The 54,723-nt window shown below is 62.5% G+C and carries 55 protein-coding genes and 1 other RNA gene (1 of these 56 only partly in view); 26 read left to right on the top strand and 30 right to left on the bottom strand.

Going from position 1 to position 54,723, the window contains the following annotated elements; genetic code table 11:
- The 5 genes from mobB to AC3WOS_RS04140 all read left to right on the top strand — a co-directional run.
- Window positions 1–103: the end of a molybdopterin-guanine dinucleotide biosynthesis protein B gene (gene mobB / locus AC3WOS_RS04160; protein WP_492714580.1), read on the top strand. Its footprint begins 428 nt before the window's first position; only the last 103 of its 531 coding nucleotides appear in the window; its start codon lies beyond the left edge, outside the window; it ends in the stop codon at window positions 101–103.
- A 74-nt stretch (window positions 104–177) separates the two neighbouring features.
- Window positions 178–378, top strand: coding sequence for a YjfB family protein (locus AC3WOS_RS04155; RefSeq protein ID WP_492714579.1), 201 nt, complete (start codon window positions 178–180; stop codon window positions 376–378).
- Window positions 379–731: 353 nt separating this feature from the next.
- Window positions 732–998 (top strand): BufA1 family periplasmic bufferin-type metallophore, encoded by a 267-nt coding sequence (locus tag AC3WOS_RS04150; RefSeq protein WP_492714578.1) that lies wholly within the window; start codon window positions 732–734, stop codon window positions 996–998.
- Window positions 999–1,025: 27 nt separating this feature from the next.
- Window positions 1,026–2,795: an MNIO family bufferin maturase gene (gene bufB, locus AC3WOS_RS04145; protein WP_492714577.1), complete on the top strand. Its 1,770-nt coding sequence runs from the start codon at window positions 1,026–1,028 to the stop codon at window positions 2,793–2,795.
- A gap of 102 nt (window positions 2,796–2,897) precedes the next feature.
- On the top strand, window positions 2,898–3,371 hold the full coding sequence (locus tag AC3WOS_RS04140; protein ID WP_492714576.1) for a DoxX family protein: 474 nt from the start codon (window positions 2,898–2,900) through the stop codon (window positions 3,369–3,371).
- Window positions 3,372–3,489: 118 nt separating this feature from the next.
- Here AC3WOS_RS04140 and AC3WOS_RS04135 read toward each other — a convergent pair whose 3' ends face one another.
- A complete protein-coding gene (locus tag AC3WOS_RS04135; RefSeq protein WP_492714575.1) occupies window positions 3,490–3,780 on the bottom strand; it encodes a hypothetical protein in 291 nt (96 codons plus the stop codon).
- Between the two features lie 157 nt (window positions 3,781–3,937).
- Window positions 3,938–4,156: an RNA-binding S4 domain-containing protein gene (locus AC3WOS_RS04130; protein WP_492714574.1), complete on the bottom strand. Its 219-nt coding sequence runs from the start codon at window positions 4,154–4,156 to the stop codon at window positions 3,938–3,940.
- A gap of 178 nt (window positions 4,157–4,334) precedes the next feature.
- On the opposite strand from AC3WOS_RS04130, the gene AC3WOS_RS04125 reads away from it, so the two are divergent.
- Window positions 4,335–5,465: a hypothetical protein gene (locus AC3WOS_RS04125; protein ID WP_492714573.1), complete on the top strand. Its 1,131-nt coding sequence runs from the start codon at window positions 4,335–4,337 to the stop codon at window positions 5,463–5,465.
- Between the two features lie 49 nt (window positions 5,466–5,514).
- Here the strand turns inward: AC3WOS_RS04125 and fumC are convergent, their stop codons facing one another.
- On the bottom strand, window positions 5,515–6,912 hold the full coding sequence (gene fumC, locus AC3WOS_RS04120; protein ID WP_492714572.1) for a class II fumarate hydratase: 1,398 nt from the start codon (window positions 6,910–6,912) through the stop codon (window positions 5,515–5,517).
- A gap of 149 nt (window positions 6,913–7,061) precedes the next feature.
- Here fumC and AC3WOS_RS04115 point away from each other — a divergent pair, with 149 nt between their 5' ends.
- Entirely contained in the window at window positions 7,062–8,240 is a 1,179-nt protein-coding gene (locus AC3WOS_RS04115) for a type IV pilus assembly protein FimV (protein ID WP_492714571.1), read from the top strand.
- Between the two features lie 441 nt (window positions 8,241–8,681).
- Here the strand turns inward: AC3WOS_RS04115 and AC3WOS_RS04110 are convergent, their stop codons facing one another.
- Together AC3WOS_RS04110 and AC3WOS_RS04105 are read right to left on the bottom strand one after the other, a co-directional pair.
- Entirely contained in the window at window positions 8,682–8,966 is a 285-nt protein-coding gene (locus AC3WOS_RS04110; protein ID WP_492714570.1) for a flagellar protein FliT, read from the bottom strand.
- 192 nt (window positions 8,967–9,158) lie between these two features.
- The gene (locus tag AC3WOS_RS04105) at window positions 9,159–9,986 is read right to left on the bottom strand and encodes an HDOD domain-containing protein (protein ID WP_492714569.1); all 828 of its coding nucleotides are present in this window, start codon (window positions 9,984–9,986) and stop codon (window positions 9,159–9,161) included.
- A gap of 322 nt (window positions 9,987–10,308) precedes the next feature.
- Between AC3WOS_RS04105 and AC3WOS_RS04100 the strand changes: the two genes are divergently transcribed.
- From AC3WOS_RS04100 to AC3WOS_RS04090, 3 genes are all read left to right on the top strand, one after another.
- Window positions 10,309–12,387, top strand: a complete 2,079-nt coding sequence (locus AC3WOS_RS04100; RefSeq protein ID WP_492714568.1) for a M13 family metallopeptidase — start codon at window positions 10,309–10,311, stop codon at window positions 12,385–12,387.
- An 81-nt stretch (window positions 12,388–12,468) separates the two neighbouring features.
- The gene (locus AC3WOS_RS04095; protein WP_492714567.1) at window positions 12,469–13,110 is read left to right on the top strand and encodes a class I SAM-dependent methyltransferase; all 642 of its coding nucleotides are present in this window, start codon (window positions 12,469–12,471) and stop codon (window positions 13,108–13,110) included.
- 118 nt (window positions 13,111–13,228) lie between these two features.
- A complete protein-coding gene (locus AC3WOS_RS04090) occupies window positions 13,229–13,426 on the top strand; it encodes a CsbD family protein (RefSeq protein ID WP_492714566.1) in 198 nt (65 codons plus the stop codon).
- A 73-nt stretch (window positions 13,427–13,499) separates the two neighbouring features.
- Here the strand turns inward: AC3WOS_RS04090 and AC3WOS_RS04085 are convergent, their stop codons facing one another.
- Window positions 13,500–13,994: an Hcp family type VI secretion system effector gene (locus tag AC3WOS_RS04085; RefSeq protein WP_492714565.1), complete on the bottom strand. Its 495-nt coding sequence runs from the start codon at window positions 13,992–13,994 to the stop codon at window positions 13,500–13,502.
- A gap of 183 nt (window positions 13,995–14,177) precedes the next feature.
- Window positions 14,178–16,388: a S9 family peptidase gene (locus tag AC3WOS_RS04080; protein WP_492714564.1), complete on the bottom strand. Its 2,211-nt coding sequence runs from the start codon at window positions 16,386–16,388 to the stop codon at window positions 14,178–14,180.
- A 150-nt stretch (window positions 16,389–16,538) separates the two neighbouring features.
- Here AC3WOS_RS04080 and AC3WOS_RS04075 point away from each other — a divergent pair, with 150 nt between their 5' ends.
- Window positions 16,539–16,925 (top strand): nuclear transport factor 2 family protein, encoded by a 387-nt coding sequence (locus AC3WOS_RS04075; protein WP_492714563.1) that lies wholly within the window; start codon window positions 16,539–16,541, stop codon window positions 16,923–16,925.
- A gap of 65 nt (window positions 16,926–16,990) precedes the next feature.
- Here the strand turns inward: AC3WOS_RS04075 and AC3WOS_RS04070 are convergent, their stop codons facing one another.
- Window positions 16,991–18,415: an MATE family efflux transporter gene (locus AC3WOS_RS04070; protein WP_492714562.1), complete on the bottom strand. Its 1,425-nt coding sequence runs from the start codon at window positions 18,413–18,415 to the stop codon at window positions 16,991–16,993.
- A 167-nt stretch (window positions 18,416–18,582) separates the two neighbouring features.
- Between AC3WOS_RS04070 and AC3WOS_RS04065 the strand changes: the two genes are divergently transcribed.
- Both AC3WOS_RS04065 and AC3WOS_RS04060 read left to right on the top strand, forming a co-directional pair.
- The gene (locus tag AC3WOS_RS04065; RefSeq protein WP_492714561.1) at window positions 18,583–19,515 is read left to right on the top strand and encodes a DnaJ C-terminal domain-containing protein; all 933 of its coding nucleotides are present in this window, start codon (window positions 18,583–18,585) and stop codon (window positions 19,513–19,515) included.
- A gap of 3 nt (window positions 19,516–19,518) precedes the next feature.
- Window positions 19,519–19,830, top strand: coding sequence for a chaperone modulator CbpM (locus tag AC3WOS_RS04060; RefSeq protein ID WP_492714560.1), 312 nt, complete (start codon window positions 19,519–19,521; stop codon window positions 19,828–19,830).
- A 114-nt stretch (window positions 19,831–19,944) separates the two neighbouring features.
- On the opposite strand, the gene AC3WOS_RS04055 is transcribed toward AC3WOS_RS04060, so the two are convergent.
- From AC3WOS_RS04055 to AC3WOS_RS04035, 5 genes are all read right to left on the bottom strand, one after another.
- Window positions 19,945–20,892, bottom strand: a complete 948-nt coding sequence (locus AC3WOS_RS04055; protein WP_492714559.1) for a LysR family transcriptional regulator — start codon at window positions 20,890–20,892, stop codon at window positions 19,945–19,947.
- Window positions 20,893–21,084: 192 nt separating this feature from the next.
- Window positions 21,085–21,906 carry an isocitrate lyase/PEP mutase family protein gene (locus AC3WOS_RS04050; protein WP_492714558.1) on the bottom strand — a complete coding sequence of 274 codons (822 nt, stop codon included), beginning with the start codon at window positions 21,904–21,906 and terminating at the stop codon, window positions 21,085–21,087.
- Window positions 21,907–21,987: 81 nt separating this feature from the next.
- Complete coding sequence (locus AC3WOS_RS04045; RefSeq protein WP_492714557.1) at window positions 21,988–22,728, bottom strand: alpha/beta fold hydrolase; 741 nt, start codon at window positions 22,726–22,728, stop codon at window positions 21,988–21,990.
- Between the two features lie 138 nt (window positions 22,729–22,866).
- Window positions 22,867–23,520: a 2-hydroxychromene-2-carboxylate isomerase gene (locus tag AC3WOS_RS04040; RefSeq protein ID WP_492714556.1), complete on the bottom strand. Its 654-nt coding sequence runs from the start codon at window positions 23,518–23,520 to the stop codon at window positions 22,867–22,869.
- Window positions 23,517–24,377: a CmcJ/NvfI family oxidoreductase gene (locus AC3WOS_RS04035; protein ID WP_492714554.1), complete on the bottom strand. Its 861-nt coding sequence runs from the start codon at window positions 24,375–24,377 to the stop codon at window positions 23,517–23,519. Before AC3WOS_RS04035 ends, AC3WOS_RS04040 begins: the two co-directional genes overlap by 4 nt.
- Window positions 24,378–24,523: 146 nt before the next feature.
- Here AC3WOS_RS04035 and AC3WOS_RS04030 point away from each other — a divergent pair, with 146 nt between their 5' ends.
- From AC3WOS_RS04030 to pncB, 3 genes are all read left to right on the top strand, one after another.
- Entirely contained in the window at window positions 24,524–25,429 is a 906-nt protein-coding gene (locus AC3WOS_RS04030; RefSeq protein ID WP_492714553.1) for a LysR substrate-binding domain-containing protein, read from the top strand.
- Between the two features lie 61 nt (window positions 25,430–25,490).
- The gene (locus tag AC3WOS_RS04025; protein WP_492714551.1) at window positions 25,491–26,360 is read left to right on the top strand and encodes a cysteine hydrolase family protein; all 870 of its coding nucleotides are present in this window, start codon (window positions 25,491–25,493) and stop codon (window positions 26,358–26,360) included.
- Between the two features lie 46 nt (window positions 26,361–26,406).
- Window positions 26,407–27,597, top strand: coding sequence for a nicotinate phosphoribosyltransferase (pncB, locus tag AC3WOS_RS04020; protein ID WP_492714550.1), 1,191 nt, complete (start codon window positions 26,407–26,409; stop codon window positions 27,595–27,597).
- Between the two features lie 6 nt (window positions 27,598–27,603).
- Here the strand turns inward: pncB and AC3WOS_RS04015 are convergent, their stop codons facing one another.
- On the bottom strand, window positions 27,604–27,909 hold the full coding sequence (locus tag AC3WOS_RS04015) for an antibiotic biosynthesis monooxygenase family protein (protein WP_492714549.1): 306 nt from the start codon (window positions 27,907–27,909) through the stop codon (window positions 27,604–27,606).
- Between the two features lie 120 nt (window positions 27,910–28,029).
- Here AC3WOS_RS04015 and AC3WOS_RS04010 point away from each other — a divergent pair, with 120 nt between their 5' ends.
- On the top strand, window positions 28,030–28,896 hold the full coding sequence (locus AC3WOS_RS04010; protein WP_492714548.1) for an SDR family oxidoreductase: 867 nt from the start codon (window positions 28,030–28,032) through the stop codon (window positions 28,894–28,896).
- A 1-nt stretch (window position 28,897) separates the two neighbouring features.
- Here the strand turns inward: AC3WOS_RS04010 and AC3WOS_RS04005 are convergent, their stop codons facing one another.
- Both AC3WOS_RS04005 and AC3WOS_RS04000 read right to left on the bottom strand, forming a co-directional pair.
- The gene (locus AC3WOS_RS04005; RefSeq protein WP_492714750.1) at window positions 28,898–29,536 is read right to left on the bottom strand and encodes a TetR/AcrR family transcriptional regulator; all 639 of its coding nucleotides are present in this window, start codon (window positions 29,534–29,536) and stop codon (window positions 28,898–28,900) included.
- 176 nt (window positions 29,537–29,712) lie between these two features.
- A complete protein-coding gene (locus AC3WOS_RS04000) occupies window positions 29,713–30,327 on the bottom strand; it encodes a PEP-CTERM sorting domain-containing protein (protein WP_492714547.1) in 615 nt (204 codons plus the stop codon).
- A gap of 902 nt (window positions 30,328–31,229) precedes the next feature.
- Between AC3WOS_RS04000 and AC3WOS_RS03995 the strand changes: the two genes are divergently transcribed.
- The 3 genes from AC3WOS_RS03995 to AC3WOS_RS03985 all read left to right on the top strand — a co-directional run bounded on the left by AC3WOS_RS03995 (window position 31,230) and on the right by AC3WOS_RS03985 (window position 33,764).
- Window positions 31,230–31,625 (top strand): nuclear transport factor 2 family protein, encoded by a 396-nt coding sequence (locus tag AC3WOS_RS03995; protein ID WP_492714546.1) that lies wholly within the window; start codon window positions 31,230–31,232, stop codon window positions 31,623–31,625.
- A 147-nt stretch (window positions 31,626–31,772) separates the two neighbouring features.
- Window positions 31,773–33,230: a sensor domain-containing diguanylate cyclase gene (locus tag AC3WOS_RS03990; protein WP_492714545.1), complete on the top strand. Its 1,458-nt coding sequence runs from the start codon at window positions 31,773–31,775 to the stop codon at window positions 33,228–33,230.
- Window positions 33,231–33,305: 75 nt separating this feature from the next.
- On the top strand, window positions 33,306–33,764 hold the full coding sequence (locus AC3WOS_RS03985; RefSeq protein WP_492714544.1) for a hypothetical protein: 459 nt from the start codon (window positions 33,306–33,308) through the stop codon (window positions 33,762–33,764).
- A gap of 22 nt (window positions 33,765–33,786) precedes the next feature.
- Here AC3WOS_RS03985 and AC3WOS_RS03980 read toward each other — a convergent pair whose 3' ends face one another.
- A complete protein-coding gene (locus AC3WOS_RS03980) occupies window positions 33,787–34,740 on the bottom strand; it encodes a diguanylate cyclase domain-containing protein (protein WP_492714543.1) in 954 nt (317 codons plus the stop codon).
- Between the two features lie 120 nt (window positions 34,741–34,860).
- Complete coding sequence (locus AC3WOS_RS03975) at window positions 34,861–35,241, bottom strand: PepSY domain-containing protein (protein ID WP_492714542.1); 381 nt, start codon at window positions 35,239–35,241, stop codon at window positions 34,861–34,863.
- A 180-nt stretch (window positions 35,242–35,421) separates the two neighbouring features.
- Here AC3WOS_RS03975 and AC3WOS_RS03970 point away from each other — a divergent pair, with 180 nt between their 5' ends.
- Window positions 35,422–35,982, top strand: a complete 561-nt coding sequence (locus AC3WOS_RS03970) for a DUF1003 domain-containing protein (protein WP_492714541.1) — start codon at window positions 35,422–35,424, stop codon at window positions 35,980–35,982.
- Between the two features lie 28 nt (window positions 35,983–36,010).
- Here AC3WOS_RS03970 and AC3WOS_RS03965 read toward each other — a convergent pair whose 3' ends face one another.
- Window positions 36,011–36,262, bottom strand: coding sequence for a hypothetical protein (locus AC3WOS_RS03965; RefSeq protein ID WP_492714540.1), 252 nt, complete (start codon window positions 36,260–36,262; stop codon window positions 36,011–36,013).
- A gap of 135 nt (window positions 36,263–36,397) precedes the next feature.
- Here AC3WOS_RS03965 and AC3WOS_RS03960 point away from each other — a divergent pair, with 135 nt between their 5' ends.
- Window positions 36,398–37,975, top strand: coding sequence for an RNB domain-containing ribonuclease (locus tag AC3WOS_RS03960; RefSeq protein WP_492714539.1), 1,578 nt, complete (start codon window positions 36,398–36,400; stop codon window positions 37,973–37,975).
- A gap of 58 nt (window positions 37,976–38,033) precedes the next feature.
- Here AC3WOS_RS03960 and AC3WOS_RS03955 read toward each other — a convergent pair whose 3' ends face one another.
- On the bottom strand, window positions 38,034–40,154 hold the full coding sequence (locus tag AC3WOS_RS03955) for a TonB-dependent receptor (RefSeq protein WP_492714538.1): 2,121 nt from the start codon (window positions 40,152–40,154) through the stop codon (window positions 38,034–38,036).
- A 154-nt stretch (window positions 40,155–40,308) separates the two neighbouring features.
- Here AC3WOS_RS03955 and AC3WOS_RS03950 point away from each other — a divergent pair, with 154 nt between their 5' ends.
- The 3 genes from AC3WOS_RS03950 to AC3WOS_RS03940 all read left to right on the top strand — a co-directional run bounded on the left by AC3WOS_RS03950 (window position 40,309) and on the right by AC3WOS_RS03940 (window position 45,049).
- The gene (locus AC3WOS_RS03950) at window positions 40,309–41,481 is read left to right on the top strand and encodes a PepSY-associated TM helix domain-containing protein (protein WP_492714537.1); all 1,173 of its coding nucleotides are present in this window, start codon (window positions 40,309–40,311) and stop codon (window positions 41,479–41,481) included.
- Between the two features lie 119 nt (window positions 41,482–41,600).
- Complete coding sequence (locus tag AC3WOS_RS03945) at window positions 41,601–42,725, top strand: Fic family protein (protein WP_492714536.1); 1,125 nt, start codon at window positions 41,601–41,603, stop codon at window positions 42,723–42,725.
- Window positions 42,726–43,252: 527 nt separating this feature from the next.
- Window positions 43,253–45,049, top strand: coding sequence for an AIPR family protein (locus AC3WOS_RS03940; RefSeq protein ID WP_492714535.1), 1,797 nt, complete (start codon window positions 43,253–43,255; stop codon window positions 45,047–45,049).
- A 158-nt stretch (window positions 45,050–45,207) separates the two neighbouring features.
- On the opposite strand, the gene AC3WOS_RS03935 is transcribed toward AC3WOS_RS03940, so the two are convergent.
- The 3 genes from AC3WOS_RS03935 to AC3WOS_RS03925 form a co-directional block, all read right to left on the bottom strand.
- Window positions 45,208–45,804, bottom strand: coding sequence for a hypothetical protein (locus tag AC3WOS_RS03935; protein ID WP_492714534.1), 597 nt, complete (start codon window positions 45,802–45,804; stop codon window positions 45,208–45,210).
- Window positions 45,805–45,868: 64 nt separating this feature from the next.
- Entirely contained in the window at window positions 45,869–46,813 is a 945-nt protein-coding gene (locus tag AC3WOS_RS03930; protein WP_492714532.1) for a hypothetical protein, read from the bottom strand.
- A complete protein-coding gene (locus tag AC3WOS_RS03925) occupies window positions 46,810–47,178 on the bottom strand; it encodes a hypothetical protein (protein ID WP_492714531.1) in 369 nt (122 codons plus the stop codon). The genes AC3WOS_RS03930 and AC3WOS_RS03925 overlap by 4 nt, the downstream gene beginning before the upstream one ends.
- 99 nt (window positions 47,179–47,277) lie before the next feature.
- Here AC3WOS_RS03925 and AC3WOS_RS03920 point away from each other — a divergent pair, with 99 nt between their 5' ends.
- Window positions 47,278–47,967: a recombinase family protein gene (locus AC3WOS_RS03920; protein ID WP_492714530.1), complete on the top strand. Its 690-nt coding sequence runs from the start codon at window positions 47,278–47,280 to the stop codon at window positions 47,965–47,967.
- Window positions 47,968–47,969: 2 nt separating this feature from the next.
- Here the strand turns inward: AC3WOS_RS03920 and AC3WOS_RS03915 are convergent, their stop codons facing one another.
- The 7 genes from AC3WOS_RS03915 to AC3WOS_RS03885 all read right to left on the bottom strand — a co-directional run.
- Window positions 47,970–49,025, bottom strand: a complete 1,056-nt coding sequence (locus tag AC3WOS_RS03915) for a DUF262 domain-containing protein (RefSeq protein WP_492714529.1) — start codon at window positions 49,023–49,025, stop codon at window positions 47,970–47,972.
- 1 nt (window position 49,026) lies between these two features.
- Window positions 49,027–49,830, bottom strand: a complete 804-nt coding sequence (locus tag AC3WOS_RS03910) for an FRG domain-containing protein (protein ID WP_492714528.1) — start codon at window positions 49,828–49,830, stop codon at window positions 49,027–49,029.
- 167 nt (window positions 49,831–49,997) lie between these two features.
- Window positions 49,998–51,578: a DUF6538 domain-containing protein gene (locus AC3WOS_RS03905; protein WP_492714527.1), complete on the bottom strand. Its 1,581-nt coding sequence runs from the start codon at window positions 51,576–51,578 to the stop codon at window positions 49,998–50,000.
- 97 nt (window positions 51,579–51,675) lie between these two features.
- Window positions 51,676–52,036, bottom strand: a transfer-messenger RNA (tmRNA) gene (ssrA, locus tag AC3WOS_RS03900).
- A gap of 52 nt (window positions 52,037–52,088) precedes the next feature.
- Window positions 52,089–53,120, bottom strand: a complete 1,032-nt coding sequence (locus AC3WOS_RS03895; RefSeq protein ID WP_492714526.1) for a hypothetical protein — start codon at window positions 53,118–53,120, stop codon at window positions 52,089–52,091.
- A gap of 143 nt (window positions 53,121–53,263) precedes the next feature.
- Entirely contained in the window at window positions 53,264–54,274 is a 1,011-nt protein-coding gene (locus AC3WOS_RS03890; protein ID WP_492714525.1) for a hypothetical protein, read from the bottom strand.
- 208 nt (window positions 54,275–54,482) lie between these two features.
- Window positions 54,483–54,723: HAD family hydrolase (locus tag AC3WOS_RS03885; protein ID WP_492714524.1), on the bottom strand; the 241-nt coding region annotated here is incomplete at its 5' end.

Below are 54,723 nucleotides of genomic sequence, written 5' to 3'. Positions count from 1 at the left end.
CGACCAGCCGGCGCCGGACGGCCTGCGCGCCGGCCTGGCCTGGCTGGACCTGAACCAGCCGGCCGCCGTGCTGGCCTGGCTGCGCCATCACACGGGCTGCTAAATATTTGTGCGGCAGGCCTAAAGATCACGCCGGAACGTCCGTAAATAAGGTGATACGCCTTATTGGAGACTGACATGGACGTCACAGGTATTGCCCAACTATCAACGACGATTGCGGACACCGGCACCAAGCAGGCCGTTGGCGTGGCAGTGTTGAAAAAGGCCCAGGATATCCAGGCTTCCAGCGCCGCCGCCCTGATCGAAGCGATTCCGCCCGTGCCGTCCACGCCGAATCTGCCTTCGCACCTGGGCAACACGATCAACACCAAAGCCTGAGCGGCCACCGCCGCTGTCTGTCTGGCGCGCCTGCGGGCGCGCGCTGGGGCCGTGCGCGGCCCCTTTGTATTTCTTCCCGTTTTTTTTCCTCAGTCAACAGCCTTGTGGTGCGCGGCGTTACTACGCCTGGCGGTTTTATTTCGCCGGCTGTATCGGATAGCGCTGTTCTTTTCCCGCCATCTTAGTAAAATCGCCAGGTCTTGCCCGGGTTGAAACTCCCCTTTTTCAAAAAAATAGAAAAGCGCTGTAAGGTTTGCGCCGGGTGGGGCGACTACCGTCCAGATGCAGACGATAGCCGTCGCACCGCAAACCCGATTTCTTCCCCGTTATTTTTTCCTACAAGGAGACTTACCATGAACAAACGTCAAGCCCTGATCGCCGCCGCCCTCGCCACCGTCTGCGCCGCCAGCAGCGCCGCCACTTCGGCCGCCTCGGCCGCTACCGACAAGGAGAAGTGCTTCGGCATCGCCAAGGCTGGCCAGAACGATTGCGCCGCCGCCAACGGCGCCCACTCCTGCGCCGGCCAGTCCAAGGTCGACAACGGCGCCGCCGAGTGGAAATACGTGGCCAAGGGCACCTGCGAAAAAATGGGCGGCAAGACTGCCGCACCTGCCAAGTAATCGTTGCCGACGGTAGCGGAGCCCGCCATGTCCACTTCCCTGCAGAATGGTTCGCCAGTCGCCGCGCTGGGCGTGGGCGTTGGCGTAGGATTGCGGGCACCGCACTACCGCCAGTTCCTCGAGCAGCGGCCGGCCGCCGGCTGGCTCGAGGTGCACACGGAAAACTATCTCGACCAGGCAGGCTGGGACTGGCACGTGCTGGAACAGTTGCGGCGCGATTATCCGCTCAGCCTGCATGGGGTGGGGCTGGGCCTGGGATCGGCGCGGGGCTTTTCCGCTGCCCATCTGGAGCGGGTGGCCAGCCTCGTACGGCGGGCTGAACCGGTGCTGGTGTCCGAGCATCTGTGCTGGGGCGCCGTGGCCGACCGCCAGCTCAACGACCTGTTGCCGCTGACGCTGGACCAGGCTGCGCTCAACTTGCTGTGCGAGCGCGTGCAGCGGGTGCAGGACAGGCTGCAACGCCAGATCCTGCTGGAAAACGTCTCGACCTACGTGCGGTTCCGGGACGACGCCATGCGCGAGACGGAATTCCTGGCCGCCCTGGCCGCGCGCACGGGCTGCGGCCTGCTGCTCGATATCAACAATTTATACGTCAACCAGTGCAACCACGGCGAGGATGCCTTGCAGGCCATGGCCGACCTCACCGTCGGCACGGTGGGCGAAATCCACCTGGCCGGACACCTGGTCACGCCGCTGGCCGTGATCGACCATCACGGTGATACGGTGGCCGAACCGGTCTGGCGGCTGTACGAGGCGGCGTTGCGCCGCTTCGGCCGCGTGCCCACGCTGATCGAATGGGATACCGACATTCCCGCGCTGGAGGTGCTGCTGGGCGAAGCGGACAAGGCGCGCGCGCTGGCCGACCGGCTGGCGCCGGCGGCGATGGCGATACAGGCGATAGAGGCTACACCGACGGCCCAGGCAGCACAGCTGGCACGGGTCACTCCAGAGGCGCGGGCAGCACAGGCAGCACACGCGATCGCGGCAGTTTCAGCGGCGCCGGTGGCCTGTGCTGAAATGGACATTGCATCAGTCCCCCCGTTCGCGTTCACCCAGCAAGTTTTTGCCGCCGCCTTGTTCGATCCGGCGCAGGAGCCGGGCGTCCAGTCCCGCTTCCGGGCCGGGCAGGACGGGCGCCGCTTCGGCCTGTACCGGGGCAACCTGACGGCCACCTGGGACAAGACCCTGGCCAACGCCTATCCCGTGATCCGGCAGCTGGTCGGCGAGGAATTTTTCGGCGGTTTGAGCCAGGCCTACGGCCATGCCCATCCGTCCGGAAATGCCGACCTGAACCGCTTCGGCGCCGGCTTTGCCGATTTCCTGGCCGGCTTCCCCCATGCGGCTGACTTGCCCTATCTGCCCGACATGGCGCGGCTCGAGTGGGCCTTGCACCGGGCGCACTACGGACCGGCCGCCGCGGCCGCCACGGCCTCGCAGTTGGCGGCCGTGCCGCCGGAGCGGCTGGAAGAGCTGACCATGATGCTGCATCCGGCGTGCAGCCTGCACGCGTCGCCGTGGGCCGTCGTGCCGCTGTGGCTGGCCCACCAGCCCGACGGCGGGCACGACTTTCCGGAGACCATGGCGCAAGCCAGCTACGGCGCCGTGCTGCGGCCGCAGTGGAAGACCCGGTTGCTGCCGCTCAGCCCGGCGACCCATGCCGCGCTGGGCCAACTGGCGTCCGGCGCCCCCTTCGGTGCGGCATTGGATGCCGCCTTTGAACGGGATGAAGACTTCGATATCGGCGCCCAGCTGACCCAGTGGCTCGATAACGGCCTGATCGTCGGCCTGGGTGGTTGATTTCGACCCACATTCAATGTAACACTGGCAATCAGCGCAACAGCAGTACCCGCCTCGCTGCCGGCGAGGTTGTCCCTATCTTTATCAACGAATGAGAAAAACATGATGAAAATGATACTTGGGCTGCACCAGCAATTTTCCCGCTTCGACGCCAACCTGACGGAATGGGGCGGTTCCCTGCTGAACCTGGCGTTGCGCTTTTACGTCGGCAGCCAGTTCTTCAAGGCCGGCCTGATCAAGGTGGGCGACTGGACCGCCACCCTGGCCCTGTTCCACGATGAATACAAGGTGCCGGTGCTGCCGCCGGAACTGGCGGCCTGGATGGGCGCGGGCGGCGAGTTGCTGTTTCCCGTGCTGTTGTTCGCCGGCCTGTTCACACGCCAGGCGGCGCTTGGTCTGCTGGCCGTGAACGTGATGGCCGTCATTTCCTATCCGCAGCTGTTCAGCTTCGATTGCCCGGCCGCCATCAACGACCACCTGTACTGGGGCTTGCTGTTGCTGGTGCTGGCCGCTTTCGGACCGGGCCGCTTCTCGGTGGATGAGGTGATTGAGGAAAAACGGGCCGGCGGGAAATAAGGGCGGGCAAAGCTAACGACGGACAAAGCGAGGGGGGCTTAGCGCAGGGCGGGCTCATCGCCGAGCAGGCTCAGCGCAGCGCAAGTTCAGCGCAGGGCAAGTTCAGCGCAGGGCCGGCTCAGCGCGTCTGGAAGGCGCGCAGCACGCGCGCTTCGCCGCTGGCCTCCTGGTGCAGCGCGCAGGCCGCGTCGGTGGCGGCGATCATGCGCAGCAGCTGGGCATCCTCGAAGCGGGCCAATTCCTCGGTGGCCGTGTGCAGTGCCTGGGCCAGCCTGGCCCTGGCGCTGTGGTACAGGGCGCTGTCATACTGGTCCGTGTTTTTCAGTAACTCTTCCGCGTTTTCTATCACTTGCCGCAGGTCGCCTATCAGCCTTTCCTGGGTCTGCAAACTATGCTCAGGGCCGTCCATGGCGTTCCCCTTGTGTACGGTTGATCTGGCCGCAACGCGGTGCAGCCCAATATAGCAATCGGGCGCCGCAGCGGTTTGCGCCGGATCAAACGTGACCGGCCACGCTTTCAGCTTAGAAGGTTATTGCCCAAATGCAAGAGCGAAATCATTGTTGATATCAAGCCGGCGTCACGTTGATTTCGATGTCGCCCACCTTCACGCGCTGGCCGGCGCGGATCTTGGCCGTCTTGCGCAATTCCTGCTTGCCGTCCACCTTGACGGTACCGCTGGCCACCATGGCCTTGCCGGCGCCGCCGCTGTCGCACAGGCCCACCAGCTTCAATAGCTGGTTCAGCTCAACAAACTCACCGTTCAATTCGAAACTTACTTTCTGCATTTTCATCCTCTGTTACTATGGTGGCTAGCAGGTGTGCTGTGCCACCGGCTAGTTTAGCGTCAATTCGACGGGGCCGTAGTTTACTCGATGGCCAATGCAGTTTTCATATTGCTACGTGGAAAATTGATTGCTATGCTGAATTAACTGCATTGCGCAGTACTCGTCAGCGAGAAGTATCATGAAACCGTTCGCATCTGCCGTCTCGTTCGCCGCCGTGTTGCTGGCCAGTGGGTCAGCGCAGGCCGCCGGACAGGAATCGGCCAATTTCCCCCCAGTAGAATCCAGTCGTGCGGCCTTGCCTTTGTGGAGTCCGGCGGCACAGTGGTTCGTCGCCATGGATCGCCAGGCCGCCATGCTCGACCACCAGGGTAACGGCGTCTCGCTGAGCTACCTGGCCGATGGCGGCGCGCTGGCGGCCGCGCAGCGCAATGGGCGCGGCACCGTGGTCGGGGTAGGGGCGGGCGGCATGAGCGGCCATTTCTTCGGGCTGGAGGCATCCGGCCTGGCGCCGCTGGAAATCGGCGGGATCGACCGCTTCAACGCGCCCTACTATGGCATGGTGCGCGATGCCAGCCATGCCGGCTTCAGCATCGTGGCCGGCGACGGCGGACGGCTGCGCTTCGGCGCCCTGTCCGGCCAGCCTGCCGTGCTGAACGATCCGTTCGGCCAGGCCATCAACGATCGCAGCAAGCGTTTCCTCAGCAGCGCCGAATTCGAGCAGAAGATGGGGCGGGCCGTGGGCATCGTCAGCGTTGGTATGCTGCGCGAGAACGGTTCCATGCTCGGTAGCCAGCTGGTGCAGTCGCTGGCCTTCACCACCAATCCCACCACCACCTTCACTTCGCTGTCGGTCGGTTACGCGCTGTCGCCCACCAGCTCGCTGGTGGCCATGGCCTCGTCCGGCCGCACGGCCGGGCTGGGGGCCACCGACAGCCTGCTGGCGCAAGTGTCGGAAGTGCGCACCGTGGCTTACAGTTTCGGCTATTCGGCCAAGCAGCTGTGGCGCCGCGACGACCGCTTCGGCCTGACCTTCTCGATGCCGGCCAAGGTGCGCTCCGGTGCCGCGGCCCTGGGCGGGCCGGCCCTGCAATCGCCGTTGACGGGCGCGCTGGGCGATGTGACCCAGCCCCTGAACCTGCATCCGACGGCCACCGAACGCGACCTGGAGCTGACCTACAGCACGGGCGTGGGCCATGACGCCCGCCAGGGCAGGGTGACGGGCGCCATGATGTGGCGCGTCAACCCCGGCCACGATGCCATGGCCAAGCCGGAATTGATGCTGGGCGTGCGCTACGTGCGCGGCTTCTAGCGCGTCCTTCGGCCCGGGTGCTGCGGCCGGCCTGCCCTGGCCAACTTCATCAGCCCTGGGCACCGGGGCGCGTCATGTCCAGCGGCACGATCCACTGGGCGAACTGCTGCTCCGTCACATACCCCAATGCCAGCGCCGCCTGCTTGAGCGTCGTCCCATCATGCTGGGCTTGCTTGGCGATCTGCGCCGCGCGGTCGTAGCCGATGTGGGGCGCCAGCGCCGTCACCAGCATCAGCGAACGTTCCATCAGCTCGGCGATGCGGGCCCGGTCCGGTTCGATGCCGCGCGCGCAGTGATGCTCGAAGCTGACCATGCCGTCCGCCAGCAGGCGCGCGCTTTGCAGGAAGTTGTGGGCGATCAGGGGCTTGTACACGTTCAGTTCGAAATTGCCCGAGGCGCCGCCCACCGTGATCGCCACATCATTGCCGAACACCTGGCAGCACAGCATGGTGACTGCTTCGCACTGGGTGGGATTGACCTTGCCCGGCATGATGGAACTGCCCGGCTCGTTCTCCGGGATGGTGAGCTCGCCCAGGCCGGAACGGGGACCGGAGGCCATCCAGCGCACATCGTTGGCGATCTTCATCAGGGCCGTGGCCAGCGTCTTGAGGGCGCCGTGCGCCGACACCAGCGCATCGTGGCCGGCCAGCGCGGCGAATTTGTTGTGGGCCGTGCGGAACGGCAGGCCCAGCGCCTGTTCCAGTTCGGCCGCGATGCGCACCGCGTATTCGGGATGGGCGTTCAAGCCGGTGCCAACGGCCGTGCCGCCGGCAGCCAGTTGCAGCACGCCGGGCAGGGCGGCGGTGATGGCGTGCTCGGCATAGTCGAGCTGGGCCACGTAGCCGGAAAACTCCTGGCCCAGCGTGAGCGGGGTGGCGTCCTGCAAGTGGGTACGGCCGATCTTGACGATGTCGCCAAAGGCGCTGGCCTTGGCGTGCAGGGTGGCGCGCAGTTGCCGCAGGGCCGGCAGCAGGGCGTGCGTCAGGGCCAGGGCGGCCGCCACATGGATGGCGGTGGGGAAGATGTCGTTCGACGACTGGCCCCGGTTGACGTCGTCGTTCGGGTGCAGCAGGCGCTGCTCGCCCCGTGGGCCGCCCATCAGTTCCGAGCCGCGGTTGGCCAGCACCTCATTCATGTTCATGTTGGACTGGGTGCCCGAGCCCGTCTGCCAAACGGCCAGCGGGAACTCGTCCCCATGGCGGCCGGCCAGCACTTCGTCGGCGGCGGCCACGATGGCCTGGGCCTTGCTCGCGTCCAGCTGGCCCAGCGCCAGGTTGACGCGGGCGGCGGCCCGCTTGACGCTGGCCAGCGCCGCGATCAGCTCGGGTGGCATGCGTTCGCTGGAAATGCGGAAGTGTTCCAGCGAGCGTTGGGTTTGCGCGCCCCACAGCCGGCCGGCCGGCACCGCGATGGGGCCAAAGCTGTCGCGTTCGATTCGGCTGCTCATGATCGTTGCTCCAAAGTGACGATATGACAAGAGTGTAGCGCGGAATGGAGAAATTGATTCAGGGCTACAAAACGGGGAAATTCAGCCGTTATAGTACGTACACCCCAGCATAGGCCATCACCGACTTGAACATGCAGCGCAGACCACCATTGACCTCCACCTTGTGCGCGCTCGCCGTCGCCTGTGCCGCGCTGCAGACGCCGGCGGCCCGGGCGGCCGAACTGGGGGAGGCCAGCGTGCGTTCCTACATCGGCCAGCAGCTGGCGGCCGATATCGAACTGGTGTCGCTGACGCCGGACGAGGTGAACGGCCTGCAGGTGCGGCTGGCGCCGGCGGACGTCTACCAGGGTGCCAGCATCACCATGAATCCGGCGCTGGCCACGGTCCACCTGTCCGTGGTGCGGCGCGAGCAGCGCCAGTTCCTGCACATCACCACCCTCAAGGCCGTCGACGCCAGCTACCTGCACCTGTTCCTGGAGCTGGGCGTGGCGGGCCGTTACGACGTGCGGGCCGCCACATTGTGGCTGCAGGCCGATCCTCATCCGGCGCCGCCGCCGGCACCGTTGGCGCTGGCCCCAGCGGTGGTGGCCAGCGCTGCCGCGCAAACTGCCGGCAGTGCCGCATCGACGGCAGACCTGGATGCGGCGGCAGCAGCGGCATTGCGGACGGCCCGGTCCCGTACCAGCCTTGCGGCGCCCGGCCATGGGGTGTGGGAAGCTGTCAGCCACGAGGCGGGGGAAGGCGCCGCCCGGCAGGCTGGGGCATCAAACGCACGGGCTATCCCGACGGCCGATCCCGTCCCATCGCCGGCCGTCAAGCATCGCGCGCTGGCCGTGCCGCCGGCGATGCGCGGGCAAGCCGATGCCGTATGCGGGACCAATGCCGTCCGTCCCAGCGCGAAAGAGTGCGTCGTGCTCGATCGTCGCAGCGCGGCCCTGTCGAGCAAGCTGGTGGAGCTGGAAGACAAGGTCAAGATGCTGCAGACGGCGCTGGATGGCAAGGCTGCGCCGGACAGCAAGCCGGCGCCGGCCCGCATCGCCCCAAAGGCGGCGGCAGGCGCCAGCCGTTCCGGCCATGCCAAGCTCAAGTACAAGAAAGAAAAGCTGGTGGAGAGCGGGCCGGACATGGTGACCGTGGCGGCGGCCAGCGGTGCCGCGTTGCTGGCGCTGGCCGGCGCGGGATATTACTGGCTGCGCCGTCGCAAGCAGGCCGGCCAGGATCGTGCGCCGCTGAAGATCTGGCAAGGCTGGCGCCGTAAAAAGGCGGGCGCGGCTACTGCGGGAGAGGCGCCGCCCATGGCGGAAGATGCTTTAAATCAATCCCAATAGCGAAAGTTTTGACAACACAATACCCGTGTCCAGGAACTGAGCTATACTAAGGCCGTAGTTTCAATACTACGAATAAACAGGCCATGATCTGGCGCAGTCACCAACGATAGTGTGGCGCGCACCCAGAATGAGCGTTGATGAAACGACTTGGCTTGGAAGCGGTCTGCGCTGCCGGCAATGTGCGCGCGGACTCCGGATGCAACCGGAAGCGGAGCGACGCCAGGAGATACCTGGTGTTCGCTCTCCCCCAATTCCCAAAGAGCCCGGCCGTCGCCCACAGCGCAGCCGGGCTTTTTTACGTCCCGTCCCAGGCAGGAAATGTTGCCAGAAAAATGGGGACGTACCCCATTTCGCATTTCAAAAATGGGGTACGTCCCCATTTTTCTGGCGCGCATAAAAAAAGCGCCCGCAGGCGCTTTGTTGGCATTCTGATAGGGGTGCTTACTGGCGCGGCGCGCTCATGCCGGGAACCTGGTTCTTCCACGGTTCCGTCACGTCGCGGATGGCGCGGTCGTTGGCCAGGATTTGCTTCAGCAGGTCGATCTTGCGCAGACGCGGTGCGCCGCTCAGGGCGGGCAGCTCGCTGCTGGCGGGACGGGCGGCGATGGCGCACTGGTCTTCCAGGCGGCTCAGGCTGTCCCAGTCGCTCATGCGGGCGGCTGCGACCATCTGGTTGCTCAGTCCGGCAATATTTTCATACATCGAGAGGACTTCGGTGGAGGTCATGGGCGCACCCTGAAAAGTGGAAAAAGACTACCGCTTGTCTGGGGTAACGTCCTGTGCGGGAAGAACTTTAGGGTTTTTTGAAAATATTTTGCGAAATATCGAAAATATTTTCAAAACAGGGGGAGGCCGCAAAGAAAAACGGCTGCCTGCCCAAAAAATGGGCGGCAGCCGCAGCGAATCTTGCCGGTTTGCTTACTTGACCAGCTCTTCCAGGCCGGCGCTCAGTTCGTCGGGCGGCGGCATCTTGTCGATCAGGTCGCCGTCGTCCAGGCCCAGCGCCTCGGCCATGTCGGTCGGGTAGCAGCTGGCGATTTCCTCATCGCTCAGCTTGTTCTGCTCGACGCGGGCGCGCCAGGCAGCCAGGTACACCACGGCAGCCAGCCGGTTCGGTGGCGTCTGGGTGAGCGGATCGGGGAAGGCGCTGATGGTTTCGGAGAACGTGGCCGGGAATTTCCAGCGGCGCGCCAGTTCCGCGCCCACGTCGGCAAAGGTGTAGCCCAGCGAAGCGCGTTCCGCGTCGAGGCGGCGCGAGTCCATGGGGCCGGCGACCTTGTCGAGCGCCTGTGCCTGCTCCGGCATGGCCGAGTGGATCACCAGTTGGCCGATGGCGTGCATCATGCCGATGGTGAAGGCCAGGTCCGTGTTCTCGCCCGTCTGCTTGGCGATCCATTTGGCCGACACGGCCGTGTGCAGGCTGTAACGCCAGAATTGTTTGAGGTCCAGGCCGGGCACGGTCTTGAAACCGGACACCAGGCCGGAGCTGATGACGAGCGTGCGCACGGTGACGAATCCGAGCATCAGCACCGCGTCTTCCACCGTGCCGATGCTGCGCGACACGTGGTAATAGGCCGAATTGGCCAGACGCAGCAGCTTGGCGCTCAGCACAGGATCCGTGGACAGTTTCTTGGCGATCTCTTCGGTCGAGACGCTGGCCTTGTCGAAACTGCTGATCAGCTCTTCCACGACCTTGGGCGCGGTGGGCAACGCAGTCGGATTCTGGAACAGGGCATCAAGCTTCATTTTCTTCTCCTCGTTGGTTTCGCGTTGCTACCAGTGAACTATATAGCGATTCCCCCGATCGAAAAAGACATTTTGATGCCTGAGCGTATCTTTTTCGCCGGTGCGCCTGGAAGGGCGGCCAACATTCATGCACGAGCTGAACTGTATGCCTGTCAAGCCCATGTATGAACGTTGGCACCGACCCCGGTCAGCTTTTTTGCCGTCTGTTCCGGCGATCCTGCAGTTCGTCGCATGGCGCGCGCCGGCCGGCGGGGATGGCGCTACAGTGCACGCTGGCCCACCACGCCGACCCTTCACCCAGATCCACTATAAAAGGACAACCATGCACGCTTACCCCCGACCGCTGCGCCTTGCCGCCCGCAAGACCGCCCTCAGCCTGGCCCTGTGCGGCGCCGCCTTCGCGCTGGCGCCCGCGCACGCCGCGCCGGACGACACGGTCCCCGTCGCCACCACCGCAACCGCCGCCGCCAAGGCGGCCACACTGCCGGGCGACGACTTCTTCGATTACGTCAACGGCGATTGGCTCAAGTCGGTCGACATTCCCGCCGACCGCAGCAGCTGGGGCGTGGGCGCGGCGCTGGTGGAGGACACCAACCAGCGCATCGTCACGCTGATCGATGGCCTGGCCGCCGACCCGGCCGCCAGCGCCGAGGCGAAGAAGATCGTGGCCTACTACCGTACGTTCATGGATGAGGCGGCCATCGAGGCGCGCGGCCTGGCGCCCCTGCAAGCCCAGCTCAAGGAGATCGCCGCCATCAAGGACAAGGCCGCGCTGACGCGGGCGCTGGGCGCCACGCTGCGGGCCGACGTCGATCCGCTCAACGCCACCAATTTCTTCACCGAAAACCTGTTCGGCCTGTGGGTGGCCCAGGGCCTGACCGACGCCAGCCATTACACCCCTTACCTGCTGCAGGGCGGCCTGGGCCTGCCCGACCGCGCCTACTACCTGGACGACACGCCTGCGATGGCGGCGCTACGGGGCCAGTACCTGGCCCACATCGCCGCCACCTTCCGCCTGGCCGGCCTGGACCAGGCGGACGCCCGCGCCGCCCGCGTGTTCGACCTGGAACGCCGGATCGCCCAGTCGCACGCCAACCGCGAGGATTCGGCCGATGTGCTCAAGGCCAACAACCAGTGGCGGGCGGCCGACTTCGCGCGCAAGGCGCCCGGCATGGACTGGCAAGCGTATTTCCAGAGCGCGGGCCTGGGCGGCCAGCAGCAGTTCATCGTCTGGCATCCGACCGCCATCATCGGCGCGGCCAAGCTGGTGCAGACCATGCCGCTGGCCACGTGGAAGGATTTCCTGGCCTTCCACCGCATCAACCACGCGCACAGCGCCTTGCCGCAAGCGCTGTCGGCCCAGCATTTCGACTTCTACGGCCGCACCCTGAACGGCACGCCGCAGCAGTCCGTGCGCTGGAAACGCAGCCTGGCCGCCGTCAACGCGGCCATGCCCGATGCGCTGGGCAAGATCTACGTGGCGCGCTACTTCCCGCCCGAGTCCAAGCAGCGCCTGCAGCAGATGGTGGTCAAGATCGTCGATGCCTTCCACGCCCGCATCGACCAGCTGGACTGGATGGCGCCGGCCACCAAGCAGGAAGCGCATGCCAAGCTCAAGTCGCTGTACGTGGGCGTCGGCTATCCGGAAAAATGGGCCAGCTACGACGGCCTGCAGGTGACGCCGGGCGATGCGCTGGGCAATCTGCAGCGCGCCGAACTGTTTGAAACGCGCCGCCAGCTGGCCAAGCTCAAGCAGCCGGTGGACCGCGCCGAATGGTGCATGCCGGCCCAGCTGGTGAACGCCGTCAACATGCCGATGCAGAACGCGATCAACTTCCCGGCCGCCATCCTGCAGGCGCCTTACTTCGACCCGGCCGCCAGCGATGCCATGAACTACGGCGGCATCGGCGCCACCATCGGCCATGAGATCAGCCACAGCTTCGACGACCAGGGCGCCCAGTTCGACTCCAGGGGCTTGCTGCGCGACTGGTGGACGGCGGCCGACGGCGCCCACTTCAAGACGGCCTCGGCAGCGCTGGCGGCCCAGTACTCGGCCTACAAGCCGTTCCCCGACCTGGCCATCAATGGCCAACAGACGCTGAGCGAGAACCTGGCCGACCTGGCCGGCCTGGCCGCGGCCCACGACGCCTATCTGGCCTCGCTGGCCGGCCAGGCGCCCGTGGCCGACGCCGACCAGCAGTTCTTCACCGGCTATGCCATGAGCTGGCGCGAGAAGGAACGCGACGCCGCCTTGCGCCGCGCCATCCTGACGGACGGCCACGCACCCGACAAGTGGCGCACCGCCACCGTGCGCAACATGGACGCCTGGTACAAGGCCTTCAACGTACAGCCGGGCCAGACGCTGTATCTGGCGCCGGAGCAGCGGGTGCGGGTCTGGTAAAGTAGCAGGGCAGGGCGCCACGCGGTGTGGCGTCCGCCCCCATCGCTGCCGGGCGGATGGGGGCTAGCTGACAGGAGATGCATGGATACCGAACCGGAGCAGCGGGAGCAGCTGGAGCAGATCACGCAACGCACGCTGCAGCATTACGAGCAGACGGCCGAGCAGTTTTTCGCCGGCACCATAGACCACGACGTCAGCCAGAACATTGCCGCCTTGCTGCGCGCGATCGACGGGCCGGCGCCGCTGCGCATTCTCGACCTCGGCTGCGGGCCGGGGCGCGACCTCAAGACCTTGAGCGAACTGGGCCACGAAGCGACCGGCATCGACGGCTGTCCCCGTTTTGCGGCCATGGCGCGCGCCTGGAGCGGCTGTACTGTGTGGCAGCAGGATTTCCTGGCGCTCGATTTGCCGGCCTGCTATTTCGACGGCGTGTACGCCAACGCATCGCTGTTCCACGTGCCCAGCGCGGCGCTGCCGGCCGTGCTGCGCGCCTTGCACGATGCGCTCAAGCCAGGCGGCGTGCTGTTCAGTTCCAACCCGCGCGGCCACAACGAGGAGGGCTGGAACGGCCCCCGTTACGGCAGCTACTACGATTACCCCACCTGGGAACGCTACCTGACGGCGGCCGGCTTTGTCGCTGTCGAGCACTACTACCGTCCGCCGGGATTGCCGCGCGCACAGCAGCCGTGGCTGGCCAGCGTGTGGCGCAAGCCGGCGTCCTGAGGAATTCGCTCTATCTGTACGCCAACGCACGGTGTGTGCTCCATGGCAGGCATAGCATGGGGGCCAGCAAAGACACGACCACGTGTGTTTGCCCCCATCCATAACCAAGGAGTGCGCGATGAACAAGGACCAGGTCAAAGGGAAAGCCAAGGAAATCGGCGGCAAGATCCAGGAAGAGGCCGGCAAGCTGGTCGGCAGTACCCAGCAGCAGGTCAAGGGCTTGAACAAACAGTCCGAAGGCAAGCTGGAAAAGACCATGGGCGACGCCCGGCAAGCTGCGGAAGACATGCTGAAGGACCGCGGCAACCGTCAGTAAGGTAGGCGCCCGCAAGGCCGCAAACAAAAACAGCCGCACACGCGGCTGTTTGCACATCTGGCCGCGCCGTCCGTCAGGCGGCAATGCGGTTGGTGGACAAGTCCCAGCCGCCGGCCGTGTTGCCGCCGGCCCCGCCGCTGATCTTTTGCTGCATGTAGCGCCACTTGACCTTGGAGAACTTGAGCGCCACTTCTTCGCCCAGGATGTCGCCTTCCGCCACGCTGGGGGTGACGGCGCCGATCAGCACGTTTTCCAGTTCAATCTCGTAATACTTGACGCGCTCGCCCTGGCCGTCCGCGCGCATGAATTCGAACTTGGCCTTAGGGATGGTCTTGCCGGAAGCGCAGGTTTGCAGCAGCACGGGCGAGGCCAGGTCGGCCAGCTTGGACAGCACGATGTCGTGGTGCTCGCAGCGCTCGGCCGTGTGGCCGCCGCCGGTCGAGGCGGTGGCCGACTTGGGCTGGGTCACGGCCCAGTTGACCGACTTGCATTCGATCCAATCCTTGTGCCGGTCGTCCGCCGATTCGCCGCGGATGCCGTCTATGTGCAGATATACGTCGATAGCCATAAATCCTCCAAGAATAAGCAAGGCAGGGCGGAATCGCCCCGCAGTCCGCATTATTCAGGCGATGGCTAAAATGGCATTTGTGGACTATCAAATTGCATGTCTGCTGAGCTTGTTCCGGCGAGGGGAGGCGGTGGGAAGGGATTGCTGCCCGGCCAGAACAGGGTCTGGCCGGGTGTGCTGGACTTACTTACCGCTCATCAAGTGCTTCTTGAAGAACGCTTCGATGTTGCCGTACACATGGCGCTGCTGGGCGCGGCTGGACATGCCGTGCTTGCCGCCCGGGTAGGTCATCAGTTCAAAATGCACGTTGCGGTTGACCAGCGCATCGATCATGCGCGTCGTGTTGGTGAACAGCACGTTGTCGTCCGCCATGCCGTGCATCAGCAGCAAGGGCGACTTGAGGCCGTCCAGGTGGGCGTACACGCCGCTGTCGCGGTAGCCGTCCGCATTGTCCTTGGGCGTGCTCATGAACTGCTCCGTGTAGTGGGTGTCGTACAGCGACCAGTCCGTCACCGGCGCCACCGAGACGCCCAGCGCGATCTTGTCCGATGCCCCCGCCAGCAGGCGCAGCGTCATGAAGCCGCCGTAGCTCCAGCCGAACACGCCGATGCGCTTGGCGTCGACAAAGCTTTGCTGGCCTAGCCAGGCAATGCCCGTCAGCTGGTCTTCCACTTCCACCTTGCCCAGCTGGCGGTAGATGGCATCCGTGAAGGCGCGCTCGCGGCGGAACGAGCCCCGGTTATCGAGGCGGAACACGATAAAGCCCTGCTGCGCCATGTACTGGTCGAACAGGTTACCCCACTTGCGCGCCACGTGCTGGGCGTGCGGGCCGCCGTAGGTGGACAGGAACACGGGATACTTCTTGAACTGGTTGAAGTTGGCCGGCTTGAGCAGCGAGTAGTACAGGGTCTGGCCATCCTTGGCCTTGAGCGTGCCGTATTCCGTGTGCAGGTGGGCCGCCTTGTAGCGCGCGTACGGATGGCTGGCGTTCAGTTCATTGTGTTCCAGCCAGCCCACCATGCTGCCGTCGGGACGACGGATGCTCACTTGCGGCGGGGTGTCCGGGTCGGACCAGGTGTCGACGAACACTTCGCCGTTGCGCGAGAAGGCCGCGTCGTGCCAGCCGTCGCCCTGGGTGATGCGCTGCGGGTGGTCGGCCGTGCTGCCGTCGATGGCCAGCGCGTAGGTCTGGCGGTCGATCACGGCGTCGCGGTTGGAGGACACATAGACCCGGCCCGCCTTTTCATCGACGGCCAGCAGGTTGTCTATGCCCCAGGCGCCGCTGGAGATGGGATGCAGCAGCTTGCCCGCCATGTCATACAGGTACAGGTGGTTGCGGCCACTGCGCTCGGACGACCAGATGAAGCCGGCGTCGTTGGCCAGGAAGCGCAAGTCGTCGTGGATGCCGACCCAGGTGGCCGAGGTTTCCGTCACCAGCACGCGCTGGGCCAGTGTGGCCGCGTCGACGGCCACCAGTTCCAGCGTCTTCTGGTCGCGGCTCTGGCGCTGGAACAGCAAGGTCCTGGCGCTCGCGCTCCAGTCGGCGCGCACCAGGTAGATGTCCGGGTTGGCGCCCAGGTCCACCTGGCGCTGCTCGCCCGTGGCGGGCGAGACGAGCATCAGCTGCACCAGCACGTTGGGATCGCCGGCGGCCGGGTAGCGCTGCTCGACGACGTCGGTGCGGTCGGCGAAGATTTCGAAACGGCGCGCCACCGGCACCGGCGATTCGTCATAGCGCTTGTAGGCGATGGCGCTGTCGTCCGGGGCCCAGTAGTAGCCGGTGGTCTGGCCCATTTCTTCCTGCGCCACGAATTCGGCCTCGCCGTTGTGGATGGTGCCGCCGCCGTCCGTCGTCAGCTGGCGCTCCTTGCCGGTGGCCAGTTCGATCACCACCAGGTTCTGGTCGCGCACGAAGGAGACGTAGCGCCCGCGCGGCGAAATCTTGGGATCGAACACATTGCCCGAGGCGACCAGGCGCGCCTGGTCGGGCTGGCTGACGTCGATCAGGTACAGGTTGCCGGCGATGGGCACCAGCAGCTGCTTGCCGTCGGGCGACCAGCTGTAGCTGAGGATACCTTTCAGGCTGGCCACGCGCTCGCGCTCGCGGCGCGCCTTCTCGGCAGCCGACAGGTTTTCTTCCGGCACCAGGATCTTGGAATCGACCAGCCGGTGGGCGCTCTTGTCCTTCAGGTTGTATTCCCACAGGTCGAGCTGGAACTGGTTGTCGGCGCGGCCGCGCAGGAAGGTGACACGGGCGCCGTCGGGCGACACTTTCAGGTTGCGCACGCCGGGCCCGCCCAGCGCCGGATCGGCGTGGATGCGGTCCAGCGTCAGCTGTTCGGCGGTGGCCGGCACGGCTGCCAGGGCGGCGAGGAAGCACAGGATAAAACGCATGGGAGTCTCATGGTGATTTGCTTAGCGCAAGACGATACCAGAGTACGGCAGCGATAGCGAGCGGGGACGCTGCCACGCTGGCATTCCGGGCCATGGCTGCTAGACTGAATGCCAACCAGCGTCCACCCACCGCCGAGCAAGGAGATCGCCATGGGCAAGTCCGCCGAAGTCGTGCAACAAATCTATGCCGCGTTCGGACGCGGCGACGTGCCCGCCATCCTGGCCCTGGTGGCTGACACGGTGGACTGGGAGTTTGTCGGTTCGCCCAGCCTGCCGATCGCGGGGCGGTGCCGCAACCGTGACGAGGTGGGCGCCTTTTTCGCCGCCATCCCGCAGACGGACAATATCCACGCATTCGAGCCGCGCGAATTCATCGAGGCGGGCGAGCATGTGACCGTGCTGGGCTGGGAGCGCGCGACGGCCGTTGAAACGGGGCGCGAGTTCGCCACGGAATGGGTGCACATCTTCACGGTCCGCGAGGGCAAGGTCACCCGCTGGCGCGGCTTCCTCAACACGGCCGCGCGTCACGGCCTGTAGCGGGGCCTCGGTGCCCATCCAGTCAACGCACGGTTGGCCCGGCTATCGCGTCGCAAGCGGACGAATCAGCGCGCCGCGCCCTGGCGCGCAGGCTGCTGCTGTGGCGGGGCTTGGCGCGCGCGCTGCAGCGAGAGCCGGTTGAGCGACAAGCTGAGCAGCACTGCCGCCATCGTCAAACCCACCACCAGTCCGATCCAGAAGCCATCGGCCGCCATCGGCGCGGCCGGCGCCCATGGCAGCGCGGCCGGCGCCAGGCCCAGCACATAACCGAGCGGCAGGGCGAAGCCCCAGAACGACAGCAGCTGGATCTGCATCGGCGGGCGCGTCACCTTGTAGCCGCGGATGGCGCACGAGGTGGCCACCTGGGTGGCATCGGACAGCTGGAACAGGGCGGCGAACAGCAGCAGGTGGGCGCACAGCTGCTGCACGGCCGGATCGGACGTGTAGGCCCGGGCGATCTGCTGGCGGAACACGGTGATGAACAGGGCCGACAGGATGGCGAACAGCAGCGACATCGCCACCCCCACCCATGCCACGAAGCGGGCCCGCTGGGGATTGCCTTCGCCCATGGCGTGGCCCACGCGCGTGATCAGGCCGATGCCGAAACTGAGCGGCACCATGAACACCAGCGAGGCGAAATTGAGGGCGATCTGGTGGGCGGAAATCTGCACCACGCCAAAGCGGGCGATCAGCAGGCTGACGGCGCCGAACGCGCTCACCTCGGCGAAATAGGTGATGCCGACGGGCAGGCCGAGGCGCAGCATGTAGCGGATCTCCGGCCAGTGCGGCCATTCCCAGTGGGTGAACGGGAAGGTGGCCCGATAGACGGGCGCCAGCCGCATCCACAGCAGCATGGCGGCCAGCATCAGCCACATGCACAGTCCCGTGGCGACGGCGCAGCCCACGCCGCCCAGGGCCGGGAAGCCGAGGTTGCCGAATATGAGCAGCCAGTTGACCACCACGTTGAAGCACAGGCCCAGGATGGCGATCACCATCACGGGCTTGGTCTGGTTGATGCTGGTGCTGTAGCCGTACAGGGCGCGATAGGCGGCATACGGCGGCAGGCCGATGCTGATCACGTGGACGAAGCGCGAGGCCTGGGCTTGCACGTGGGGCGTCAGGTACAGGTGGTCGAACAGCAGCGTGGCCAGGTTGGCCAGCGCGGCCGCCACCAGGCCCACGCCCAGCGCCTTCCACAGCGACTGGCGCACGGCGTGGGGAATCTTGCTCATTTCGCCGCCGCCCACGTCGTGCGCTACGACGCTGTTGATGGCCATCATGATGCCCGTCACCGTGACCAGGATGATGGACCAGACCGAGGCGCCCAGCGACACGGCGGCCAGCTCGTCGGCGCTGGCGTGGCCCGTCATGGCCACGTCGGCCACGCCCATGCCCACCGTGGCCAGCTGGCCCACCAGCACCGGCCAGGCCAGGCGCCACAGGGCGGCCGCTTCGGCACGGATGTTGGGCAGGGTGAAGGAATAGGTCATGGGCGCACCGGAATAGGGAAACGTCCGATTTTACTGTGAAACGCGGCCCCTTGCCGGCATCGCCCAAGCCGCGACCGACCCGCGTCCGGCTTGATGCGGCAGAGCGAAAATGCGGCCAATCGGAGTATGCTAACCTGTGCTGCTGGCAACCACAGGGAGTGTGAACCGTGGAATACAAGGATTACTACCAGACGCTGGGCGTGAAGAAATCGGCCACCGAGGACGAGATCAAGAAGGCGTACCGCAAGCTGGTGCGCAAATACCATCCGGACGTCAGCAAGGAACCCGATGCGCAGAAGAAGACCCAGGAACTGAACGAAGCCTACGGCGTGCTAGGCGACCCGGAAAAGCGGGCCGCCTACGACGAGCTGGGCCAGGGTCACCATTACCACGCCGGCCAGGAATTCCGGCCACCGCCGGACTGGAGCCGCACCTACGGCGCCGGTGATTTCGGTAACGGCAATGGCTTTGGCGCCGGGGGGGCCGGCGCCAGCGACTTTTTCGCCGACCTGTTCGCCCACCTGGGCGGACGCCGCCGCGCCGCGCCCACCCGCGGCGAGGACAGCCACGCCAGCATCGCCATCGACCTGGCCGACAGCTACCACGGCGCCACCCGCCACATCACGCTCTACATACCGGAACGCGACGCGCACGACCGCATCGTCACGCGCGAGCGCACGCTGAGCGTCAACATTCCCAAGGGCGTGACGGCCGGCCAGCAGCTGCGCCTGGGCGGCCAGGGCCAGCCGGGTGCGGCGGGGCCGGGCGACCTGTACCTGGAAATCCAGTTCACGCCCGACGCGCGCTACCGGGTGGACGGGCGCGACGTGTTCGAGACGGTGCCCGTGGCGCCGTGGGAGGCGGCGCTGGGGGCGGAAATCAACCTGCCCACGCCGTCGGGCAAGGTGACGGTGACGGTGCCGCCCGGCTCGCAGGGCGGGCGCAAGTTGCGCCTGCGCGGGCGCGGCATCCCCGGCAATCCGGCCGGCGACCTGTATCTGCTGCTGGAGGTGGTGCTGCCGCCGGCCAGCAGCGCCAGGGCGCGCGAGCTGTACCAGGCGATGGCGCGCGAGCTGGCTTTCAATCCGCGTGGAGGATAGGCGATGGGGGAGAACAACAACCTCAGCGGCGTGCTGCTGGACGACGTGGCGCTGACCCTGGATGAACTGGCGCGGGCCTGCGCCGTGGACCCGGACTGGGTGGTGCAGCGGGTGCGCACCGGCATCCTGCTCGACAGCGCGCCCGAGGAAAGCACGGCCTGGCGCTTTACCAGCGTGGACTTGGTGCGGGCGCGCCGGCTGCGCCAGGTCGAGTGCGATTTCGACGCCAACGATGACGTGGCCGCGCTGGTGGTCGATCTGTCCGACGAGATCCGGCGCCTGCGGGCGCGGATGCGGGCGGCCGGCTTGCGTTAGCGGCCAGGCCGGACAGGGAAAGGGCGGCGCGTCTTGCGTGGCGCCGCAGTGGCGCGCAGTGGTGCGCGGTAGCGCCGGCCCGCTCCCGGGCTCGCCGATATGCGGCGGCGGGCGTCAGGCCGGTGCCGGACCTGGCCGCCAGTCGCTTTCCGTGATGGGGGCGCCCGGCGGCTGGGCCGCCAGGAATTGCCGCATCAGCCATTTGCCGGCCGGCCCCGGTTCGCGGTCGCCGCGGTGGATCAGGAACAGGGGGAACTGGTGGGCGCTGCCTTCGGCCGCATCCAGCCGCACCAGCCGGCCGGCCGCCAGGTCGTCCCCGATCAAGTGCTCCGGCATATTGCCCCAGCCTATGCCGCTGCGCAGCAGCGCGTGCTTGGCGCCCAAGTCGCCCAGGCGCCAGTCGCGCAGGGCCACCACGCCGAAATCCTGGCCCTTGGTCAGCTGGCTGCGGTCCGTCACCACCAGCTGGGTATGTTCGCGCAACTCGGCGCTCGACACCTTGCCCTTGAGCTGCCCCAGCGCATGCAGGGGCGAGGCCACCGGCACCATCGTCACGTGGCCCAGGTGCTGGCGCTCGATGCTGTCGGGCAGGTTGGGCATCCAGCCGCTGATGCCCACGTGGCATTCGCCGTTCAGCACCAGTTCCGCGATGGCGCCCAGCGCCTCGATGCGCAGCCGCAGGGCCACGGCCGGAAACTCGCGCTGGAAGGCGTGCAGGATCTGCACCAGGGTGCAGGTGGGGAACACCACTTCCACCGCCAGCGACACTTCCGCTTCCAGCCCCGACGACAGCGCCTTGGCGCGCGAGCGCATGCTGTCGACCTTGAGCGAGACGGCGCGGGCGTCGGCCAGCAAGGCCTTGCCCGCCTCCGTCAGCACGGGCTTGCGCTTGCCCCGGTCGAGCAGCACCACGTTGAGCTGCTCCTCCAGGTTGGCGATGGTGTAGCTGATCACCGACTGGGTGCGGTGCAGGGCCCGCGCCGCGTGGGCGAAGCCGCCATGGTCGATGACGGCGATGAAGACGCGCAATTGTTCGAGCGAGGGCTGGCCGGGGTCGCGCATATCCAGGAAGTCGATGCTATCGACGGAGAGTGAACTATTCCGTCGATGCTAACCGGCTTGCTTGGCGGCGGCAAGTGCGCATTCACATCCGCGCCGGCAACGGCACGGATACCGGCACAGATGGGGGCACTGCTGTTGGCAACCGGCACTTGCTAGCGCGCCGGCATGGCGACTGCGCCCGGCCAACAAGTATCAGGCTTGCGGTCCGAGCAGCGTGTTGAGCTGCTTTGAGCTCAGCTCCGTGCGGACGAAGCCGAACGTGCCTTCGCCCAGCATTTCGCGGCCGGCGCGCATCAGGGCATCATAGGCGGCCCGCGCCAGCGCGCCGCCCACGCTCACGCGGCGCGCACCGAGTGCGGCCAGTTGCGGCAGGTCCAGCGTGCTGCCGGCAAAGCCCGCCAGCACGTTGAGCGGCATGTCCAGTTCTCTGGCCACGGTGCGGATATCGTCCGGCTGCGTCAGGCCGGGGGCGAACAGCACGTCGGCGCCGGCCTCCTGATAGGCTTGCAGGCGGGCGATGGTGTCGCGCAGATCGGCGCGGCCATGGAAGTAGTTTTCCGCCCGCGCCGTCAGCGTGAACGGGAAGCCCAGTCCGCGCGCGGCCTCCGCCGCGGCCCGGATCCGCTCCGTGGCCAGGCCGATGTCGTAGATGGGTTGCTCGCCGGTGGTGGCGGCGTCCTCGATCGAGGCACCCACGATGCCCGTCTGGGCCGCTTCCACGATGCAGTCGTGGACGGCGGCCGGCGTATCGCCATAGCCGTTCTGCAGGTCGGCGCTGACGGGCAGCGAGCTGGCCGCGCACAGGCCGCGCAGATAGTCCATCATCGCCGCCCGACCCACGCTGAGGTCGGCGCCACCCAGCGACCAGGCGTGGCCGGCGCTGGTGGCGGCCAGCGCCTGGAAACCCAGCGCTTCGAGCAGGCGGGCCGAACCGCGGTCCCACGGATTGGGAATGATGAAACACTGGTCGTGCAGCGCGGCGAAGCGCTGGCCTTTTTGCAATTGCGTTTCCATAAGCCTCTTTAGTTCAGGTGGTGGGAAGCCCGCCCGGCGCGTGTCGGCGGGCGGGGAGCAGGACGGCGGCCATGCCGGCCGTTATGTGCGACAGTTCGCCAGGATGGCTTCGGCAAAGCGCTCGGGGTTATCCAGCATCATCAGGTGGCCGGCGGCCGCGATGTCCGTATTGGACGCCGCCATGCCGGCGACCCAGTCCGGCACGTCCCAGCCGGGGCGCGAGCGGGCACCGGCGAGCAGATGCAAGGGCAGGCCGGTGTCGAGCAGGCGCCGCACCATGTCCAGGTATTGCGCGCGGCCGGTCGCCGCCACCACCGCGCGCGCTTGCGCCCGCACTGTCGACGCCGGTTGATTGTGCAGCCAGTGCTGCGCCACGGCCAGTGTCCATGGCGTCGGCGCGACGCCGGACGCGGCGATCCATGCGCCGGCGCCGGCCAGGTAGCCATCGATGATGGCCTGCACCTCGGGCAGCGCCATCTGCGCGATCTGGCTCGACCAGAAGGCGTCCTTGAGCGTAAAGTTGCCCTCGATGCTGGTGAGCGAGCGCGTCAGCTCGGGGTGGCGGCTGGCGAAGAACATCGCGACCGCGCCGCCCACCGAGTGGCCGACGACATGCACCGCCGCGTCGCCGCGCTGCCGCAGCCAGGCGGCCACGTGGTCGGCTTGCGCTTCCAGCGTCAAGCCGTCCGTGTCGGCCGAGCGGTAGGCGCCATAGCCCAGCAGGTCGGGCGCCAGCACGGGCGTGGCGCCGAACGCCGCCACGATGCGCGCATCGGACAGCGCGCCGAACAGGCCATGGATGAGCAGGATAGGGGTGGTCATGGCTGGTGTGCTCCTTGAGGTTGCGTGCCGCCGATCTCGGCGTCGAGTTCGTCTAATTCCATATTGCGTTCTTTCTATGTCATCTATGCGTGATTACTGGCGTCCGCCGGGCACCCGAGACTGCTGTGGCGCCCTTCCTTACGACGCGCTCGGTTTGCCGGGGCCGCCGGGGACGCGGCCGGCGCTGGCCAGGGCGATCGCATCGTCGAGCCGGTCATTGCCCCAAAACATCTCGCCGCCCACGAAAAAGGTGGGAGCGCCGAAGATGCCCAGCGCCTGCGCCTGGGCCGTGCGTTCGCGCAGCCGCGCCTTGGACTGCGCCGTCTGGGCGGCGGCGATGATGGCGGCCGAGTCCAATTGCAGGCCGTCGAGGATCGCCGCCACGCTGGCCGGCGCGTCGATGTCGCTGTCGTCGGCAAAATTGCGCAGCATCACCTGCTCGCAAAAGGGCGCAATCCACGGCTGTTCGGCGCCGTACAGGGCCACGCGCACCGGCAGCACCGAGCGGCGCGGAAAGGTGCCCGGCTGGCGCCACGGCAAACCGTACTTGCGGCATTGCCGCGCCATGTCCTGCCAGACGTAAGCGCCTTTTTCCTTTTGCAGGACGAATGGCGACGTGTGCCAGCCGAAGGACTGGAACAGCGGCCCCAGCAAGAATGGGCGCCAGCGTACCTCCACCTGGGCCGCCCGCGCCAGCGCGCCCACGCGCATCACGCTCAGGTAGCTGTAGTTGCTGGCAAAATCGAACCAGAAGTCGAGCACCGCCGCTCCATGTTGTTTGTTTTGCATCATATCAGTTTCTCCTGGTCTTCGTACACCACCAAACAGCGGATTTCGATGCTTTCCCGTGGCGGCGCGCCGGCCGGCGCGTGCGGGTGGGCGAACGCGGCGTGGGGCGTGCAGCCGGCCACCGGGGCCGGGGCGGAGTCGAACTGCTTGAATATCAGCACCTCGTCCCGCGTCATGGCCGGGAAATAAGACCAGGCATGGCGCGGATGATGGATTGCCTGGTAGATCTCGCCACTGCGCTCGGGATAGTGGATGTCGCTCGCCACCAGCTCGTTTGGCGCCACCGTGCGCGCATCGCACACGGCCAGCGGCGCGTCGAGCACGGGATGGCGGATGGAGCGCCACAGGTTGACGATGGCGTAGCGCCGCACCGTGGGCGGCACCCGCTGCGCGCCCAGTTCGGCCAGCAAGCGGCGCTGCGCCGAGGCCGGCGTGAAGTCGTTGTGTACCCGTCCCGCCGCGCCGGGACGGTGGCCGTCGCGCCGGCCGAACGCTTGCGGCACGCCTGGTTCGCGCTTGCGCAACAAGTGGTCGAACACGTAGCCGCGGTCGGCGCCCGTCACGGCCAGCGCCAGCGCCAGCACTTCCGGGTAGTAGACCCGCACGATTTCCTCCCGGTCCAGGAAGTCACGTACCTGGCTCGGGGCGTGATGCAGTTCGAAGCCCTGGCGGTCGATCGACAGCGGCTCCCGCGCCAGGCGCGCATCGGCCAGCGCGACCGTGGCGTGGGCATAGCCGGCGTTTTGCCAGGCGGCGCCGCGCGGCGGCGGATACATATAGTTGTAGGGCCGCTGCGTGGTGGGCAGCAAATATTCAAGTTGCGCCAGAAGCGGGCTGGCGCCGGTCGCGGGCTGTTCCATGACATATCCTGATTTAACATGATGACCATGCCATTACAGCGCATGCCGGCGTCTGGATCAAACGCTGAAATTGGCCGTCTCACATGCCAACCGGGCATGCGTATAATGGATGTCCATGCGCTATGCCAATACACCAGGTGCCCCCGATGGCCAACCGCCTGCTCGATCTGCCTCCGCTCGACCTGATACGCACCTTTGTGGCCGTGGGCCGCGGCATGAGCATCACGCTGGCCGCCGGCGAGCTGTGCATCGTGCAATCGGCCGTCAGCCGGCAGGTGCAGGCGCTCGAGGCCCGGCTCGGCTACCGCCTGTTCGTGCGCGGCCATCGCAGCATCGTGTTCACCAACGAAGGACAGCGCCTGTTCCGCACCGCCGATGCCTGGCTGGAGCAAATGGGCGACGTGGTGGCCGCGCTGCGCCCAAATGCGGCCGGGCACGCGGTGACGGTCAGCGCCAGTATCGGTGTGACGGCCTTGTGGCTGCTGCCCCGCCTGGGCGCGTTCCAGCTGGCCTCGCCTGAGGTCGATGTGCGCGTGGCGGCGCATAACCGGCTGGTCGACCTGGAACGGGAGCAGATCGATCTGGCGCTGCGCTATTGCCGGCCGGGCGATGCGCCGCCGGGCGCGATCCGCTTGTTCGACGAGGCGCTGGTGCCGGTCGCCAACCCGGCGCTGGGCGTGGGCGACATCGCGGACCCCGCGCAATTGGCCAGCCAGGTGCTGCTGGAGTTCGACGACGCGTCGCGCCCGTGGCTGCAATGGGCGGACTGGCTCGGTGGTGCCCGCCCGCCGAAGGCGCGGGGCATGTTGCGCTTCAATCAGTATGACCAGGTGGTGCAGGCGGCCTTGGCCGGCCAGGGCGTCGCACTGGGCCGGCTGGAACTGGTCCGGCCTCTGCTGGAGCAGGGCAAGCTGCGGGTCGCTACGGCCCGCGCGCCGCGGCCGGTCGACTATGCCTATTGGCTGCTGGCGCGCAGCGTGCCGGTCAGCCCGCACGCGGCGCAGGTGCGCGACTGGATCTTGAGCCAGGCCAAGTCCGATGTGGCGCCGTAGTACGTGGCGCCGGCGGCGCTTGCATTAAGATGTGGCATTCCCTCCCGTCTCGGAGCCAGTCATGAAACGCCAGCTGCATTTGCTCATCATCGACCCGCAGAACGATTTTTGCGACTTGCCGCCCGGCTATCTGCCGGACAATCCGGCCACGCGCCAGCCCCACGCGCCGGCCTTGCCCGTGCCGGGCGCCCACCAGGACATGCTGCGCCTGGCCGGCCTGATCAATCGCGGCCGGCAGGGGCTGACGGCGATCAGCGTCACGCTCGATTCCCATCACCGGCTCGACATTGCCCATCCCACGTTCTGGCTGGCGCACGATGGCGCTCCGGTGGCGCCGTTTACCCAGATCGCGGCGGCCGAGGTGCGGGCCGGCAAGTTCCTGCCGCGCCAGGGGGACGCGCTGCCGCGCGCGCTGGCCTACCTGGACGCGCTGGAAGCGGCCGGCCGCTATCGGTTGATGGTGTGGCCCGTGCACTGTGAAATCGGCAGCTGGGGCCACAACGTGCACGCCGATGTGCGCGCCGCCTACAACCGCTGGGAGGATGCCACCCAGGCCATCGTGGCCAAGGTACTCAAGGGTTCCAACCCGTGGACCGAGCACTATTCGGCCGTGCAGGCCGAAGTGCCGGACCCGGCCGACCCGGCCACCCAGCGCAACCAGGCCTTCATCGCCGCGCTGGCGGCGGCCGACCAGGTCTACATCGCAGGCGAGGCCGGCAGCCACTGCGTCAAGGCCACCACGGAACACATCGTGCAACAGTTCGGCGACGACCAGCTGGGCAAGCTGGTGCTGCTGACCGACTGCATGAGCCCGGTGGCCGGCTTCGAGTCGGCCTACCAGGACTTTCTGCGCGCGATGCAGGCGCGCGGCGTACGGCTGGCCCAGTCGGGCGATGTGCTGCAGGAACTGCTGGCCAACGCCGGCCACTAGCGTGGCGTAAGATGCAAGCTGGTCTCTTCATTTTTGGAATCTACCGATGACGCCCATCGTCCGCAGCCTGCTGGAAACCGACCTGTATAAATTCACCATGTGGCAGGCGCTGCTGCACGGCCACCCGAATTCCCACACCGAATACGAATTCGTGTGCCGCAACACCCCCGTGTTCCCGCTTGCCGAATTGAAGGAGGAGGTGGAGCGCGAGCTCGACCATCTGTGCACGCTGGCCTTCACCGAGGACGAGCTCGATTTCCTGCGCGCCCTGCGCTACATGAAGAGCGACTTCGTCGACTTCCTTACCGTGTTCCGCTTCCAGCGCAAGTTCATCCAGGTCGGCACGGATGGCGAGCGGCTGGTGATCCACGCGGCCGGGCCGCAGGTGCACGTGATGGCGTTCGAGATCTTCGTGCTCTACATCGTCAACGAGCTGTATTTCCGCCGTTTCGAGCGGGACGGCGCGCTGGAGGAGGGGCGCCAGCGGCTGGCCGCCAAGATCGCGCAGCTCGAGGTTTTCAGCCGGCAGCCGGCGCTGCGCCACCCGTTCGAGTTTTCCGACTTCGGCTTGCGGCGCCGTTTCTCGGCCGCCTGGCAGGACGAGGTGGTGTTCAAGCTGGCGACGGACATGCCCCAGTATTTCAAGGGCACCTCCAACGTCTACCTGGCCAAGAAATTCGGGCTGGTGCCGATCGGCACCATGGCCCACGAATACATGCAGTCGTTCCAGGCCTTCGGGGTGCGGCTGCGCGACTTCCAGAAGGCGGCGCTGGAGGATTGGGTGCAGGAATACCGGGGCGACCTGGGCATCGCCCTGACCGACGTGGTGGGCATGGACGCCTTCCTCGACGATTTCGACCTGTATTTCGCCAAGCTGTTCGACGGCCTGCGCCACGATTCGGGCGACCCCGTCGTGTGGGGCGAAAAGGCGCTGGCCCACTACGGGGCCCTGCGCATCGACAGCAACACCAAGCGGCTGGTGTTTTCAGACGCGCTCAACCTGGACAAGGCGCTGGCCCTGTACCGTCACTTCGCCGGCCGCATCATGACCGGCTTTGGCATCGGCACCGACCTGACCAATGACGTCGGTCTGACACCGCTCAACATCGTCATGAAGCTGGTGGCCTGCAATGGCCAGTCGGTGGCCAAGCTGTCCGATGCGCCCGGCAAGACGCTGTGCAAGGACGAGACTTTCCTGGCCTACCTGCGCCAGGTGTTCCACCATCCCGTCCTGTAAGGGGGATCAGTTGCCGAAGCCGGTGACGACGGTTTCGAAATGCTCGACCTTGGGCGGCAGGGCGAAATGGCTGCCCACCAGGCCGCGCCAGTCCTGGAAGCCCTGGCTGCCGCGGAAATCGACCGTGTGGTTCTCCAGCGTGGTCCAGCCCACCACCAGGTGGTAGGTGTCGGGCACTTCGATGTCGCGGTCCAGCCGCATCGACAGGCAACCCTTGGCCGCCTGGAAGATGGGCACGGCCTGCGCCACGGCGGCCTGGAAGGCGGCATGGGATTCAGGCTTGATGTAGAGCTCGGCGATTTCATAGATCATGGTGGGTCCTTTCGTAAGAGTGTCGCCATTTTGCCTGAATCCGCCGCTTTCTGCGGCTGTGTCTTGTTTCAAATCAATCAGGTGCTTTATTATGCAAGGCCCAACGTCAAGGAAAACGCCATGTACCGTTCCGTCTTCAAGCCCGGCCTGTTCAAGGATCAGCTCATCATCGTGACGGGCGGCGGCAGCGGCATCGGCCGTTGCACGGCGCACGAGCTGGCGGCGCTGGGCGCCACGGTGGCCCTGGTGGGGCGCGATCCGGACAAGCTGGCGCGCGTCTGCGAGGAGATCGCGGCGGCCGGCGGCGCGGCCCATGCCTGGCCCTGCAACATCCGCGACGAGGCGGCCGTGCAGGCGCTGGTGGCGGCCATCGTGGCCGCCCATGGCCGCATCGACGGCCTGGTCAACAACGCCGGCGGCCAGTTCCCGGCCCCGCTCAAGGATATTTCGCTCAAGGGCTGGGAGGCGGTGCTGCAGACCAACCTGACGGGCGGCTTCCTGATGGCGCGCGAGTGCCTGAACCAGGCCATGCAACAGCGCGGCGGGGCGGTGGTCAACATCGTGGCCGACATGTGGGGCGGCATGCCCAACATGGGCCATTCCGGCGCGGCGCGGGCCGGCATGGTCAACTTGACGGAAACGGCCGCCTTCGAATGGGCGCAGTACGGCGTGCGGGTCAACGCGGTGGCGCCCGGCTACGTGGCCTCGTCCGGCATGGATGCCTATCCGCCGGCGATGAAGCAGACCATCCTTGGGTTTCCGCAAACGGTGCCGCTCAAGCGCTTCGGCACGGAGGCGGAAATCTCGGCCGCCATCGTGTTCCTGCTGTCGGAAGCGGCGGCCTTTATCACGGGCACCACCTTGCGGGTGGACGGCGGCCGGCCCAATGTGCGGCCCGGCATGCCGATGCCGGCCCTGTGCAACCCCAGCGTGCCGTTCGACGGCTTCCACCTGGCGCAAACGCCCAAGGTGTTGCGCGAAGGCTGAGTCAGGCAGGCACGGCCGGTGTGCGCAGGATGAATTGCATGGCTTGCGCCGCCAGCTGGGCCACGTCGGCGCCGCCGTCGGCCTTGTACCACTGCACGGTCCAGTTCAGGGCGCCGAAGATCAGCTGGCGGTCGAACTGCGACGGCATGGCCCACTCGCCCGAGCGGTGCAGCGCGGCGATCACGGTATCCCACACGGCTTCGTAGCGGTCCTTAAGCGCCACGATGCGGGCCCGCGCGGGCGCGTCCAGGGCCCGCGCCTCGTACAGCAGCACGGGGATGAAATGGTGGTCCGGCGCCAGCAGCGTGTGCAGATGCACTTCCACCAGCTGTTGCAGGGTCTGGCGTGCGGGCAGGCCCTGGGCCGCGATGGCTTCGATCTGCGCCAGCGACTGCGCCAGGCCCTCTTCCATGATGGCGGCCAGGATGTCCTGCTTGGTCTTGAAGTGGTAGAACCAGCTGCCCGACTGGATGCCGGTGGCGGCGGCGATGTCGCGCACGGTCGTGTTGTCATAGCCACGCTCGCGGAACAGCCGGGCCGATTCCCGGATCAGCTCGGCCCGCAGGTTGCCGCCGGCCTCCTTGAGCGGACGGCCGCGTTTCTTGGCAGGGGCGGAAGCGGAAACAGGGACGGTAAGCATGGCTGCGGCGGGTAGGGAGACGATGGACAGCATTCTAATCGAGGCCATGCGGATAGCGCCAATTGCGGCCCTGTCCGGCGCTGCCGGCGCGCCCAATAAAAAGCCCGGGCGCTAGGCCCGGGCTGGTGGTGATACGGCGGGTTGGAAGTCAGCTGGCTGGCAGCCCGCGGCGGCTGTCAAGCTTTCCTCGGACGTGCCAGGAAGGCGAGGATGCCCAGGCCCATGATGAACATGCCATAGCTTTCCGGCTCAGGAACGGCCGGGATGTTCATCGACAGCAGGCTGCCTTGCTTGTCAGGACTATCGCCGACATAGAAGCCCACTTTCAGCGACGGGTTACTGAAGTCCTGCGTGCCGCCGGTGAAGGTGAAGTGGAACTTCATGTCGTCGCCCAAGGCGATCCGGTCGCCCGTGGTCGGGGCGAAGAAACAGGCACGTTGATCGCCGGAGCTGCCGCCGTCGCAGCCATTTGCCGTCAGTTCATTTGGCGAGAAGGTCCACCCGCTTGCAAGCAGTGTGTTGGTTGGTCCGGCGTCGCCGGTCAAGGAGGCGGTAGTAAACGAGCCGAGGCTCTTCACTTGCACCATGCCGATGTTGGTGGCCGTGGCCCAATCGCCCGTCCGGCCAGCGGCGTCAATTTCCAGCGTCAGCTGAGTGGCAGAATCTTCCGTGAACGTGAATGTCACGCCCTGGAAGGTGATTGAACCAGCGATGGCGCTTAATGGTGCGGCGATCAGTCCGGCGGCGAGCAACAAGCTGCCGGCTGTTTTTTGGCAAATCATCTTGTGCATTTTAGTTCCCTCTTTTTTTTAGTTTGTTACCCATCAACAACCACGTCAAATTGCGGTGCAGAAAAACACATCGCAAAAACCAAACTCGACAATTCAATTTAGCAGGAAAAAATACAAATTAAAGTATTAGTTTCACCACCTTGGTTTCCAATAATCAACTGGCTATTGAAAATATGTTGCGATAGTCTTTTTTGATTTTTCCTCCTTTTCTGTCATATGTTTTCGTTGAGTAAGTAATGAGGCAATAAATACTCTCCTGTCGACCGGAACTATAATGTTTTTATATGAAATAGCATGTTTGCCATTTTTACCATATTACACATTGCTTGCCATTTTATGAACGACTTACTGGTGCCGGTATTTGATGTACTGTCCAATTTAATTATTAATAATGAAAACTTGTGAGCTAAATACTATCATCTGAATAGAGACCGCAAGTATGTTTTTTATAATCGAAATGCCGAGTTGATTGAGTTTTCCCAATAATGCCCTCTACTTGATGTTGGCGAGATTATTTCCGTTAAGTTATTTAAATTGCCGTGATCTAAACTTATTTTCGGTAAATATTTTAAATAACATGACAATTTACAATGCTGCTGAGTAATTTATATTTGAGTTCATATAGTTGATATTAGGGTAAGGCCTTAACCTGTCCGCAAAAATTAGGGCAAGATGGGCAATCCGGGCTGACAAGTCCTATACGTGGATGGGTATGGCTTGCGGTTTGGCAAGTGCGTTCATTCATATCTGATGGGGGCGGCACAATTAATCCCCTGTTCCATTACCTGCACAACAGAAAGGAAGATGTACTTTGCGACAGCGCGCCCGGGTTTGATTTATAGCAGATCATCCGCCGTGGTGTATTCGCCGCGCACGCCGCAAAATGCATCCAAATAACAACAATGACCCTCGCGCCCTCTGCCAATATTGCCCTGCTGACTGCTGAACAAGCGGAAGTGATGGCCCCCATCGAACAGTATTTCCTCGGCCATGCGCGCGACGACGCGGCCCACATGCGGCAAGCCTTCCTGCCCACGGCCCATATCGAATCGATGCGCGAAGGCGTCTTCACGTCCTGGCCGCTGGAGATTTATTGCGAACGATTCAAGGGCGTACCGGCTGCCGACGAGGCAGCGCGCCGCCGCACGGTGGACTGGCTCGACGTGGCCGGCCTGTCGGCCTGCGCCCGCATCACACTGGTGCATGGCGCCACCACCTTTACCGACTACTTCGTGCTGCTGAAGACGGCCGATGGCTGGAAGATCGCCAACAAGGCTTTCCACGGCCGTCCCAGCTGATCTGGCAATTGTTGTGGCCGCTTGACCGCGCGGGAAAAAAGGTTTGCCGCAAACAGCAACGACCTTGTTACACTTGTCCCATGCAAGTCGCAGGCGCGATTTGCCGCCCCGGCTGGTAACAGCCGATATGGCAAGACGGTGCAGCACATGGCGGATCTACCACAACCAGAAGAACAGGTTTTCCTGTCCACGGTCCCGGCCGGGCCGCGCGAGCGGCGGCTGGCCTATGGCGTGGTGATCGTCTCGGTCAGCATCTTCCTGGCGGCCGTGCCGTTCGCACGCACGCCATTGCCGCGCGTGTGGGCCTTCATCCCGGCCTATGAATCGGCGCTGGTGATCTGCGACCTGATCACGGCCAGCCTGCTGTTTGGCCAGTTTCATTCCTTCCACGCCCGTTCGCTGTTCGTGCTGGCCTGCGGCTATCTGTTTACGGCGCTGACGGCCTGCATTCACCTGCTGACCTATCCCGGCGTGTTCGAAGCGGGCGGCTTGCTGGGGGCCGGGCCGCAGACGACCGCCTGGCTGTACATGATGTGGCATGGCGGCTTTCCCCTGTTCGTGATCGCCTATGCGCTGCTCAGGCGCAGCAAGATGGACGACGTGCTGCCGGCCCGCTGCACCAGCGTGCTGATCGGGCTGGGGGCGCTGGCGGTGGTACTCGTGGTGGGCGTGCTGGCGGCGGTGGCGACGCGCTTCCAGTCGATCTTGCCGGCGATCATGATGGCCGACCATTACACGCCGGCCATGACCGGCGTGGTGGCCACGGTCTGGGGCCTGAGTCTGCTGGCGCTGGTGCTGTTGTGGCGCGGCGGTGCCCGTTCGCTGCTGGACCTGTGGCTGATGGTGGTGATGTGGGTCTGGCTGGTCGATGTGGCGCTGTCGGCCATGCTTAACGGTGGACGCTTCGACCTCGGCTTCTACGCGGGCCGGGTGTACGGTTTGCTGGCGGCCAGTTTCGTGCTGATCGTGCTGCTGGCCGAGAGCGGCATGATGTACAGCAGCCTGCTGGCGATGATGGAGCGGTTGCGGCGCATCAACCGCACCGACGGCTTGACCGGCATCACCAACCGGCGCGCCTTCGACGCCGAGCTGGAACAGGAATGGCGGCGCACCCTGCGTGGCCACGCGCCGCTGGCGCTGCTGATGATCGATGTCGACTTCTTCAAGACCTACAACGACAGTCGCGGCCACGTGGCCGGCGACAGCTGCCTGCGGGCCGTGGCCCAGGCGCTGGCCGGCGCCACGCATCGGGCCGGCGACGTGGTGGCGCGCTACGGCGGCGAAGAGTTTGCCGCCCTGTTGCCGCAGACCGGCCTGGCCGACGCCGAGCACATGGCCCAGCGCATGCGGCTGGCCGTGGCGGACCTGGGCATTCCCCACGGCGGCACGCCCGACTGGCCGCAAGTGACGGTCAGCATCGGCGTGGTGTCGGTCAGTTGCATCGGGGCCGTCGCCGGGCCCGGCCCGGCCCAGCCATCGCCGCCGCCCACGCTGGTGGTGGAGGCGGCCGACAAGGCCCTGTATGTGGCCAAGTCGGCCGGACGCAACCGCATTTCCGCCAGCGCGCTGCAAGTGGTCGAGACGCACGCGCTGCATCCGGCCTGAGACTGACGGCGCGGAACATCGGCGCGCTTCGCCGGTCTAATCCGGAAACGCCGTGTGGCGTTGGCGGGAGGCGGCATGGATACGGTAACGGAACAGGACGGCTGGGAGGCGCTGGGCCACCGGCTGCGCGACAAGCGGCGCCGCATCGCCGCCTTCAACCGCAAGTTCAGCACGCGCGGAGCGGGGTTGACCAATACCGGCATCATCGCCAGCGCCCTGGCGACCGTGCTGACGGCGGCCCCGGCCATTGGCGGCCTGCGCCTGACCCAGGCGTTGGGAGCGGCCGGCGAGAACAGCCCCAGCTGGCGCATCCTGTGCGCGGTGGCCAGTGTGTGCTCGCTGGTGGCCACCGTCGCCACCAATATGTTCCGTACCCACGACATCGCGGCCCGGTTGGCCAAGGCGCAAGCCATCGATGCCAGGCTGGAGGGATTGGAAATGCTCGTCGAGCTGCGCCAGCTGACGCTCAAGGAAGCGACTGCCCGCTATGAAAGCACGATACCGGACGTGGCCTTTATCGCGGCCGAGCCATGAGGGCGATGGCAGGAAGGCAGGGTCAGGCGGCGTCCTCTTGCACGCGGTCCACTACCACACAGTCGCGCCCGGCGTGCTTGGCCGCGTACAGGGCGCGGTCGGCCGCGCCCAGCAGGCTTTCCGCGTCGGCCAGGCGGTCCTTGTCGAAGCTGGCCACGCCTATGCTCATCGTCACGTGGTTGCGCACGGCCGCCGGGGCGTGGGTGATGCCGAGCGCGGCGATGCGGGCCCGGATCGCTTCCGCGTGCTGTTGGGCTTGCGCCGGGCCCGTGTCGGGCAGCACGGCGGCGAATTCCTCGCCGCCGTAGCGGGCCGCCAGGTCGGCCGGGCGCTGCAGCATGCCGGCAAACGCCTCGGCCACCAGGGTCAGGCAGGCATCGCCCTGCTGGTGGCCGAAATGGTCGTTGTAAGCCTTGAACGAATCGATGTCCATCAGCAGCAGCGACAGTTCGCCGCCGTTGCGGTGGGCGCGCCGCAGTTCACGGTCCAGCGCCACGTCGAAATGGCGGCGGTTGGCGATGCCCGTCAAGCCGTCCACGTAGGACTGGGCACGCAGGGCTTCGGCCTGGCCGCGCAACTGGCGCTCGCGGCCCACGGTGGTGCTGACGTCGCTCACTTCGATCAGGCAATAGCGCTCCTTGCCCTCCGTGAACGGGGTGACGGACACGCCTTGCTCCATCCGTTCGCCGCCCCAGGTGCCGGTGGGGTAGAGCGCGAACGGGGTGCGGTTCAGCGCCTGCGGCAACTGGGTGGGCAGGTTGTTGATGAGGGCCGTATGCACGGCCTGCTCCAGGCGCTGGCCCCGCAGATCGGGGATCAGGTCGAACAGTTCATTGCCTTGCACGCGGCTGGCGGACCAGCCCGAGTGGCTGGCCATCCACTGGTTCCACAACACGATGTGCTGGTTGGCATCGAGCACCACCAGGCCCAGGTTGGCCAGGCCCAGCACCCGTTCGAACAGTTTGGGATGGATCATGGGCGGCACTCCGCTGGGCAAAATGGGACAGCGGCGGAGGGCAGGGGGCGGGCGTATTCTTGCATGCGATCCTTCCAGACGGGAACGGGTTGCGGCGGTGGCGTGCGCGACATGGCAGGATTATAAGCGCTGGGGCCGGCCCTGTGCGGCCTTTGCACGGGCCGGCATGCCGCGTTTTTTCAGCCACATGGCCACGCCGCTGGCGGCCAGCAACAGCGGCACCAGCCCCAGCAGTAGCCACAGCGCTTGCCCGTAGCGGCCCAGGAACTGGCCCGTATGGAGCGGGAATTGCCAGGCCGCGTAGGCGTCGCCGGCGCTGCGCATCCCCGGCGCCAGCACGCCGAGCAGGCGCGGCGTGCCCATGTCGACGAATACCCGCGTATTGCTGACGCGGCCCAGGTCGCCCGGGCGGTGCGGATCAACCCGGTAGCGACCCTGGCCCGGTTCGACGGCGAGCCGCCAGGGCTGGCCGTCGGGGTAGCGCTGTAGCGCCAGTGCCACGGCCATCTCGGGCGCGACGGCGACCTGCTCTGCCGCGATCGGCGCCAAGCTCCCGGTCGGCGCCGGGCTGAGCGGGGAGAGCGCGTCGATGGGCCATGTGCATATCTTTCTTTCGTGCTTAATTGCAAATAATTCTCATTTAGAATGGCGGCGGCAGGCCGGCGCGGCAAAGCAGGTATAGTGAGCGCCTCTCATCTTTCCCGGAGCGTCATCATGCACTCATCCCCAGTCCACAAGGCGCCGCCGGCTGGTGAGCCCGATGTTGACCATTTGCGCTTCCACCGCCAGCACGAACACCTGTCCAAGACTTTTGGCAATGACCTGTTCGGGTTGAAGGCGGAAGCGTTCGCGCGGCTGTTCGGCACGCCGGCCTTTCTCGGGATTCAAACCGTCATCGTCGGCATCTGGATCGCGGCAAACGTGATGGGGCTGGTGCAATTTGACCGCTATCCCTTCATCCTGCTGAATCTGGCATTCAGCCTGCAGGCGGCCTATGCGGCGCCACTGATCCTGCTGGCCCAGACGCGCCAAGCAGCGCGCGACAAGGCGCATTCCGATGCCGACGCCAAGCATCGCGAAGCGATCGCCATTGTGGCGGCCAAGCACTCGGAGCAAATGTTGGAACTGCTGCGCCAGAACACCGAGCTCACGGAAATCACCAAGACGATGGCCGAGCGCATTGAAAAACTGACGGCAGAAATACATCACCATTTTGTGCAGGATGGTGCGCCCAGGCAGTGAGGCGGGCAGTTGGCCGTATGGACGCCGGTTATGGTTCGCCGGTCTGGCCCAGCGCGGAACGGGACGCCTGCGTTTTCAGACGCTTTTCCCACCAGCCATAGTCCGACAGCGTTTCATTTGCCAAGGCCACCCACCGTTGATACTCGGATGCGCTAGGTTTGCATGGTGGCAGTGGCGGCTCCACGCCCTGCGCGATGCAATAGCGGATCGCGTCTTCCAGCATGCCGTCGTCGAGCAGGCGTCGACACGCATTGGAGTGGAGCAGTGCCAGATTCTTCATGTTGAATGACATTTCTTGACTTGCCGGTGCTCGTTTTCAGTGCGATTGCCGCCACCAGGCTGGCCACGGCGTACACTGAGCGCTTGATCTTGCCGCCACGCCGGGCGGGATCTGTAGCACAGGATACTCCCATCCATGGCATCGGCCCGAAAACGCAGGGGCAGCGGCCGGCGGCGCGCTCTGGTCCTGCGTGTTGCTGCTGCCACGATGCATCTGACGAGAGAGGGAACAATGCGCAATGCCTTGAATAACCATCGCGCCAACCTGGCAACCATTGCCGCCTGGGCCATGTTCAGCCGTGGCCTGGAACCGGAATTTCCCGCCGCCGTGCAGCAACAGCTGAGCCGTCTGAAAGGTCCCGCGCATGAGCCGGATGGCAGCATGCGTGACTTGACCATGTTGCCCTGGTGTTCCATCGATAACGATGACTCGCGTGACCTCGATCAGCTGACGGCAAGCGAACGGTTGGCGAAGGGCAGCGTCAGGATCTATTTGGCGGTGGCCGATGTGGATGCGCTGGTGAGGAAGGGCTCTCCCATCGATGAGCATGCACGCCTGAATACCACTTCAGTCTACACCTCGGCGCGCGTTTTCTCGATGCTGCCGGAGCAGCTAAGTACCGACCTCACTTCGCTCAATCCCGATGCCGACCGGGTGGCCCTCGTCGTCGAGATGGATTTCAGCGATGACGGACTGTTGATCTCCTCGTCCATCTACCGCGCGCTGGTGCGCAACAAGGTGCAGCTTGCCTATGATGCGGTGTCGGCCTGGATCGTCGGCGATGGCGCGTTGCCGGCGCCGGCAGCGCGCATCGCCGGCATGGATCTGCAGTTGCGCATGCAGGATGAGCTGGCGCAGAAGCTGCGGGTGCTGCGCCGGGCCCAGGGTTCGCTGGAGTTCGAGAGCTTTCAACCGCGCGCCCTGTTCGATGGCGACCGCATCACCGACATCCAGTTGCAGTCGCACAACCGGGCCCGCCAGTTGATCGAGGAATTGATGGTGGCCACCAACGGCTGCACTGCGCGCTTCCTGGCGGCCAACGGTGCCGTCTCCTTGCGGCGGGTGGTGCGCTCGCCGGACCGCTGGCAGAAGATCGTCAAGGTGGCCGCCGAATATGCGGTGCAACTGCCCGCCGAGCCTGACGGCAAGGCGCTGGAAGCCTTCCTGGCGCAACAGCACCAGCTGGACCCGCTGCGCTTTCCGGACCTGTCGCTGGTGATCGTGAAATTGATGGGATCGGGTGAGTATGTGGTCGAGCAGCCGCACGGGCCGGCCATCGGCCATTTCGGGCTGGCCGTGGGGAGCTATATGCATTCGACGGCGCCCAATCGCCGCTACCCCGATCTGGTCACGTTGCGCCTGATTAAGGCCGTGCTGGCGGGCGCGCCACCGCCTTATTCCAACGTGGAACTGGAAACGTTGGCCATGCATTGCACCATGCAGGAGGATGCGGTCAGGAAAGTGGAGCGCCAGGTCCGGAAATCGGAAGCGGCACTGTTGTTGCACTCACGCATAGGGCAACTGTTCAATGGACTGGTGACGGGTATCGGCGACCATGGCGTCTGGGTGCGCATCTTGGTGCCGCCGGCGGAAGGGCGGCTGACCGGGGAATTGCCTGACCTGAAGGTGGGGCAGCAAGTGCATGTGCGCCTGGTCTCCACGTCCGTCGAGCGGGGATTCATCGATTTTGCGTTGGCGCGCGGGGCGCAATGACTGGCTATCAATCTACGTGGCAGCAAACCGAACGGGAAGGCCACGTCCCGCGCACACACTAGAACATGCGGCTCCAGTTCACGGCCAATGTACGGCCGCGGCCAGCATAGGTATTCTCGGGGTCGGTCGCCGCAGCCGATTGCGAATAGTAGCTGACGTATTGCTTGTCCAACAGGTTTTCAAGGCTCACGCCAAACTTGCCGTAGCGCGTATCAAAGGTCGCGGCAGCGTCGACCAAAGTGTAGCCCTTGAAGTGTTCTTCCAGCTTGCTGGTGCCGGCCACCCGGCCGATGTTGATGTCGCGGTTAAACAGGTGCGTAGCCTGCAATCGCAGCTGAGACGCCGGCATCCACTTCCAGCTGCCAGCCAGCACTGCCTTGTTCGGTCCCTGCGAGCGCGCACCGAGCGAGACATCCATTGGCGCGCCTTGGGTGGCGGCGGTCTTGCCGTCGGTTTTGGCGTAGCTGCCCGAGACCGACAAGGTCTTGGCGGGACGCCACTCGCCGCTCACTTCCCAGCCTTTGACCGTCGTAGGAACGCGCTCCACGAGACCCAGACCGGCCGGGTTAATTCGGATCACGCTGCCCAGCTTCGAGCGCGAATCATAGCGCGAAATGCTGAACAGTCCATGGGCGCCACGCCAGTTGACGCCGACTTCATTGTTGCGGGTGACGATAGGCTGAAGACTGATCAGGTTCGACACCGACTGGCCCGGCGTCGTTACGCCACGCAACACCAGGCCCGCGTCCGGCAAGCCGAAGCCTTCAGCGCTGGCCACAAAGGCCGACCACTGTGGAGCAAAGCGCCAGACCGCGCCAATGTTCTTGACCGATTCGGAAAATTCCGCGGAACCGCCCTGCACCACGCGGCTGCCATAGGCGGCAAGGGTGGTGTAGGTATCGACATTCAGTTTGGCTATTTCGTGGCGCACGCCCCCCCGAACCGTGATCGGACCGAGTTCATACTCGAGTTGGGCGAAGGGAGCGGTCGACTTGAACTTCAGCAGCGGCACCCAGGTGCGGTCGGTGAGCGCCAGGCGTTGCTCGGTCTGGTCGCGCAGGAAGTCCACCCCGAATGTCGCCTCAAGGCCGGAGATGACGGTGTCCGGACGCACGTAAGTGATGCGCGCCCCCAATTTGTCGGCGATGATCTGCGACTGGTCCCACAGTGTGCCGCGGGGGGCGATACGCGTGTCCTGGAAGGTGGCGACCTTGGTGGCGCCATACAATGCTTCGAAGTCGTGGCTGAACAGCTGGGCGCTGATGGTGCCGCCGGAAAAATCCGCATGACGGTAGTCCAGGCTAGCGCTGCGGACCTTGTTGCGGGGGGACTTGCCTATCGGGGTGCCCGGCAAGGAGCTGGTCGGAACGCCCGCCGCCAGGTCGCCAGGATCGTTCATGTAGTCACCGTCGCCCGCCAGATTGAAGCGGTTCACAGATAGCTGCAGACGCTGCGCGCCGACGGTCTTGCCGATCTTGAGGAACAGATCGTCCCCATGCGTGTCAAGGGTATCGCCCTGGACTGTGTCTATGCCAAGACGGCGGCCGGTTCCGTCGTAGCCCATGCCACGCTGTTGCACTGCCGCATAGCCAAGCAAGTCAAAGTCATCGGACTTGTGGGCGATCGAATAACCGGTCTTCCAGTCGAGATTATCGGACCGGAACTGGGTGGCTGCGCGCACGTTGACGCCGTAAGTCGTGCCGTTCGAGCGGGGCGCCTTGGTGATGTAGTTGATGATGCCACCGGTCGCGCCCATCCCCTGCACCGCGGATGCGCCATTAATCACCTCGATGCGTTCGATGATAAAGCTGTCGGCGAAGTAGCCTTCGCGCATGCCGGCACGGAGCGGATTCGACTGAGGAATACCGTCGAGCAAAATCAACGGCTGCCGGCCGCGCAGCGATTCGCCGGTAGACGTCATTTTCTGGCGGCTAGGCGCGTATCCGGGAATGAACGTCGCCAGCGCCTGCGATGGATCGTCGGCGATCAGGTATTGCGACGACAGTTCCTGCTGGCTGATGACGGAGATCGCGCCAGGAATCTTGTCGATTGCCTTTTCGCCGCGCGTTGCGGTAACCACCACTTCAGCCGTTGAGCCTTCTGTGTTGACAACGGCTTGCTGGGCATAAGAGTTGGCTGCCGCCATGGTCAAGCACGCGGCGGCAACGGAGAGGGACATGGGCGTAATCGAGGGCATACGACAGGCAATCCTTGAAAATGAGGCGGTGAACTTTTCCGCCGAGCAATGTAAAATGAGAATGATAACGATTATTATTCACCTCATCAATCTAATTAAGAATTATTCTCATTAAACCGTTACCCAAACTAACCCTGTGAAAAAAATCGCCCGCGCCTTGCATTTGTGGACCGGCCTGGTCTTCGGAACCATCCTCGCCGTGCTTGGACTGACCGGGGCTGCCCTCGGCAGTATTCATGAACTCGATACCATGTTGAATCCCGGCTTGTTGCATGTGGCGCCGCCACGTGGAGCGAGCGCGGGCGATCCGCTGCGCGCCGACCCGGCGCTGACCCAAGCCGTCTGCGACATGCTGACGCGCGATCCGCGCTACGGAACGCCGAACACGCTGGAGTTGCCCATGCGTGCCGGCGATGTGTTCATCGCGTGGTACCGTGCGTCGCCGGACCACGGCAAAGCCCCCTGGGGCCAGGCCGTCACGCGCCAGGTGATGGTCGATCCCGCGGATCTGCGCGTGACGGGTGAACGTAATTGGGGGGAGTTCGGCCTGTCGCGGCCCCTGTTGATGCCGACCATTTTCCACCTGCACCGCTATTTGCTGGCTGGAGAACTGGGTAAGGTGGTGGTGGCGATCACGGGCGTGTCGCTGGCCGTCACGATCCTGACCGGCTTGATTCTGTGGTGGCCGCGCATGGCGCGCTCGGCGATCTGGGGTGCCTTGACGGTCCGGCATGGCGGATCGTGGCCACGGTTCAGCTTTCAACTGCACCGCGCGGGCGGTTTCTTCGCGGCGCCCTTGCTCCTGGTGTCCGCAGTGTCGGGCGTGCACTTTACGATGCCGCAGTGGGTGACTCCCCTCGTTAACGTCATTTCCCCGGTAACGCCTGCTGCCAAGTTGGTCAACCAGAGTCGCCTGCCGGGCGACGCCATATCGCTTGCCGTCGCGGTCACCGCGGCGCAGGCCAGGTTTCCTGATGGGCGCGTATCGCGTGTGTCCTTCCCGGCCAAGGCTGGCCAGCCTTTTGAAATCAGGGTGCGCCAGCCCGCCGAACTTCGCCAGGGTCCGGGCGCGACGCGCATCAGCATCGATTCAGGGGATGCCAGCGTGCTGCGCGTGATCGATCCGGAACAGGCCCGGGGCGGCGATAAATTTCTGAGCTGGCTGTTCCCGCTGCATACGGGCGAGGCATTCGGTCTGGGGGGAAGAATCTTTATCAGCCTGTTCGGATTCCTACCCTTGGCATTCTTTGCGACGGGCCTGGTGATATGGGCCAAGCTGCGCAATAAGAAAACAGGGCTGGCGGCATGAGCGATCTTTATCAACAGTGGCGTGAAGCGGTCCGCCGTGCGGCGAATGGCGCCCCCATTCACCGCATGGAATGCGGCGAATGACTTGCGCATGCGGAGCATGCAGCCCATAATCTCCGCATGAATAGCGGCGATTACAAATACATCTGGCAAGCCCGTGACTGGCCGAACTGGCACTTCGACCTGGCGGCACTTGCTGGACCCATGGCCGAGGTCAGTCGCGCCCAGGGGCTCTTGATGGGCCGTCTGGCCGACGTGGGCATGGCGCTGCGCGATCAGGCCAGCCTGGCCGCGCTGACGGAGGACGTGGTCAAGACCAGCGCGATCGAGGGCGAGCAGCTCAATGTCGAATCCGTCCGCTCGTCCATCGCCCGTCGGCTCGGCGTGGACATCGGTGCCTTGGCCCCGGTGGATCGGCACATCGAAGGCGTCGTCGAGATGGTGCTCGATGCCAGCGCCAACTGCCATGCGCCGGTGTCGCGGGAGCGGCTGTTCGGCTGGCATGCCGCGCTGTTTCCCACCGGCTACTCCGGACTCTCTAAGATCAAGGTCGGCGCCTGGCGCGACGATGCCAGCGGTCCAATGCAGGTGGTGTCTGGCCCCATCGGCCGCCAGAAAGTGCATTTCGAGGCGCCGCCGGCCGATCGTCTGGAGACCGAAATCAGCCTTTTCCTGGACTGGGCCAATAGCCCATCAAACGAACTGCCGCTGCTCAAGGCCGGCCTTGGCCATCTTTGGTTCGTCACCTTGCACCCGTTCGACGACGGCAACGGTCGTATCGCCCGGGCCATCGGCGACCTGCTGCTGGCACGCGCCGACGGCAGCCCGCAACGCTTCTACAGTTTGTCCGCGCAGATCCAGCGGGAGCGCAAGGCCTACTACGACATCCTGGAGCGGACCCAAAAGCAGTCGATGGACGTCACCGATTGGCTCGCCTGGTTCCTCGACACCCTCCATCGCGCCGTCGGTCAGGCGCAGCACACGCTCGACGCTGTGCTGACGAAGGCCCGTTTCTGGCAGCGCTGGGCGACCATGCCGTTAAACGAGCGACAGGCGAACTTGCTCAACAAGCTGCTCGACGGCTTCGAGGGCAAGCTTACCAGCAGTAAGTGGGCGGCGATCGCCAAGTGCTCGCCGGACACGGCCCTGCGCGACATCAACGATCTGCTGGCGCGGGATGTGCTGCGGAAGACGGATGCGGGTGGGCGCAGCACCAGCTATGAGCTGAACGATCTCCCGGAGTAGCTTCATCTTCTGGAATTGACTTGGCTCGTCGGCGGCACAGCGCCTCCATGGCCGTGCCGTCCGCGGATTCGATTCCTGCCCGTCGAACACCCCGGATTAAAAACAAAGCCCCGCCAGGCTGACGCCTGGCGGGGCTTTGTTTTTAATCCGGTGGTGGAGACGGCGGGAATCTGCAATCTCCACCACCAACACTCATAAGCTGTTGATTCTTAAAGGCCGCTTGTGCCGGTTTGGCTCGACGGCGCACCCCACTTGGGGTGCGGACTTGATACGATTCTAGCAGGTCTTTCAGGATGAATAGACATATCACTGACATTGATGGCAAAGACCAAAGTTAGCTATTGCTTAACTTGCCGTTTGGCATCACACTAGACAAAATCCCATGATAACCAGATGCCTCAAGAGCATGAACCATATCGCAAAATTTGGAGATCACTTACCGGACTCTAGATCGCTCTTCATTACCTTCATATTCCTGAAACCTGAATCTCAATCATATTTACTAGCCCATTCATAAAGACGAAAACATGAGCGATAAAATTATTCAAAATAAAATATTGCTTGGAATATTAAACGAGTTCCAAGAAGATTTTTCTTTTGGCGAAATTGATGAATCAAAATCCTTTGAGCGCTTGGTTAATTACGTAATTTTATCAAAAATTGACCCGGAAGCGTTCAACGAACCAGCCGTTTTTGATCTGATAGACGCTGATAAAAAGAGCACTTTCGGGATTGATACGTTTGCATTAATAATTAATGACTCATTAGTTACAAATATCGGCGAAATCGAGTTTCACAGAAAATCAAAAAGAATGGAAGTTCGCTTTGTCTTTATTCAAACAAAGCGCTCAACCTCAGTTAGCTCTGGAGATTTCTTGAAGTTCACTGCGGCAGTGAGAAATGTTTTTTCGGCATCTCCGCAAATTCCTTTAACTGAAGAACTCGAAATCGCTAAAGAATTAATTGACGAAGTATTTAAAAGTGAAAACGCTAGATTGTTTTCAAATAAGCGCCCACGGTGTGAATTGTATTTTGCCACTACCGGTGCACAAGTTACGGATACGACTTTACTAAGCATTTTCACCAGCGAAGAAGCAAATATTCATGCGCACGTCCCTGAGTTGCAATCGGTAACAATTAAGCATGTTGATGCAGATTCGATATTTGACTCATACAATGAAATCGAAAATAGGTTTAGCGTCTTAATTAATTTTTCAAAGAGTGTGCCCTGTGAACGAATAAAAGATGTAGAGCAGGCATTTATCGGCTATTTGCCAGTATCAGAATTTCTCAAATTAATCTCTGGTTCCGATGGAAACTTACGAAAAAACATCTTCTATGAGAATGTTAGAGATTTTCAAGGTGCGGAAAATGTAGTCAATACGGAAATAAGTGAAACATTGTCCACTGAAGAAATGCTGGACAAGTTTATCCTTCTCAACAACGGCGTCACTGTGGTCGCTCGTAGTTTTTCGAATTTGCGTTCGACTGACTATGAGATCAGCGATTACTATGTTGTAAATGGATGCCAAACAAGTAATATGATTTTCAAATACCGAGAAACGATTGGAACACACCCTGGGTTAATGATTCCAGTTAAGTTCATCCATACCAACAGTAACGAATTAATTGCAAAACTGATCCGCTCTACGAATCGCCAAACCCCAGTTCCCGATGAAGCCTTCGTTTCATTGGAGAAATTTCATAAGCGCCTACAGGAATTTTATCGGTTATATTCAAATACCTCGCCAGAAACTCTATATTATGAACGCCGATCAAAAGAGTTTTCCAACGCATCTGAAAAGATTGAGAAGCCTCGCATTGTTAACCTTCACTCTTTAATTAGATCCTTCACTTCAATAATGTTGAATGAGCCTCAACTCGCAATGTCCAATAATCCGGTTACGATTTTACGAAACCACGCATCAAAACTTTTCCAAGAAGATCACAAGCAGATGCCTTATTTCTTATCCTCTCTGCTAGTCTATATTTTCCATAGAAAAACAGAAGAAGGGAAGATTGATAGGAAATATGTAATATCACGCTATTGGATCTGTTGGATAGTCCGTGTTCTCTCGTCAAAGAAGCAAGAGATTGGTAATTTTAATTCACAAAAGACTGAAAAGTTGTGCGAAGAGGTAATTACTAAACTTACAGATAAAAATTACTCGGATAACATATTTAACGAGGCAATTTCTCTCTTTGAAAAAGCAAAGAGTGCATACATCAGAAAAAATGGAAAAACAAAGAATGGCGATCTCGTGAGATTGCGCGCGTTTAAGGATGAGGTTCGTGAACTACTAGGAAAGCAAGTTTTTCAGTAAAATTTAGCAATAAGTATTTAGGGAAATGTCGTCCACAATTTGATGATAAGGATCAATCCTTAATTTTCAAATTTGCAAACTAGTGGACGGCAACATCCCCTTTCCAGGTTGTCGTTTTTTCTAGGACTTTACCATGCCAAGAACAAGCCAATACAATGTCATTCCAGTAACTCATCGACAATGTCATTCTCGTCCGTAACGCATTCGTCTTGAATGCATTCAGGAAATCCCGGAGCAATCGCATCATCTGCGTCATGCTCGCGGCGAAGTTCAGCAATTTCCACTTGGGTCAACTCAGTCACCACAAGTTCCGGCAGCTCGTCCATGTCGTCAGCCAAGTCCTTCAATCGGAGGCTGCGACGGATGATGTCCGATGTATTTTTGATAGCGGTCGAGTATGCCGCCGCCGCACGCATCACTAGAGCCGCTTCTTCCAGATTAGTTGCCTTCATCTGTTCGGATGCGGCCAGGATGACTTCTCGCAAGTGGAGCGAATGGGCCAGGTCGTCGGCGACGAGGCGGGCCGCTTCTTCCTTGATTGCCTGGTCGCAGGTGATGCGCGCCATAAGGTCGTCTTTAGCCCGTTGCAGCACGTCCGCCTTGAGTGCGCCCTTCCTGGTTCCTGATGCCGCAAAGTGACGCTGTAAGCTTCGCACGCTGATGCCCAGTCGCTGGCTGATAGCAAGCGCGGTATAGCCCACTTCCCGCAGTGCAAGCGCTTGGCTAATCTCGTCCGGTCCTGCTGTCTTCTTCATAATCTATCGTATGTATAGTAAGTATTATTAGAACGAAGTGCGGAAACACTGCGTTTCTGCGGGGTTACGCGCCAAGAACTTCCGGAAAATCCGCACCGCGTCGTTTGCTGCGCCAGTCGCGTGTCAGCTTTCGCAGACATTCATAAACCGTTGCGTTCAGTTCGTCGTCTGCGGCAGTCGAGCCTTTGAATACGCTGGTGCCGCTGTATCGGCCGCATCGGCGGGGATCGGCTCTGCGATACCGGCCACTCCGTCCATGCTGCCGCCCCGACCATACAGCGAGCGCGTGGCGAGCCGCTGGATGCACGTCATCGGCGATGCGACGGAACTTGAAGTGCTGAACCACCCTGGCGAAATTGAATGAGGCAAGCTCCTCTATGGTGCCGAACGGGAGTGCCGCGCCACGGAGTGTGACCTCCAGGCGGGCACAATAGCGATTGGGAAGCAGCGCCTTGCTGTTGTCCTGAGTCTTGATGTAGGCGTGATACCGGACATCGACCTCTTTGCTATTCCGGTCGGTCAACTGCCACGATGCCTCAAATAGTTCGATGAGGTCGCGGCGTTGGGGCAGGGTATTCACGTAGCGCCGTTCCTCCCCTTGCATACGGTAGAAATACCAATCGTCGCCAGGTGGGGCAGTGATGAACCTGAATCGGTCGGCGGCCAGCTCAGCCAACTGGCGAACGCTTCCGCCCTGGCTATAGGTATCGAATGCCAGTTCTATGGCAGTGGGCCGGATAGCGTCCAATCCGAACCTGTCACTTAACGCCGCGACAACTTGAGTGAGCAGGCTTCGCTGCATCAAGTTCTGGATACGGAAGCGAAACAGGGAGGCGGCATTGCCGCTTCTGCTGTCCAGCGCCTCCACGAACGGCATGGTGTTCTGTGGAAGCTTCAATGCCGCCTTCAAGGTGTCTTGGACGGTCCAGAAATTGGATTGCCTGGAAAGCTGAATCTCCAGCTCGATCCAATCGACGGCAGCCTTATAGGACAGAACGCCAGCGTTCATACGACTTCAATGGCGGCCTCAATCGGCGGCAGTTCGGGGTAAAGGTGGTCACGCACAAACTGCGCGCAAGCTTCTGCCGTTGCTCCATTTTCAGACATACGTTGAACCCGATTCATGACGCCGACATAGCGATCCAGCGCCGGTTCGACAAGCATGCGGAGCGCCGCCGACGCGGTCAGGCCGTGGGCGCTTGCGAACGTCTCTACATGTTGGAGGTGGAGACCGGTTAGCGTCATTAGGAAGTCTTTTCCGCCAGTCTCGCGCAACTTCTCGCGGTAGCGACGTTGACGTTCAGCCGAGGTAAGGGTAGTCGCGCCGAGTGGTTTGCGGCCAAGCTTTTTGGGAGTATCTACGGTTTTGCTCATGAGGTGGAGCATAACATAATTTCGTCACTAGTGATATAAGTATGCTATATTGACTACACATTAACCGAACGTCTAGTGATGTAGTCAAAATGGGTAAAAATGGCAAACAGCAAATACATCGCCTATTACAGGGTTAGCACACAGAAGCAGGGGGCATCCGGCCTGGGCCTGGAGGCGCAACAAGCAGCAGTGGTGCAATACCTGAATGGGGGCGCGTGGGAGTTGATCGGCGAATTCATGGAGACGGAGACGGGCAAAGGCGCCGATGCTCTGGAGAGGCGTCCACAGCTTCGCGCGGCGCTTGATGCGTGCCGTAAGTCCGGTGCAAAGCTTCTGATCGCCAAGCTCGACCGGCTTGCCCGAAATGTCCACTTCATCACCGGCCTGATGGAGGCATCACGCGGCAATGGCAAGAACGCGGTCAAGTTCGTTGCGTGCGATATGCCAGAGGCGAACGATTTCAACATCCAGGTGATGGCCGCCGTTGCAGAACACGAAGCAAAGCGAATCAGCGAGCGCACCAAAGACGCACTTGCGATGGCAAAGAAGCGTGGCGTGCCGCTGGGCGTGAGCGGCCTCGCCAACTTGAAGCCGAATATCGAGCGCCGCCAGGCCGACGCTGCCGAATTTGCTGAGAAGCTACGCGGCCAGCTCAAGGGCTTTGAGTTGCGTCGGCTAACGCAACGCCAGATGATCAATGAACTAAATCAGCTTGGAATTCGAACGGCCCGCGGTGGAACGTGGTCATTGATCCAGTTGCAAAGAATCATCAAGCGCTTGGAATCTTAGAGTCAATAGTCTAAGGCAAATATTGTAAATTTCTTCTCCAAAATTTTATATGCGGCCGCCAACGATCCTGCATCATTGATACTTCGAACAGCAGCTCCAAAAGCGGAATAATCCGGATCAAGATTGCTGCTGTCTAATTTTGACAAGAGTTGATTTGATTTTCGTTGTGCTTCGAAGTTTAAAAGAAAATCTCTAATAATCAGCTTATTGTCGGCGTGATTTTTTACCAGCGAGTAATACAGAGGGATCAAGCCATGCGAAGCAAGTAACTGATCTCTTTCGACGAATATTTCCTCTAGAATTTCAAGATTGTTCTCGACATGCCTTGCGGCTTCTATAAAAGGTTCTAGGTTTTGCGAAACTGCGCCGCTTTGAACCATCTTGTCCAGATGTTTCTTTTTTGTGTCCGTGAAATCACCGCTCAGCTCCAAAAGCAAAAGCTTGGCCGCGACGTTTGAGTCTTGATGTCTGCCTGTGTTGAAACGGACACAGGAATGGAAGAATTTCCGATCAGACAATCGCCTGATAAGGTCAGGAACTATTCCATCCATAGCGTTGCGCAATTCAGCACCGGTCAGGTTCTTACTTCTATTGAGGCGAAGAAAAAGATCCTTAATCTTTTCAACATCATCGGTGATGACGCTCATTATATCAAGATTAAATTGCTCAAATATTTCAACGACTTCTGGATATTTACTTTTTAGGCCGCTATAGCGATAGCCGGCCAGTTTTAAACCGGGATTTGAAAACCAAATGAAATCATCGTTCAGCGCCACCTTATCATCAAAAAAAGCGAAGATGGCCTCGATCCGCTGCCGACCGTCAACTACGGCATAAGGCAAGCTTTTTGCGTTTAAAGCAGTATTCAAAATGCTGAAGTCAGCAAAATAAAGCTTGGGTATATCGTATTCGTTCAGTATGGAATCGATTAGATAAGCTTTGTCGCGATCGCCCCAAATGTCGCCCTTACGCTGATAAGGGGGCGCGACATCAATTTTTTCTCGCTTTTGATTCCACCAACTGATGGTCCGCTTTTCGTGAGCTTGAACTTTGAACATATCACACCCTAAATCCTAAGAGACGTTTAGTTTCCTTTGCCAGTCCTTCTAGGTCTGGGTAAATCACGGAATCAGAAATTCCCATCCAGATTAACTTTTGCAACAAGTCTTGAATTTGCGCCGCGGGAACTATTATCTTCTCCAATGCATCAACTGGAAAATGTCCATTTTCGAAAATACGCTCCATCGGGTCAAGAGATTTTCCAAATAAACAGAAGGAGCCTCTTTGTGCAACGATCCTTGGGCTGTTATGAATCCCCAAAATGGCGACCGGATGATCGTTTACATACTTCGGTTCCGTTCCAGGTTTGTATGTATTGATGGATGAGTCAGTGGGTGAGAAAGCCGACCCCTTATAACTCTGATGCTGGAATATCGTTTGATTCCATTTGGACGGTGACAGTATCCATACCGCAGCATCATTATCATATGTGCCTGCGGCGTTTTTCTGAGCAGAGCTCAAAGCGAAAAATAACGCTATGAACGGATTCTCTGTCCAATCGAGTAACCTGGTGGGCATCCCATAATGTTGCATCAAGAATAGCCATTCCCAGATTTCTTCTATTCTATGAGTCAGATAAGGAATGGATCGTTCCTGAAATCGTGTGATCAGTCGTTGTTCAAAGCCGAATAAGCTCGCAGTGTCCGTGATCTGAGAATTGCGGTGTAACGAAGGTGATAACGTGTGAGAACTCGAACCGACTCCGCGAAACCAAAGCGAGGTTCCATCGCCGTTCTGCCCGCGGTCAACTTTTTCCAAAAAACGGTTAAAAGAATCAATTGTTGTAATTGTTAATTGTGGCATTAGTTGACCTACTTACATTAGCTGCGGCAAGGCCGCCGTGCAATCATTCCCCAGTGAAATATCATAACATCAATATGATGGAATGGGCGTCGAATGCGGCCTGGCCCGTATGATAATCACCCTTTATGGCGCCTCGCGATCACTGTTCAAGCGCCAGCAAGCAGGAACTATTTCGCCTGGGGGCCGCGCTTGCGCCTGTGCTTCGCTTGGCGCGGCAGCGAACGTTCGAGCGCAGCGAATGTAGGCGCATGTGTCTTGAGTGCTGCGTAGTCGATAACGTCGTCAAAGTTCAATGCGGTGATCGCTCCCAGCTTGTCACGCACACCGTAGTCGTTCTGAATGTCACCGTAGTCGTCATGGACGTCCTCTGACGCGCTATGCCCGACAACGATCATTCGTAGATCTTTCGGAACTCTGGCAGACCTCATGCGGCCGATAGTCCCGTGCCGGAAGCTGTGAAATACCAGCTCCGAATCGGTCAGTTTGATCCGGTCGCAGTAGCGGCCGAACTGCTTGGAGGCGGGCTGGCCGGGGCCGTCACGACCATCCACCAGATCAGGGAATAAACGGGTGTGACCCGCCGACTTGAGCGCGTCGGCATATGCCAGAAGACCGAGTTCTACAAGCCGCGCATGGACTGGGACTATGCGCTTGGCGGCCTCGGTCTTTAGAGTCTTCGCTCTCGCAAACGCTTCCGGCTCCTCGACCGGATCAGGGGCATCCGTCACGTTGAAACATTGGATTCCATCGAGCGTGACGATGTCTGACACCAACAGTTGCGCAATTTCGTTGATGCGCATTCCGGTATGCGCGCCAATCAGCGGTAGCCAAAACATATAGGGGCTGGCCTGGGTGCTTTTCCCAAGCGTTACCGGATTGAACACGATCTGCAACTCATCATCGGTGAATGCGCGCCGTTTCTTTGCCGCCTTCAGCTTCTTGCTCACTCTGACCGTATCCAGCAATTGAAACGGCGGCTTGCCGCCTTCGCGGCGGAACGCCCAAGCCAGGAATCCATTGGTGCGCCGCGCCAACTGCTTGGCATTTTGTAAGCTGATCGGCTTCAGGTTGAGTAGCAGCATTTCGTCAATCGACAGGCCGCGACACGCGGCCACTTTTGTATTGTTGACTGGCAGCTTTAGGATCACGTCTTCGAATCGATTCTGATCCTTGATGGCAAGCGCGTGCAGCGGCTTATCTTCGACGATTTTGATGAATGTGTTGATGGCGGCGCGGTAGGCTTCCAACGATTTGTCATTGGGCCGCTGATCCTGGGGGAAGCTGTCCAAATACGCATCGATGTATGCTGATAATAGTTGGCTGTTGCCTGCCGGGAGTGAGGCGGGCTGTGCAGCGCCAGCAAATCCAGTTGCACGCAAGAACTCGACTTGCGCCTGAATCCGATCCTCCGGGGTGTCTCCCGGCTCCGGGATTAACTTCAACTTCGGGCGCATGAAATCGTCGAAGGAAATTTCTGGAATGAGTCCCCATTCCAAGCCGCCTGAATCGTCCTGGGGCGTGTTTTTGTTGTTGGGCATAGATTGTTGCCGGATTTCCTTGAAAACCCGTTTAAACGCGATTGAGAGGGTTTGAGCGGGGTCTAGTGCATCACGCACACTTGCGGTTCGTAATGACCGGTAGATTTCACGAGAGGCGAAATGATGGCGGAGGTCAGGCGGAATTGCAATACGGAAATGCAAGATGCCTGACCGGCTGCGGCGGAGGTGTGAAGGTAGCTTGATTGCCATTCCTGGTCCGATTTGGGGTGCTGACTTGGGGTTCCAAGCCAAACCGGACAGGCAAAAAAAGAAAAGCCGTTGACGAATCAACGGCTTATCGGATTTGTGGTGGAGACGGCGGGAATCGAACCCGCGTCCGCAAGCACTCTACAGACAGTTCTACATACTTAGCGCTGCCAATTAATTTAACCCGGACGTCGCGGACGCGCACGCTACGGACAGGCGAGTCACCTATTATTTAGTGTTGTGCCAAGTGACCCGGCAAAACACGATTCCCTGTAAATGACTCCATGACTTTTGACGGTCCGCCCCAGGGAAGAAGCGTTTAGGAGCTAGCAGCGATTAAGCTGCCAGTGCGTACGAGTTATCGTTTGCAGTTAAGTTTTTTCTGGGTGTATTTACGAGGTAACCAGCCCTCGGTATGCCCTGCGCTGCTTTGCAACCCACGTCGAAACCAGGTCGTCCCCACAGAACTTCCATTCTAACGCATTTTCCAGCCCGCCGCACGGCCGTTCACATTCAATTCTTGCGCTCGGGCGGCAGCAAGGTCAGGCCGATGTCGCCGTTGATCAGATGGCAACGCATGCGGTGCGCCCGCGAGACGGGTACGAACTCCGATACCAGGTCGTAATAGCGGTCGCGCTCGGCTTCGGGCGCCGTCAAGTCTATCGTCACGTCCTGCACATTGTGCGCAGCCTGCACTTCGACCATGCGGGCCCGCCGCACGGCCAGTTCGTGGTCCTTGCGCCCGCGCATGACGTCGCCTTCGAAATACTTGATGACGGCGCACTCGGCCAGGTCCATCCGGTCCTTGAGCAGGGCGTCGGCCGCCACCGCGTTCTGGTTGGACGGCAGCAGGGCCGGGTCGCTCTGGGCTGGGTCGATCTCGAAATGGAGCCGCTGCACCAGCAGCAGGGTGTCGCTGTGCTCGCTGTTGTTCTGCTGTAGCTTCTGCAGCACCGTCAGCCGGCCCTTGGCCAGGCGCCCCGTGGTGTCCTTGGTCTGGCCCACATATTGCACCCGGCTGGCAAATTTCAGCCCGTGCTCGTGGTGCTGCAGCACGTCGTGGATGGACATGGCTTCCACCAGGCCGCCCCAGTTGAGGATGAGGAAACGGTCCTGCACCGTCACCACCGGCTTTTTCATGGTGGCGGCAAAGGGCACGTCCAGCTCCAGCGTGACGCTGTCGCGCTTTTGCTCGGCGCCCACCAGCAGCGGCAGCGTCAGCTTGAGGGAAAAGAAGCCCCAGCTGGGGCTGCGGTTGGTGTCGAAACGCACCAGCGGGCGGCTGACCACCAGGTACAGCAGCCGCTTTTCCATCGTCGCTTCCAGGTCGAACTGCATGCGGCGCAGGTAGCGTCCCACCGGGTCGCGGATGTCCGGCACGGCCGGGAACCCGGCCACCAGGTCGTACCAGTGGAACTTGGCGTCCGACACCGTGACGTTCCAGTTCTGTACGGCCACCGTGCGCTGCGGTATGTTGGGCAGCAAGTCTTCGTACGGTTCGGGAATATCCGCGATCGGCTCGGGATCTGGATAATCGCTGGTCATGGTGAGGCGCACTCCTGGGCATGGGGGGAAACTTCACCCAGTATAGTACGCCAACTTTCATATTTCCATGCGGCAAGTGAGAATTGGTGGGAATGTGTCGAAACTGTAATCGTTCGTACCCACCGAGCCACACCGGCGGCGCGTCAGGCGTCGGCCGGCAGCGGTAGTTTGGCGACGCTGACGCTGCCGTCGGCCAGCTTGCAGCGGAACAGGTGGCGCCGCGCGGCGGCCACGTGCTCCGAGGCCAGGTAGCGGTAGCTGCCGCAGTCTTCCAGTTCCAGGTCGATTGCCACCGGTTCCAGTTCCCATGCCTGCTGCACTTCCAGCAGGCGGGCCCGGCGCCGTTCCTTTTCTTCGCCGTAGCGGCCGGCCGGGGTGGGGCCTTCGAAATAGCAGATCAGGGCCGCTTCCAGCACGTCCATGCGGATCCGGGCCAGGGCGCTGGCCGTCTCTTCGATCTGGTTCAGGGGCAGGTCGGCCGGATCGCCGTCCGGGCTGCTGGCCTCGATTTCCGGCTGCAGCACGAGGATCAGCGTGTCGCTGTGTTCGCTGTGCTGCTGGCGCAGCCGTTGCACGGACGGCGCCTGGCCCCTGGCCAGGCGGCCTTCCGGGTCCAGCGTCTGGCCCACGTGGATGACCTGGCTGGCCACCTTGCGGTCGTTGACATATTGCAGCAGCAGGTCGTGCACGGACAACACTTCGATCACGCCGCCCCAGTTCAGGCTGAGGAAGTTCTCCGTCAGGATCACGCTCGGCTTCTTGACGGTGGCGCCGAACGGCACCTTCAGTTCCACCGTCACGCTGTCGCGCGTGGCGTCGGCGCCGGCCAGCAGCGGCACTGTCAGCTTCAGCGAGAAAAAGCCCCACTGGGTGGCGCGCGACGGGTCAAAGCGCATGCGGGGGCGGGTCACCACGCAATACAGCAGCGGGCGCTCGTTGGCCGCTTCCAGGTCGAATTGCATGCGCCGCAGGTAGCGGCCTATCGGTTCGCGAAAGTCCGGCTTGTCGGGGAAACCGGCCAGCAGGTCGTACCAATGGAACTTGCCGTCCGTAATGCGGACGTGCCAGCGCTGGGGCGCGCTGCCGGCGATCTGGGCGAGGGTGGGCACGGTCGGCGGCTGCGGGGTTGGGGCAACCAGATCGGGCTGATGCATGATGCACGCTCCTGATGGATATAGAGTTCGGGGGACTGCTCTTTCCGGTCGGGGGCGCGGGTGTTTGGCGTTTCCTTGGGGAAAAAATTAATGCCCTCAGTCAATTAAAGATTATACGTAGTTTGCTCGTCTATACAAGAAATGTTCGCATCGCTATATTTTGGCGTGCGCAAGTGAACGGTGTTTGCGCTGGCGCAAGCGCTGCCGTTCAGGCGGCCATGGCGGGCAGGGTTTGTTGCAGCAGCGCCAGCAGGGCTTGCGGGCTGTCGAGCAGGTAGTCGGCTTGCCAGCCTTGCGGTTCGGTGGCGCCGCAATAGCCCCAGCCGCAGGCGATGGTCAGCATGGCGGCGGCCTGGCCGGCCTGGATGTCGCGCAGGTCGTCGCCCACGTACCAGCATTGCTGGGGCGCCAGGCCGAGGCGGGCGGCCGCTTCCAGCAGGGGGGCGGGG

Source organism: Rugamonas sp. FW305-51, assembly GCF_058786935.1.
Note: the sequence above shows the minus strand (reverse complement) of the source record. Positions and strands in the feature narration are given on the sequence as shown.

Coding starts and splice junctions, on each gene's coding strand:
- AC3WOS_RS04155 (WP_492714579.1), top strand. CDS start 178: ATGGACGTCACAGGTATTGCCCAACTATCAACGACGATTGCGGACACC.
- AC3WOS_RS04150 (WP_492714578.1), top strand. CDS start 732: ATGAACAAACGTCAAGCCCTGATCGCCGCCGCCCTCGCCACCGTCTGC.
- bufB (WP_492714577.1), top strand. CDS start 1,026: ATGTCCACTTCCCTGCAGAATGGTTCGCCAGTCGCCGCGCTGGGCGTG.
- AC3WOS_RS04140 (WP_492714576.1), top strand. CDS start 2,898: ATGATGAAAATGATACTTGGGCTGCACCAGCAATTTTCCCGCTTCGAC.
- AC3WOS_RS04135 (WP_492714575.1), bottom strand. CDS start 3,780: ATGGACGGCCCTGAGCATAGTTTGCAGACCCAGGAAAGGCTGATAGGC.
- AC3WOS_RS04130 (WP_492714574.1), bottom strand. CDS start 4,156: ATGCAGAAAGTAAGTTTCGAATTGAACGGTGAGTTTGTTGAGCTGAAC.
- AC3WOS_RS04125 (WP_492714573.1), top strand. CDS start 4,335: ATGAAACCGTTCGCATCTGCCGTCTCGTTCGCCGCCGTGTTGCTGGCC.
- fumC (WP_492714572.1), bottom strand. CDS start 6,912: ATGAGCAGCCGAATCGAACGCGACAGCTTTGGCCCCATCGCGGTGCCG.
- AC3WOS_RS04110 (WP_492714570.1), bottom strand. CDS start 8,966: ATGACCTCCACCGAAGTCCTCTCGATGTATGAAAATATTGCCGGACTG.
- AC3WOS_RS04105 (WP_492714569.1), bottom strand. CDS start 9,986: ATGAAGCTTGATGCCCTGTTCCAGAATCCGACTGCGTTGCCCACCGCG.
- AC3WOS_RS04100 (WP_492714568.1), top strand. CDS start 10,309: ATGCACGCTTACCCCCGACCGCTGCGCCTTGCCGCCCGCAAGACCGCC.
- AC3WOS_RS04095 (WP_492714567.1), top strand. CDS start 12,469: ATGGATACCGAACCGGAGCAGCGGGAGCAGCTGGAGCAGATCACGCAA.
- AC3WOS_RS04090 (WP_492714566.1), top strand. CDS start 13,229: ATGAACAAGGACCAGGTCAAAGGGAAAGCCAAGGAAATCGGCGGCAAG.
- AC3WOS_RS04085 (WP_492714565.1), bottom strand. CDS start 13,994: ATGGCTATCGACGTATATCTGCACATAGACGGCATCCGCGGCGAATCG.
- AC3WOS_RS04080 (WP_492714564.1), bottom strand. CDS start 16,388: ATGCGTTTTATCCTGTGCTTCCTCGCCGCCCTGGCAGCCGTGCCGGCC.
- AC3WOS_RS04075 (WP_492714563.1), top strand. CDS start 16,539: ATGGGCAAGTCCGCCGAAGTCGTGCAACAAATCTATGCCGCGTTCGGA.
- AC3WOS_RS04070 (WP_492714562.1), bottom strand. CDS start 18,415: ATGACCTATTCCTTCACCCTGCCCAACATCCGTGCCGAAGCGGCCGCC.
- AC3WOS_RS04060 (WP_492714560.1), top strand. CDS start 19,519: ATGGGGGAGAACAACAACCTCAGCGGCGTGCTGCTGGACGACGTGGCG.
- AC3WOS_RS04055 (WP_492714559.1), bottom strand. CDS start 20,892: ATGCGCGACCCCGGCCAGCCCTCGCTCGAACAATTGCGCGTCTTCATC.
- AC3WOS_RS04050 (WP_492714558.1), bottom strand. CDS start 21,906: ATGGAAACGCAATTGCAAAAAGGCCAGCGCTTCGCCGCGCTGCACGAC.
- AC3WOS_RS04045 (WP_492714557.1), bottom strand. CDS start 22,728: ATGACCACCCCTATCCTGCTCATCCATGGCCTGTTCGGCGCGCTGTCC.
- AC3WOS_RS04040 (WP_492714556.1), bottom strand. CDS start 23,520: ATGATGCAAAACAAACAACATGGAGCGGCGGTGCTCGACTTCTGGTTC.
- AC3WOS_RS04035 (WP_492714554.1), bottom strand. CDS start 24,377: ATGGAACAGCCCGCGACCGGCGCCAGCCCGCTTCTGGCGCAACTTGAA.
- AC3WOS_RS04030 (WP_492714553.1), top strand. CDS start 24,524: ATGGCCAACCGCCTGCTCGATCTGCCTCCGCTCGACCTGATACGCACC.
- AC3WOS_RS04025 (WP_492714551.1), top strand. CDS start 25,491: ATGAAACGCCAGCTGCATTTGCTCATCATCGACCCGCAGAACGATTTT.
- pncB (WP_492714550.1), top strand. CDS start 26,407: ATGACGCCCATCGTCCGCAGCCTGCTGGAAACCGACCTGTATAAATTC.
- AC3WOS_RS04015 (WP_492714549.1), bottom strand. CDS start 27,909: ATGATCTATGAAATCGCCGAGCTCTACATCAAGCCTGAATCCCATGCC.
- AC3WOS_RS04010 (WP_492714548.1), top strand. CDS start 28,030: ATGTACCGTTCCGTCTTCAAGCCCGGCCTGTTCAAGGATCAGCTCATC.
- AC3WOS_RS04005 (WP_492714750.1), bottom strand. CDS start 29,536: ATGCTTACCGTCCCTGTTTCCGCTTCCGCCCCTGCCAAGAAACGCGGC.
- AC3WOS_RS04000 (WP_492714547.1), bottom strand. CDS start 30,327: ATGCACAAGATGATTTGCCAAAAAACAGCCGGCAGCTTGTTGCTCGCC.
- AC3WOS_RS03995 (WP_492714546.1), top strand. CDS start 31,230: ATGACCCTCGCGCCCTCTGCCAATATTGCCCTGCTGACTGCTGAACAA.
- AC3WOS_RS03990 (WP_492714545.1), top strand. CDS start 31,773: ATGGCGGATCTACCACAACCAGAAGAACAGGTTTTCCTGTCCACGGTC.
- AC3WOS_RS03985 (WP_492714544.1), top strand. CDS start 33,306: ATGGATACGGTAACGGAACAGGACGGCTGGGAGGCGCTGGGCCACCGG.
- AC3WOS_RS03980 (WP_492714543.1), bottom strand. CDS start 34,740: ATGATCCATCCCAAACTGTTCGAACGGGTGCTGGGCCTGGCCAACCTG.
- AC3WOS_RS03965 (WP_492714540.1), bottom strand. CDS start 36,262: ATGAAGAATCTGGCACTGCTCCACTCCAATGCGTGTCGACGCCTGCTC.
- AC3WOS_RS03960 (WP_492714539.1), top strand. CDS start 36,398: ATGGCATCGGCCCGAAAACGCAGGGGCAGCGGCCGGCGGCGCGCTCTG.
- AC3WOS_RS03955 (WP_492714538.1), bottom strand. CDS start 40,154: ATGTCCCTCTCCGTTGCCGCCGCGTGCTTGACCATGGCGGCAGCCAAC.
- AC3WOS_RS03945 (WP_492714536.1), top strand. CDS start 41,601: ATGAATAGCGGCGATTACAAATACATCTGGCAAGCCCGTGACTGGCCG.
- AC3WOS_RS03940 (WP_492714535.1), top strand. CDS start 43,253: ATGAGCGATAAAATTATTCAAAATAAAATATTGCTTGGAATATTAAAC.
- AC3WOS_RS03935 (WP_492714534.1), bottom strand. CDS start 45,804: ATGAAGAAGACAGCAGGACCGGACGAGATTAGCCAAGCGCTTGCACTG.
- AC3WOS_RS03930 (WP_492714532.1), bottom strand. CDS start 46,813: ATGAACGCTGGCGTTCTGTCCTATAAGGCTGCCGTCGATTGGATCGAG.
- AC3WOS_RS03925 (WP_492714531.1), bottom strand. CDS start 47,178: ATGAGCAAAACCGTAGATACTCCCAAAAAGCTTGGCCGCAAACCACTC.
- AC3WOS_RS03920 (WP_492714530.1), top strand. CDS start 47,278: ATGGCAAACAGCAAATACATCGCCTATTACAGGGTTAGCACACAGAAG.
- AC3WOS_RS03915 (WP_492714529.1), bottom strand. CDS start 49,025: ATGTTCAAAGTTCAAGCTCACGAAAAGCGGACCATCAGTTGGTGGAAT.
- AC3WOS_RS03910 (WP_492714528.1), bottom strand. CDS start 49,830: ATGCCACAATTAACAATTACAACAATTGATTCTTTTAACCGTTTTTTG.
- AC3WOS_RS03905 (WP_492714527.1), bottom strand. CDS start 51,578: ATGGCAATCAAGCTACCTTCACACCTCCGCCGCAGCCGGTCAGGCATC.
- AC3WOS_RS03895 (WP_492714526.1), bottom strand. CDS start 53,120: ATGACCAGCGATTATCCAGATCCCGAGCCGATCGCGGATATTCCCGAA.
- AC3WOS_RS03890 (WP_492714525.1), bottom strand. CDS start 54,274: ATGCATCAGCCCGATCTGGTTGCCCCAACCCCGCAGCCGCCGACCGTG.